This window comes from Actinomyces stomatis (assembly GCF_031292835.1).
In the GTDB taxonomy this organism is placed as follows: domain Bacteria; phylum Actinomycetota; class Actinomycetes; order Actinomycetales; family Actinomycetaceae; genus Actinomyces; species Actinomyces stomatis.
This window is the reverse complement of record NZ_JASPEP010000018.1, coordinates 1-56,117: the sequence shown is the minus strand read 5'-3', so window position 1 is coordinate 56,117 and position 56,117 is coordinate 1. Positions and strand designations below refer to the sequence as shown.

Annotated in this window: 53 protein-coding genes, 1 tRNA gene, 2 rRNA genes and 1 pseudogene; 14 read left to right on the top strand and 43 right to left on the bottom strand. The window is 66.8% G+C overall.

What is annotated here, in order from left to right:
• Positions 1–21 precede the first annotated feature (21 nt).
• On the bottom strand, positions 22–1,500 hold the full coding sequence (gene aspA / locus RIV12_RS09780; protein WP_309323497.1) for an aspartate ammonia-lyase: 1,479 nt from the start codon (positions 1,498–1,500) through the stop codon (positions 22–24).
• A gap of 264 nt (positions 1,501–1,764) precedes the next feature.
• Between aspA and RIV12_RS09775 the strand changes: the two genes are divergently transcribed.
• The 4 genes from RIV12_RS09775 to RIV12_RS09760 all read left to right on the top strand — a co-directional run bounded on the left by RIV12_RS09775 (position 1,765) and on the right by RIV12_RS09760 (position 5,413).
• Positions 1,765–2,964 (top strand): PucR family transcriptional regulator, encoded by a 1,200-nt coding sequence (locus RIV12_RS09775; protein WP_178388869.1) that lies wholly within the window; start codon positions 1,765–1,767, stop codon positions 2,962–2,964.
• Between the two features lie 261 nt (positions 2,965–3,225).
• Positions 3,226–3,477 carry an acyl carrier protein gene (locus tag RIV12_RS09770; protein ID WP_075418784.1) on the top strand — a complete coding sequence of 84 codons (252 nt, stop codon included), beginning with the start codon at positions 3,226–3,228 and terminating at the stop codon, positions 3,475–3,477.
• A gap of 7 nt (positions 3,478–3,484) precedes the next feature.
• Complete coding sequence (locus tag RIV12_RS09765) at positions 3,485–4,738, top strand: beta-ketoacyl-[acyl-carrier-protein] synthase family protein (protein ID WP_309323493.1); 1,254 nt, start codon at positions 3,485–3,487, stop codon at positions 4,736–4,738.
• Between the two features lie 174 nt (positions 4,739–4,912).
• Positions 4,913–5,413 carry a DUF3145 domain-containing protein gene (locus RIV12_RS09760; protein ID WP_003783893.1) on the top strand — a complete coding sequence of 167 codons (501 nt, stop codon included), beginning with the start codon at positions 4,913–4,915 and terminating at the stop codon, positions 5,411–5,413.
• Between the two features lie 100 nt (positions 5,414–5,513).
• On the opposite strand, the gene def is transcribed toward RIV12_RS09760, so the two are convergent.
• From def to RIV12_RS09730, 6 genes are all read right to left on the bottom strand, one after another.
• Entirely contained in the window at positions 5,514–6,005 is a 492-nt protein-coding gene (gene def, locus RIV12_RS09755; protein WP_309323491.1) for a peptide deformylase, read from the bottom strand.
• Between the two features lie 248 nt (positions 6,006–6,253).
• Entirely contained in the window at positions 6,254–6,865 is a 612-nt protein-coding gene (locus RIV12_RS09750) for a PASTA domain-containing protein (RefSeq protein ID WP_309323489.1), read from the bottom strand.
• A gap of 648 nt (positions 6,866–7,513) precedes the next feature.
• Positions 7,514–7,585 (bottom strand) — tRNA-Asn (locus RIV12_RS09745).
• Positions 7,586–7,675: 90 nt separating this feature from the next.
• On the bottom strand, positions 7,676–8,242 hold the full coding sequence (locus RIV12_RS09740) for a hypothetical protein (protein ID WP_309323487.1): 567 nt from the start codon (positions 8,240–8,242) through the stop codon (positions 7,676–7,678).
• A gap of 49 nt (positions 8,243–8,291) precedes the next feature.
• Positions 8,292–10,307 carry a DNA primase gene (gene dnaG, locus RIV12_RS09735; RefSeq protein WP_309323485.1) on the bottom strand — a complete coding sequence of 672 codons (2,016 nt, stop codon included), beginning with the start codon at positions 10,305–10,307 and terminating at the stop codon, positions 8,292–8,294.
• A 56-nt stretch (positions 10,308–10,363) separates the two neighbouring features.
• A complete protein-coding gene (locus tag RIV12_RS09730) occupies positions 10,364–11,683 on the bottom strand; it encodes a deoxyguanosinetriphosphate triphosphohydrolase (RefSeq protein WP_309323483.1) in 1,320 nt (439 codons plus the stop codon).
• Positions 11,684–11,872: 189 nt separating this feature from the next.
• Here RIV12_RS09730 and RIV12_RS09725 point away from each other — a divergent pair, with 189 nt between their 5' ends.
• Positions 11,873–13,099, top strand: a complete 1,227-nt coding sequence (locus RIV12_RS09725) for a glycosidase (protein WP_309323481.1) — start codon at positions 11,873–11,875, stop codon at positions 13,097–13,099.
• A 248-nt stretch (positions 13,100–13,347) separates the two neighbouring features.
• Complete coding sequence (locus RIV12_RS09720) at positions 13,348–14,361, top strand: LacI family DNA-binding transcriptional regulator (RefSeq protein WP_309323479.1); 1,014 nt, start codon at positions 13,348–13,350, stop codon at positions 14,359–14,361.
• Positions 14,362–14,397: 36 nt separating this feature from the next.
• Here the strand turns inward: RIV12_RS09720 and RIV12_RS09715 are convergent, their stop codons facing one another.
• Both RIV12_RS09715 and RIV12_RS09710 read right to left on the bottom strand, forming a co-directional pair.
• Entirely contained in the window at positions 14,398–15,648 is a 1,251-nt protein-coding gene (locus RIV12_RS09715) for a glycerate kinase (RefSeq protein ID WP_309323477.1), read from the bottom strand.
• 40 nt (positions 15,649–15,688) lie between these two features.
• On the bottom strand, positions 15,689–17,077 hold the full coding sequence (locus tag RIV12_RS09710) for a dipeptidase (RefSeq protein WP_309323475.1): 1,389 nt from the start codon (positions 17,075–17,077) through the stop codon (positions 15,689–15,691).
• A gap of 41 nt (positions 17,078–17,118) precedes the next feature.
• Between RIV12_RS09710 and RIV12_RS09705 the strand changes: the two genes are divergently transcribed.
• A complete protein-coding gene (locus RIV12_RS09705; RefSeq protein WP_309323473.1) occupies positions 17,119–17,727 on the top strand; it encodes a DUF3043 domain-containing protein in 609 nt (202 codons plus the stop codon).
• Between the two features lie 43 nt (positions 17,728–17,770).
• Here RIV12_RS09705 and RIV12_RS09700 read toward each other — a convergent pair whose 3' ends face one another.
• The gene (locus RIV12_RS09700; protein WP_309323471.1) at positions 17,771–18,826 is read right to left on the bottom strand and encodes a quinone-dependent dihydroorotate dehydrogenase; all 1,056 of its coding nucleotides are present in this window, start codon (positions 18,824–18,826) and stop codon (positions 17,771–17,773) included.
• Between the two features lie 150 nt (positions 18,827–18,976).
• Between RIV12_RS09700 and ypfJ the strand changes: the two genes are divergently transcribed.
• The 3 genes from ypfJ (at position 18,977) to RIV12_RS09685 (ending at position 21,030) form a co-directional block, all read left to right on the top strand.
• A complete protein-coding gene (ypfJ, locus tag RIV12_RS09695) occupies positions 18,977–19,885 on the top strand; it encodes a KPN_02809 family neutral zinc metallopeptidase (RefSeq protein WP_309323469.1) in 909 nt (302 codons plus the stop codon).
• Between the two features lie 192 nt (positions 19,886–20,077).
• Positions 20,078–20,587 (top strand): flavodoxin family protein, encoded by a 510-nt coding sequence (locus RIV12_RS09690; protein ID WP_075418790.1) that lies wholly within the window; start codon positions 20,078–20,080, stop codon positions 20,585–20,587.
• Positions 20,588–20,643: 56 nt separating this feature from the next.
• Positions 20,644–21,030, top strand: coding sequence for a hypothetical protein (locus RIV12_RS09685; RefSeq protein WP_309323466.1), 387 nt, complete (start codon positions 20,644–20,646; stop codon positions 21,028–21,030).
• A gap of 70 nt (positions 21,031–21,100) precedes the next feature.
• On the opposite strand, the gene RIV12_RS09680 is transcribed toward RIV12_RS09685, so the two are convergent.
• The 5 genes from RIV12_RS09680 to RIV12_RS09660 all read right to left on the bottom strand — a co-directional run bounded on the left by RIV12_RS09680 (position 21,101) and on the right by RIV12_RS09660 (position 24,912).
• Complete coding sequence (locus RIV12_RS09680) at positions 21,101–22,627, bottom strand: polyamine aminopropyltransferase (protein WP_309323464.1); 1,527 nt, start codon at positions 22,625–22,627, stop codon at positions 21,101–21,103.
• Positions 22,628–22,637: 10 nt separating this feature from the next.
• On the bottom strand, positions 22,638–22,883 hold the full coding sequence (locus RIV12_RS09675) for a DUF350 domain-containing protein (RefSeq protein ID WP_075418767.1): 246 nt from the start codon (positions 22,881–22,883) through the stop codon (positions 22,638–22,640).
• A 52-nt stretch (positions 22,884–22,935) separates the two neighbouring features.
• On the bottom strand, positions 22,936–23,703 hold the full coding sequence (locus tag RIV12_RS09670; RefSeq protein WP_309323462.1) for a hypothetical protein: 768 nt from the start codon (positions 23,701–23,703) through the stop codon (positions 22,936–22,938).
• Positions 23,700–24,038, bottom strand: a complete 339-nt coding sequence (locus RIV12_RS09665) for an S-adenosylmethionine decarboxylase family protein (protein WP_309323500.1) — start codon at positions 24,036–24,038, stop codon at positions 23,700–23,702. The genes RIV12_RS09670 and RIV12_RS09665 overlap by 4 nt, the downstream gene beginning before the upstream one ends.
• 124 nt (positions 24,039–24,162) lie before the next feature.
• Positions 24,163–24,912 carry a hypothetical protein gene (locus RIV12_RS09660; RefSeq protein WP_309323460.1) on the bottom strand — a complete coding sequence of 250 codons (750 nt, stop codon included), beginning with the start codon at positions 24,910–24,912 and terminating at the stop codon, positions 24,163–24,165.
• A gap of 229 nt (positions 24,913–25,141) precedes the next feature.
• On the opposite strand from RIV12_RS09660, the gene RIV12_RS09655 reads away from it, so the two are divergent.
• A complete protein-coding gene (locus tag RIV12_RS09655; RefSeq protein ID WP_309323458.1) occupies positions 25,142–25,972 on the top strand; it encodes a MerR family transcriptional regulator in 831 nt (276 codons plus the stop codon).
• A 61-nt stretch (positions 25,973–26,033) separates the two neighbouring features.
• Here the strand turns inward: RIV12_RS09655 and RIV12_RS09650 are convergent, their stop codons facing one another.
• Positions 26,034–26,444, bottom strand: coding sequence for a VOC family protein (locus tag RIV12_RS09650; RefSeq protein WP_309323456.1), 411 nt, complete (start codon positions 26,442–26,444; stop codon positions 26,034–26,036).
• Positions 26,445–26,537: 93 nt separating this feature from the next.
• On the opposite strand from RIV12_RS09650, the pseudogene RIV12_RS13125 reads away from it, so the two are divergent.
• Positions 26,538–27,101 (top strand): annotated as a pseudogene (locus RIV12_RS13125) (TetR/AcrR family transcriptional regulator); the annotation flags it as partial.
• A 60-nt stretch (positions 27,102–27,161) separates the two neighbouring features.
• Positions 27,162–27,557 carry a DUF488 domain-containing protein gene (locus RIV12_RS09640; RefSeq protein WP_309323498.1) on the top strand — a complete coding sequence of 132 codons (396 nt, stop codon included), beginning with the start codon at positions 27,162–27,164 and terminating at the stop codon, positions 27,555–27,557.
• A gap of 19 nt (positions 27,558–27,576) precedes the next feature.
• Here the strand turns inward: RIV12_RS09640 and RIV12_RS09635 are convergent, their stop codons facing one another.
• From RIV12_RS09635 to RIV12_RS09585, 11 genes are all read right to left on the bottom strand, one after another.
• The gene (locus tag RIV12_RS09635; protein ID WP_009397410.1) at positions 27,577–27,972 is read right to left on the bottom strand and encodes a metal-sulfur cluster assembly factor; all 396 of its coding nucleotides are present in this window, start codon (positions 27,970–27,972) and stop codon (positions 27,577–27,579) included.
• 52 nt (positions 27,973–28,024) lie between these two features.
• The gene (gene sufU, locus RIV12_RS09630; protein WP_075418761.1) at positions 28,025–28,501 is read right to left on the bottom strand and encodes a Fe-S cluster assembly sulfur transfer protein SufU; all 477 of its coding nucleotides are present in this window, start codon (positions 28,499–28,501) and stop codon (positions 28,025–28,027) included.
• Positions 28,502–28,503: 2 nt separating this feature from the next.
• Positions 28,504–29,856, bottom strand: a complete 1,353-nt coding sequence (locus RIV12_RS09625) for a SufS family cysteine desulfurase (protein ID WP_309323454.1) — start codon at positions 29,854–29,856, stop codon at positions 28,504–28,506.
• A 162-nt stretch (positions 29,857–30,018) separates the two neighbouring features.
• The gene (gene sufC / locus RIV12_RS09620) at positions 30,019–30,768 is read right to left on the bottom strand and encodes a Fe-S cluster assembly ATPase SufC (protein ID WP_075418759.1); all 750 of its coding nucleotides are present in this window, start codon (positions 30,766–30,768) and stop codon (positions 30,019–30,021) included.
• A 67-nt stretch (positions 30,769–30,835) separates the two neighbouring features.
• On the bottom strand, positions 30,836–32,101 hold the full coding sequence (gene sufD, locus RIV12_RS09615) for a Fe-S cluster assembly protein SufD (RefSeq protein WP_309323452.1): 1,266 nt from the start codon (positions 32,099–32,101) through the stop codon (positions 30,836–30,838).
• Positions 32,102–32,189: 88 nt separating this feature from the next.
• Complete coding sequence (gene sufB, locus RIV12_RS09610) at positions 32,190–33,629, bottom strand: Fe-S cluster assembly protein SufB (protein WP_075254708.1); 1,440 nt, start codon at positions 33,627–33,629, stop codon at positions 32,190–32,192.
• Positions 33,626–34,360 (bottom strand): helix-turn-helix transcriptional regulator, encoded by a 735-nt coding sequence (locus RIV12_RS09605; RefSeq protein WP_309323450.1) that lies wholly within the window; start codon positions 34,358–34,360, stop codon positions 33,626–33,628. Before RIV12_RS09605 ends, sufB begins: the two co-directional genes overlap by 4 nt.
• A 407-nt stretch (positions 34,361–34,767) precedes the next feature.
• Entirely contained in the window at positions 34,768–35,688 is a 921-nt protein-coding gene (locus tag RIV12_RS09600; RefSeq protein ID WP_309323449.1) for a glycoside hydrolase family protein, read from the bottom strand.
• 20 nt (positions 35,689–35,708) lie between these two features.
• Positions 35,709–37,286 carry a glycoside hydrolase family 32 protein gene (locus RIV12_RS09595; RefSeq protein WP_309323447.1) on the bottom strand — a complete coding sequence of 526 codons (1,578 nt, stop codon included), beginning with the start codon at positions 37,284–37,286 and terminating at the stop codon, positions 35,709–35,711.
• 156 nt (positions 37,287–37,442) lie between these two features.
• The gene (locus tag RIV12_RS09590; protein WP_309323445.1) at positions 37,443–38,414 is read right to left on the bottom strand and encodes a carbohydrate ABC transporter permease; all 972 of its coding nucleotides are present in this window, start codon (positions 38,412–38,414) and stop codon (positions 37,443–37,445) included.
• 1 nt (position 38,415) lies between these two features.
• Positions 38,416–39,258 carry a carbohydrate ABC transporter permease gene (locus RIV12_RS09585; RefSeq protein ID WP_255304723.1) on the bottom strand — a complete coding sequence of 281 codons (843 nt, stop codon included), beginning with the start codon at positions 39,256–39,258 and terminating at the stop codon, positions 38,416–38,418.
• Between RIV12_RS09585 and RIV12_RS09580 the strand changes: the two genes are divergently transcribed.
• The gene (locus RIV12_RS09580; RefSeq protein WP_232211259.1) at positions 39,257–39,394 is read left to right on the top strand and encodes a hypothetical protein; all 138 of its coding nucleotides are present in this window, start codon (positions 39,257–39,259) and stop codon (positions 39,392–39,394) included. The genes RIV12_RS09585 and RIV12_RS09580 overlap by 2 nt on opposite strands.
• A 57-nt stretch (positions 39,395–39,451) precedes the next feature.
• Here the strand turns inward: RIV12_RS09580 and RIV12_RS09575 are convergent, their stop codons facing one another.
• The 16 genes from RIV12_RS09575 to RIV12_RS09500 form a co-directional block, all read right to left on the bottom strand.
• Positions 39,452–40,729, bottom strand: coding sequence for an extracellular solute-binding protein (locus RIV12_RS09575; RefSeq protein WP_141406829.1), 1,278 nt, complete (start codon positions 40,727–40,729; stop codon positions 39,452–39,454).
• 97 nt (positions 40,730–40,826) lie between these two features.
• Positions 40,827–41,891 (bottom strand): LacI family DNA-binding transcriptional regulator, encoded by a 1,065-nt coding sequence (locus tag RIV12_RS09570; protein WP_309323443.1) that lies wholly within the window; start codon positions 41,889–41,891, stop codon positions 40,827–40,829.
• 216 nt (positions 41,892–42,107) lie between these two features.
• Entirely contained in the window at positions 42,108–42,812 is a 705-nt protein-coding gene (locus tag RIV12_RS09565; RefSeq protein WP_309323441.1) for an NUDIX hydrolase, read from the bottom strand.
• A gap of 81 nt (positions 42,813–42,893) precedes the next feature.
• Positions 42,894–44,057 (bottom strand): glycosyltransferase family 4 protein, encoded by a 1,164-nt coding sequence (locus tag RIV12_RS09560; protein ID WP_309323439.1) that lies wholly within the window; start codon positions 44,055–44,057, stop codon positions 42,894–42,896.
• A 2-nt stretch (positions 44,058–44,059) separates the two neighbouring features.
• Positions 44,060–45,700, bottom strand: a complete 1,641-nt coding sequence (gene murJ / locus RIV12_RS09555) for a murein biosynthesis integral membrane protein MurJ (RefSeq protein WP_309323437.1) — start codon at positions 45,698–45,700, stop codon at positions 44,060–44,062.
• Entirely contained in the window at positions 45,700–46,617 is a 918-nt protein-coding gene (locus RIV12_RS09550; protein WP_309323435.1) for a hypothetical protein, read from the bottom strand. Before RIV12_RS09550 ends, murJ begins: the two co-directional genes overlap by 1 nt.
• 78 nt (positions 46,618–46,695) lie before the next feature.
• Positions 46,696–47,625 carry a copper transporter gene (locus tag RIV12_RS09545; protein WP_309323433.1) on the bottom strand — a complete coding sequence of 310 codons (930 nt, stop codon included), beginning with the start codon at positions 47,623–47,625 and terminating at the stop codon, positions 46,696–46,698.
• Between the two features lie 58 nt (positions 47,626–47,683).
• On the bottom strand, positions 47,684–48,889 hold the full coding sequence (steA, locus tag RIV12_RS09540) for a putative cytokinetic ring protein SteA (protein ID WP_309323430.1): 1,206 nt from the start codon (positions 48,887–48,889) through the stop codon (positions 47,684–47,686).
• Positions 48,886–50,694, bottom strand: a complete 1,809-nt coding sequence (gene recN, locus RIV12_RS09535; protein WP_309323428.1) for a DNA repair protein RecN — start codon at positions 50,692–50,694, stop codon at positions 48,886–48,888. Before recN ends, steA begins: the two co-directional genes overlap by 4 nt.
• Complete coding sequence (locus tag RIV12_RS09530) at positions 50,691–51,650, bottom strand: NAD kinase (RefSeq protein ID WP_309323426.1); 960 nt, start codon at positions 51,648–51,650, stop codon at positions 50,691–50,693. The genes recN and RIV12_RS09530 overlap by 4 nt, the downstream gene beginning before the upstream one ends.
• A gap of 113 nt (positions 51,651–51,763) precedes the next feature.
• The gene (locus tag RIV12_RS09525) at positions 51,764–52,636 is read right to left on the bottom strand and encodes a TlyA family RNA methyltransferase (protein ID WP_309323424.1); all 873 of its coding nucleotides are present in this window, start codon (positions 52,634–52,636) and stop codon (positions 51,764–51,766) included.
• A 1-nt stretch (position 52,637) separates the two neighbouring features.
• A complete protein-coding gene (locus tag RIV12_RS09520; protein ID WP_309323422.1) occupies positions 52,638–52,892 on the bottom strand; it encodes a hypothetical protein in 255 nt (84 codons plus the stop codon).
• An 85-nt stretch (positions 52,893–52,977) separates the two neighbouring features.
• Positions 52,978–54,078, bottom strand: coding sequence for an HAD-IIA family hydrolase (locus RIV12_RS09515; RefSeq protein WP_309323421.1), 1,101 nt, complete (start codon positions 54,076–54,078; stop codon positions 52,978–52,980).
• The gene (locus RIV12_RS09510) at positions 54,075–54,923 is read right to left on the bottom strand and encodes a tetratricopeptide repeat protein (protein ID WP_309323419.1); all 849 of its coding nucleotides are present in this window, start codon (positions 54,921–54,923) and stop codon (positions 54,075–54,077) included. Before RIV12_RS09510 ends, RIV12_RS09515 begins: the two co-directional genes overlap by 4 nt.
• Positions 54,924–55,648: 725 nt before the next feature.
• Positions 55,649–55,766, bottom strand: a 5S ribosomal RNA gene (rrf, locus tag RIV12_RS09505).
• Between the two features lie 232 nt (positions 55,767–55,998).
• A 23S ribosomal RNA gene (locus tag RIV12_RS09500) occupies positions 55,999–56,117 on the bottom strand; the annotation flags it as partial.

Here is a 56,117-nt window from a genome sequence, read left to right as displayed (position 1 = left end):
CACCCGGAAGGCCCCATCGCCTTATTCCTCCGAGTCAGGCACTGTCGTCACAACCGGCGGAGTTGAGGGATCGGATCCCGAGTAGACGTTCAAGTCACGGAAATGGGGACGCAGAAGGTTCTCCGGGCTGAGAATCTCATCAAGAACAGATTCTTCGAGCAGCCCCATCTCCAGAACCACCTCTCGCACGCTGCGTCCTGAACGGGCACACTCTCGCCCCACCATGTCGCCATTGTGATGGCCGATTACCGGGTTGAGGTAGGTAACGATTCCGATCGAGTCCAGCACATTGCGACGGCACACCTCCTCATTGGCCTCGATCCCCACGATGCACAGCTCCCGCAGGGTCGACATCCCACGGGTGAGAAGATTGATGGACTCAAAGATGGCCTGGGCGATCACCGGTTCCATGACGTTGAGCTGGAGCTGTCCGGCCTCAGCGGCGAAGGTCAGCGCGACGTCATTTCCAATAACCTTGAAACAGACCTGGTTCACCACCTCCGGGATCACCGGATTGACCTTGGCCGGCATGATGGAGGAACCGGCCTGACGCTCAGGCAGCCTGATCTCCCCCAGCCCCGCACGGGGCCCGGAGGACAGCAGTCGCAGGTCGTTGCAGATCTTGGACAGCTTTACCGCCAAGCGCTTGATCGCCGCGTGCATCGAGACGTAGGCACCTGTGTCACTCGTGGCCTCCAGCAGGTCATGCGCCCCTCGAACATCCAGACCGGTGATCTCCCGCAGATGCCTGACGACAGTGCTCTGATAGTCCGGCGGGGTGTTGAGCCCGGTGCCGATCGCCGTGGCACCGAGGTTCACCTCCAGAAGCAGAGCGGCGTTGTTGTGAAGCCGGCTGACCTCTTCCTCCAGCAGGACGGCGAAGGCCTCGAACTCCTGCCCCAGGCTCATAGGAACAGCGTCCTGAAGCTGAGTACGCCCCATCTTCAGAACATTGACGAACTCCACTCCTTTGGCGCGCATGGACGCGATGAGTCGCTCGAGCTCCTCGATGAGCGAGCCGACAAGAGTGAACAGCCCCAAACGAAATCCAGTCGGGTAGGCATCGTTCGTCGACTGAGACTTGTTGACATGATCGTTGGGGTTGACGATGTCATAACGCCCCTTGGCATATCCCATGAACTCCAGCGCGAGGTTGGCGATCACCTCATTGGTGTTCATGTTGACACTGGTCCCGGCGCCTCCCTGGAACTGGTCGACCGGGAACTGATCAAGGCAGCGTTCAGCAACCAGCACCTGGTCGCATGCCCACACAATCGCACCAGCAACCTCCGGGTCAAGAGCCCCCAGATCACTATTCGCTAACGCCGAGGCCTTCTTCACCTGCACCATGCCACGAACAAAGGCCTCTTCATCACCGACCACCGATCCAGAGATCTGGAAGTTCTCCATCGCACGGAGCGTATGGATTCCCCAATAGGCTTCCAATGGAACCTCCCGTGCGCCAAGAAGATCCTCCTCTGTGCGGGTTGCCTTCGTCATCTTGAGCCTCCGAGTTGTCTAGCTAGGTGCCTGCTCGTGCACATCTATGCTGACATACGGCGCACACGCTCAGGTCATTGCAGATTCACATACTATGGCTTCCACAATGGTTACGCTATTGTAACCTGTGCAATCCACTCCGTCCGTGCGACACACCATCCTCAGTTATCCCCGTATTTTCAACACAAACTCGTGTCGGATCACACGCCGCGCCAATCGCGAACCTACTGTTCTCACGATATTCCAGTCGGTAGCATCCACAGCATGGATGAGTTGAGCGCTCCGGGAGTGTCTGCACTGCGACAGGCGCAGGACACAATTATTGAACACTCACTGGACCGCATCAGTTCGGCCCATGATTTCTACCGAACCCTGCCGGAAGGATCGCGCGACCAGATCGCAGCGGTGGCCCGCCTGGGTGTCACCATGTTCGTCGACTCGGCGGAGAACCCTTCGACCCCATTGGCCCCCTCCCAGATCTTCTCTGTGGCCCCTGCCGCCCTGACCGGCGTTATCACGCTGGAGCAGACCCTGGCTCTGGTGCGCACGGTCCTTGACGTGGTTGTTGACGAGGCTCCTCGCGCCGTGCCGGAGGAGGACCATGACACCGTCCGCATCCTCGTCCTGACCTTCGGGCGCGACGTTGGCTTTGCCGCGGCTGAGGTGTACGCCCGAGCAGCTGAGGCCCGAGGCGCCTGGGACGCCCGGTTGGAGTCCGTAGCGGTCGACGCGATGCTCCACGACGCCCCTGAGGACGCCGCGACCCGAGCCGGGACTGCCGGCTGGAACGGAACCGGACCGGTCGTGGCCATCGCCGCCAAGACCACGCTGGATGCGCTCGGCGTCTCCAGGTTGCGCCACGAGTGCCGCAACCTGGCCAGTGACTGCCTGGTATCAGTTCGAGGAGACTCCGTCCTCATCGTCCTGGGCGACAGCCCGGCCGCTCACAGTCCGACGTCCAAGCGCGCCTCCCGGGACGCCACTGCTGAGCAGCTGGTGGACCAGGCGGCCATGCAGGTGGCCGGTGGCCTGGGAGGGTCAGCCGTCGTCGGCCCCGTGGTCTCGGGAATCTCGCACGCGGGCCGCTCACTGCGCTCAGCCCTGGCGGGGCTGCGAGCCCTGCCCGGGTGGGCCGAGGCCCCCAACCCGGTTCATGCCGATGACCTCCTCCCCGAGCGGCTCCTGGCCGGAGATGAGCTCGCCGGCGAACAGATCCTCAATCTGGTACACGCGCCCCTCCACGAGATGGGCGACCCCTTCGAGAGCACTGTGGCCACCTACCTGGCCCTGGGCGGGAGCCTGGAAGCCACCGCGCGGAACCTGTTCGTGCACGCCAACACAGTGCGCTACCGCCTGGGCCGGGTCAGTGAACAGGTCGGCTGGGACGCTACGAACGCCCGTGACGGCCTCATGCTGCACATGGCGATCATCGTGGGCCGACTGGCTGTCAGCCGAGAGGCCTGACGCACCACGGACGTGGTGAGCATCCACGTACCCCTCCTAGACGACCGGACCGTCCGTCCCCTTCGGACTGGTCCGGTCGTGGCGCTATGACCACACGTCGGTCACGACCCGATCCCCGGTAGCGCTCCGATGCCGGAGCACCCCTTCTCATCTGGGACAATGGTCCAACCTGCGGCGCCACCGCCGGAGAACCACAACCATCATCGAGCCACAGCGCCGCACGGATCCGGATGCTCCGTCGCGGCGTCAGAAGGAGCCACCATGGCTGAGCAGAGCAACGACGACGTCCTGTCCGTCATCACCGAGATCGTCAGCGAGGAGTCCGGCGTCGCCGCCAAGGACATCACCCGGGACACCACCTTCGCCCAGGACCTCGACGTCGACTCCCTGGGTCTGCTGACCATCGCCACCCAGGTCGAGGAGCGCTTCGGTGTGGCTCTTGACGACTCCCTCATCCCGACTCTGCCCACCGTCGGAGCGCTGGTTGACCTGGTGACGTCCAAGAAGGCCTGACGACCTCATGAGCCCGGAAGCCGCCTGCCGCCCTGACGACGTCGTCGTCACCGGCCTGGGGACCGTCAACCCTCTGGGCGCTGACGTTGAGTCCACCTGGAGCGCCCTGCACAAGGGCACCTGCGCGGTTCGTACCCTGGAGCATGAGTGGGTTGAGCGCCATGATCTGCCTGTGCGGATCGGCGCTCCCCTGGCGGTCGATCCCGCCGAGGTGCTCCCGCCCCGCCAGATGCGCCGTCTTGACCGCGCCAGCCAGTGTGCGCTGCTGGCCGCCCGCCAGGCCTGGGAGCAGGCGGGAGCCCCACAGATCACCTCACAGCGTTTGGCAGTGTCCGTGTCGCCGGGAATGGGGCCGGTCCTGTCGGTCATGGAGGCGTGGGACACCCTGAGGGACAAGGGGCCCCGGCGTGTTCTGCCAACGGCGGTCCCCGCGCTCATGCCCAATGCGCCGGCGGCTGCTGTCGGGATCGAGCTGGGGGCGCACGGCGGTATCCACGCTCCGGTCTCAGCCTGCGCCTCGGGGGCTGAGGCCATCGCCTACGGTGCGGACCTCATCGCTCTGGGGCGGGCCGACGTCGTCGTGGCCGGGGGCACGGATGCAGCCCTCCATCCGATGACCGTAGCCGCCTTCGGCGCCATGAGGGCCCTGTCGACGCGCAACGCCGACCCGCAGGCCGCCTCACGCCCCTTCGCCCCGGACCGTGACGGCTTCGTCCTGGGTGAGGGCGCCGGAATCCTCGTCCTGGAGCGCGCCGCGCACGCCGTGGCCCGTGGAGCGCGAGTCATGGCTGTGCTGGCGGGTTCCGCGGTCACTGCCGACGCCTACGACGTCGCACGCCCCGAGCCATCGGGCGCGGAGCAGGAACGAGCCCTGCGGCTGGCTCTGGAGCGTGCGAGTCTTGCCCCCAGCGCCGTCGGGCACATCAACGCCCACGCCACCTCGACACCTGCCGGCGACGTCGTCGAGGCCGGTGTCCTGGCCAGGACGGTGCCGGGTGCGGCCGTCAGTGCCACGAAGTCCGCCACCGGTCACCTCCTGGGTGGGGCCGGGGGGCTGGAGGCGGTCCTGACCGTGATGGCGCTGCAGGAGCGTTGGGCCCCGCCCACGCTGCTTCCCGCCGGAGTGGACCCGGAGCTGGTCCGACTCGGGCTGGACGTCGTTGGGCCGCAGGGCCGGGACGTGCCCCGGATGACGGCGGCGGCCAGTACCTCCTTCGGCTTCGGGGGGCACAACGTCGCGCTGGTCTTCACTCGCCAGTAGTCGTCCTCGGGTGAATGGCGCCTCGAGGCATCGCCTGTGACCCACCACGCTGGACCCGGTCGATCTGGTCAGGCACAATAGCCGTGCATGCCGCGTACGTCATGACATGAGCCCGGTTGCGGGTCGAGACCGTTGGGGAAGGCGAATCTCGAAACCAACCAGGAGGCGATACTCATGATCGGTGCCTACACCCGCGGTGTACTTTTCGTGCATTCAGCACCTCGGGCGCTCTGCCCCCACATCGAGTGGGCCGCGGCCGAGGTGCTCGGTTCGCGTGTCCACCTGGACTGGACCGAGCAGCCTGCAGCTCGGGGCATGATGCGGGCCGAGACCAGCTGGGTGGGGCCGGCTGGGACAGGCGCCAGTCTTGCGTCAGCCCTGCGCGGCTGGGCGAACCTGCGCTACGAGGTGACTGAGGAGGCGAGCGTCGGCACCGACGGCGGCCGCTGGTCCCATACCCCTGATCTGGGCATCTTCCACGCCCAGACGGATGTCCACGGCAACGTCGTCGTTCCTGAGGACCGGATCCGTGCCGCGCTCGTCTACGCGGCTGATCCCGAGAGGATGCGCCGCGAGCTCGACCTGGCTCTGGGGCAGGCCTGGGACGATGAGCTCGAGCCCTTCCGCTACGCCGGAGCCGGTGCGCCCGTGCGTTGGCTGCATCGCGTCGGCTAGGAGGACGCCGAGCAGAGCTCACCGACATCGCCTCCTGAAAACCGGGTGGGGCAACAGGTTTTGCGACCTGCTGCCCCACCCGGTCTACATCCTGGGGGCGTCACAGTCCCTGCGCTCGCAGCTCCTTCATCGCCTTGGCCCGGTTCTTCCGGTCGAGGCGATCGAGGTAGAGATGGCCCTCCAGGTGGTCGCACTCGTGCTGGATGCAGCGGGCCATGAGCTCCTCCCCCTCGACGACGACCTCCTTACCGTCCAGGTCCACGCCCTCGGCGCGGGCGTACCAGGCCCGCTCCGTGGGGAACCACAGGCCCGGTACCGACAGGCAGCCCTCATCACCGTCCTGATACTCGTCCTTGGAGACCTCGACGATCTTGGGGTTGAGGATGTAGCCGATCTCGCCGTCGATGTTCCAGGAGAAGGCACGCAGACTGATCCCGATCTGATTGGCGGCCAATCCGGCCCGGCCGTCCTCGTCGACCGTCTCGAGCAGGTCCTCAACCAGGGCCTTGACGGAGTCGTCGATGTCAGTGATCCAGTCGCACTCGGTGCGCAGGACCGGGTCGCCAATGATGCGGATGTCGCGGTATGCCATGGCGGCATCCTCCCATGACCGAAGCGACGAGGTCATGTCCGGCCCGTAGTGGAGCAAAGCACGTGCTACGCATAACTAGAACGTGTTCGCCGATGCAGTCTCCCCAGAGACAGCACTGGTCGGCTCCCTACCTACTGCCCGGCCATCCTCAGTACTGAGCATGCAGATTGTTGCCTGCATGAGCAGGCATGCATAACAAAACGGGGAGCCTCACACCTGGTGGCGGGAGGCCCCCCAGGGCCATGAGCTCAGTAGATGGGGCCGAGCTGAACCACCGGCGACTCCTCGGAGCCGGAAGCGGTGCATTCGGCGTTGAAGTCCGCTTTGTCTACGGAGACCCGCATCTTGATGTACCAGGAGTCTTCAGCAAGCTTGTACTCCTGGGCGTACACGTCCGCGATCCAGTGAGCCTTGACCTTGGCTGAAGGAAACTGCTTCTGAAGGGAAGACTCCCACTCGTTGCCACACACTTGGGCGGCTGACACCCCGTCCAGCCCCTGCGTGGTCTGGGGCTTGGTGGCCGCAGCGGACGCGGCAGCGTCAGCACTGTCGTGGTGAACGGTGAGCGTCACAGCCGCATTGGCGGCAATGCTCGCACCGGCTGACGGTGTCTGCCCAGTCACTGACCAGTTGGACCACTTGATGACCGTCTCCTCACCGGCCTCGTCCTTGAATGATGGGATGGGCGTGATTCCAGCCGCCTTTAACACCTCAGCAACCTTGTCACCAGTCATGCCGGCCAGATCTGGCATCGTGAGCGAGGCCGAAGTAGTGCTAGCCGCCTGAGCCGCCGTTGTCGCAGTACTCTGCGGGATCGGCTCGTTCATCGGATGGCTCGGCTCCAGGAAGAGCGCCGCCAAGACAGAAGAACAAGCAGCAAAGGCTCTTGAGTCGGCAGAACGACGAACAAAGGCGCTGGAAGATCTCGTTTTGCAAAGTAGAGATGCCGCACAGCGGGCAGAACGGGCGATGAACACCGCACAGAATCATGCAGAATCTGCGTCGCGGTCAGCTGAGGCAGTAGAAACCATCGCATCCACCCTCAAGCCACCACAACTCACTGTGGAGTGGCCATCTCATAACAACTTCGCACTGCGCAACACAACGGACACCCCATCACCGTGACCGCAGTGGCAGAGACTGAAAGCTATATTCGTCAACCATTAGTTCTTCCCGCAGAAATCGTCCCCAAGAGCTCCGTCCGAGGAACAGCAGTTGACGCCTGGGGTCGCAGATTCCCAAACGAGCTCAAGCTGATCGTCGAAGGAACCGCTTCTCCGGTTGTCGTACCAGCCACAGGACGACCGCAGACGTCTTAATCGTTGACGTTGCAACGCTCAACAACATCAGCAGTGACGTTCTCAGCAGAGCAGGTGAGGGGCACCGCATCCAGTCCGCCCCTACCTGTCCTGTAAGCCGTCACGTTGCCCGAAGCGCTGGGTTGACGCAGACCACTCCCAGAACGCCTCGGAGCCCCAGCCGGTGGGGCTGGGGCTCCGAGCGATGGGCTCCTGCGGCTGGACTCGAACCAGCAACCGTCCGATTAACAGTCGGATGCTCTGCCATTGAGCTACGCAGGAATGCGTGTGACGCGCAGTGAACTTTAGCAACATCCCGCGGCGACGTCGAATCCGGCGAATCATAGAAAACGCCGCCATTCCAAGGACATCCTACCGTGTGGGCAGGCCCACACCCTCTCGGACTCGGTTTTCCAGCTCCTGAAGCGCCTGGCGATCCTCCACCTCGATGATCTGTGAGATCAGCGGCCGGGTGACGGAGTACAGCTCACCGTCCCCGCCGCGGCGCACACTTGCCGTGGCAGTGGCGCCGCTGGGAAGCGTTGTCACTGCGCTGTGGACGATGGCGGCCTCCACCCGCTGGCGCAGGGCCTTGGCGAAGGGGGCCACGTCTGCGGAGGCGTAGGCATCGCCGTTGCGGACTCCTGCCGGAACCTTCAGAACGAGGTCCTTGCGATCCTGCTGCAACCACCGCAGGGTGAAGACACGCTCCTGCCCGTCCCAGCTCCCCTGCTCCACCTCGTCCCAGGCGTGGATCGTGGGCCTGCTGCGCCCGTTGAAGACCACGAGGGAGCCCGCCGTGGCCACCGCCCACGCCGAGCCATCCGCCTCCAGAGGAACGGCTCCCAGGGCGGGCTCGCGCAGCTGCTCACGCATCTCCAGCGGAAGTGCGGCGGTGGAGCGGGTGGATGAGCCTTGACGACGTCGCAGGATCGGCATGACCGTCAGGCTACCCGCACCTACTCACCTGCTGGGCCACCGGCCGGCCTCAGCTTCCCTGCCTGATCTGCATGCGGCGCTGCTCGAGGGCGGCGATCTGGGAGAACAACTCGCGGTAGCCCTCCTCCTGCGGCGACATCCGCCGGTGGCGTGAGCGCATCTCGACAAGCCGGCGGTTGATGCCCATGACGGCGAGGGAACCGAGCACACCCTTGGCATAGCGCTCCAGTCCGGAGGTGTCCACCTCGGTGCCGCGCCCCCGGATCGTGGGAAGTGGCAGGGGTGCCACGGCGAGCTCGGTGATGGCGGCCTCGACCAGGCCGATGGCGCCGTCACGAACCTGCTGGAGCCAACGCAGCGTGGCGCGGCGCTGCGCCTCCTGCTCCCCCATGCCTGCGGCCACCGCCTGCTGGACCAACCCCGGAACCTCCGCAGTGCCTCCGGCGGCGGCGACGGCCTCGTAAACGGCCCGGTGGGTGAGCTGGCCGAAGGAGTCGGCCCCCAGGTCGTCAGCACCGGCTTGGTGGGCCGCCACCGGGAACTGGATGATGACCGCCAGGGCCTCGCGCTCGAGCTGCTCGACGGGATCGGTCACCGGCGGCAGCCCCCGCACGGGGACGGCGGCATCGGGGCCGGCGGTCTCATCGGCGGGCCACTGGCCGCCCCGTGCCGCAGTGGGCTGCCCCCCTCGTCTCCCGGCGGCCTGCACCGCAGCATGGACCTCGGCATCGGGCAGACCCAGCCATCCGGCGAGCCGTCGGGTGTACTCGCGCTTGAGCGCCCGGTCCCGGATGCCGGCCACCACCGGTGCCGCCGAGCGCAGCCCCCGGACCCGCCCTTCGGAGGTGTCCAGGTCCAGGTGGGACAGGGAGGTGCGGATGACGAACTCGAACAGCGGCACCCGCCGGGACAGCAGGCGCGGGATGCCCGAATCTCCTTCCTTCATGCGCAGGTCGCAGGGGTCCAGGCCTCCGGGGTCAACGGCCACGAAGGTCTGGGTGGCGAAGCGCTGGTCCTCGGCGTAGGCGCGCAGCGCGGCCTTCTGTCCGGCTGCGTCTCCGTCAAAGGTGAAGATGACCTCACCGCCTCGGGCCTCACGCCCCTGACCGGTGACGACGCCCGCGGCGGGATCGTCGACATCCCCCAGGAGACGGCGCACCACCCGCACGTGGTCCGCACCGAAGGCGGTCCCGCACGTGGCCACGGCCGTCGTCACCCCGGACAGGTGGGCGGCCATGACGTCGGTGTAGCCCTCGACGACGACGATCCGGTGGGAGCGGGCGACCTCCCGCTTGGCCAGGTCCAGCCCGTAGAGGACCTGGCTCTTGTGGAAGACGGGGGTCTCCGGGGTGTTGAGGTACTTGGGGCCCTGGTCCTCCTCGGAGAGCTTGCGCGCCCCGAAGCCGACGGTGGCTCCGGTGACGTCCCGGATGGGCCAGATGAGGCGGCCTCGGAACCGGTCGTAGACGCGGCGCCCGTCCTGCCCGCCTCGGCTGCACAGGCCGGAGTCGACCAGCTCGGCCTCGGTGTAGCCGGCGCTGCGCAGGTATCGGGCGAGGTTGTCCCATCCTGCCGGCGCGTAGCCGACGCCGAAGTGCGCGGCGGCATGGCGGTCGAAGCCCCGGGACGTGAGGAAGTCCCGCCCCGGTTGGGCCTCCGGGGTGGCGAGCTGCTCGCGGAACCAGGCCTCGGCCAGACGGTTGGCGTCCATGAGGCGCTGACGGGTACCCGGCTCCACCCCGCGCCGCACCGCGCCGCCCTCCTCGTAGCGCAGCTGGACCCCGGTGCGGTCGGCGAGGTACTCGACCGCCTCGGCGAAACCGAGGTGGTTGATCTTCTCGATGAAGGTGATGACATCACCGCCCTCGCCGCAGCCGAAGCAGTGCCAGTAGCCGAGCTGGGGACGCACGTGGAAGGAGGGGGTGCGTTCGTCGTGGAAGGGGCACAGCCCCTTGAGCGAGCCGACTCCGGCGCTCTTGAGGGTCACGTGCTCACCGACGACGTCCTCAAGCCTGGCGCGCTCACGCACCGCCTCGATGTCCTCACGCCTGATCAGTCCCGCCACAGGGCCATCGTAGGCGAGGGCTCCGACATCCTGCGCCAGGGTTTGCTGAGCGCCGGCTAGACCTCGGAGAACATGCCGCACAGCCGGGCATGCCAGGCCCGCGCGGAGGTATCCGTCAAGGAGGCGATCTGGTCGACGACCACCCGCAGGCGCTCATCATCGTTCTCGGCCCGGTTCCAGACGTCGAACAGAATCGGGTCGATGCCCTTCCCACCGCCGGTCATGAGGGCATCGGCGAGGTCGAAGATGAGGGTGCGCTGACGCAGGTAGACCGGTTCATGCTCCCGGGGCTCCATGACGTAGCGCACGGCGATGCCCTTGAGGAGGAGGATCTCCGCAGTCGTCTCCTCGGGGATGACGAGCTCGGCCTCGTAGCGGGTCAGGGGCCCGTTGCCGTAGGTCTGACGTGTGGCGGTGGCGACCGCTGAGACGAAGCGCCCGATGATCTCACTGGTGAGGTTCTTCAGGTGTGCTGCGTCGGCCACTGAGCCGTTGTAGGAGCGGATCCAGTACGGCTGGCCGGACAGTCTCTCGAAAGCCGCCCCGAGAGCGTCGGCACTCAGGTCGGTTCCGTACCAGGCCCTCGTGGCCTCGAGCAGCTCATCGACCTCATGCGGGTCGGTCAGGCAGGCCGGGTCCATGCGTCCCAGGGCGATGGCGTCCTCGACATCATGGACGGAGTAGCCGACGTCGTCGGACAGGTCCATGATCTGCGCCTCGATGCAGCGTCGGCCCTCCGGAGCTCTCTGACGCATCCAGGTGAAGATCCCAGCGTCGTCGTCATAGGCGGAGTACTTGCGCAGGCTGCGTCCGCTCGGGCCGCCCGGTCCCCTGCCCTTGAGCCAGGGGTACTTCGCGACGGCGTCGAGGCTGGCCCGCGTGAGATTAACGCCGACCGGTCGCCCGGTCTCATCAAGGGTCTTGGGCTCCAGCCTGGTGAGGATCCGGAAGGTCTGGGCATTGCCCTCGAAGCCTCCGATCTGGCGGGCCACGACGTCGAGTGCCTTCTCGCCGTTATGCCCGTACGGAGGATGGCCCAGGTCGTGGGACAGACAGGCGGTATCGACGACATCGGGGTCGCATCCCAGCGCCTGCCCCAGGGCGCGCCCCACCTGGGCCACTTCCAGGGAGTGGGTGAGCCGAGTACGCACGAAATCGTCGGCCGCGGGCCCCAGAACCTGGGTCTTGGCCCCCAGGCGCCGCAACGCCGAGGAGTGCAGGACTCGGGCCCGGTCGCGTTCAAAAGGGGTGCGTTGGGGATTCTTCGCCTGCTCGTGAACAAAGCGCTCCACGTCCTGCACCTGGTACCCGGACAGGCCAAGGGCGTCGTGCCCGTCGATACGCACAGGCTCGGATCCAGATTTCTGCGCTGACATAGTCACAAGGTAGCGCAGAAGCGGGTTACCATGGTCGTCACCATTCCGACACCTCCAACACCGTCACTGGGGAGCGCCGGTACCCGATCCCTCCAACATGTGGTCACCACGCACCCTCCTCATATCGATGAATCACCTCTTGGGCGTCAAGCCCCTGGGCACGCGCCCGGCGGAAGGGAGACACTTGCCGTGACCACCACCACGACCCTCGTTCACCGGCCCTACGACGGTCCGGAAGAGTGGTGGCGCCACGCGCTGGTCTACGAGATCCCCTCGCCGGCCCTGGGAGCGGCCGACCTGGAACGCACCGCCCCCATCATTGAGCACGCCCTCTACCTGGGCATGGATGCGGTGCTCATCCGTCCGAGCCTGCTCGACGTCGACACCGAGATGGACTCGATCCGCCGGTTCATCGACAAGGCCGGTCAGCTGGGGCTGCGCACCATCGTGCGCATCTCCGGCGCGCTCGGTCCGATCACGGGCCCCTACGCCAAGCAGACCACCGGCTTCGTCACCGGCCTCGAAGGAACCGCCGACGACCTGCTACGCCGCTCGGAGGCCTACCTGCAGGCCGGTGCGGCCGGGATCGACCTGGGCACCATCGTGCCCCCTCAGATCGCCAACGAGATCCGGTTGGATCGGCTCAGCGCCTACTGCGCCATGCTGCACGGCCAGCTGGCCGAGTACGTCGATGAGGGCATCATCGGCGCCGACGTGACCGCCGACTACCCGGAGTCGCTCCGCCATCACCTCCAGGACGACTGGGTGCACCACCTGCGCGACGACTGTCTGACGCTGACACGGTGGAACGCCGAGTCGCTCACGTCCCACCTGACCCGGTCGCTCGATGAGCACGACCGATTCGGCGCTCCCCCCACCTGGCGCTTCCTGCCTCCCCACATTCTCTCCGAGCACCTGGATCCGGGTGACGGACAGCGCTGGTACTCCGTTGACCACGAGGAACGGCTGCGTCGGGGGCTGGCGCTGCAGGCCATGATGCTGGCTCTTCCCGGCTCGCTCTATCTGCGTCAGGGCGACGAGATCGCCCTGTCCGACTCCGACAAGCCGACAGCTCCCCTGGAGCTGGCCGACATGGTGGCTGAGCACACGCAGGTGCAGTCCTCCGAGTTCGGCTCTCCGGCCGCGACCGTGCGGCACGCGGCGCATGTGCGTCTCGAGTACAACCTGGCCTGCGCGCCCCTGGCCTTCGTCACCGGCCTGGAGTGGTGTCCGCCCCAGGCCCTCGCCTTCCTGGTGCGAGGAGTCCTGGTCGTGGTCAACACCTCCGACTCCCCTGTCACTCTGCCGGCTGAGGCCAAGGTTCTTCTGTCCTCCCAGCCCCTGCGTCAGGAGGAGGGGCGCCCACTCGTGCCTCCGACAACGACGACGTGGCTGGAGGCCACGACCGTCGCTTAGTCGTCTGTCCTCTGCGGAGGATCGAGCGGAGGCGGGTCTTCGCCCACGTCCCCTTCCGACGCGGTCGACCCGTGGGAATGGTTCGCGGGTGGAGCCAGATGCCGTGAGTCTGGTCGGGATGTCAGTTCATGATTCACGAAAACACCGCCTGATCTGCGATGATTGCAGATAGAGGGCCGGACGACGAACCACTGTCGGTTCACGTGAAGCGGCCCCGAGACCTTCACCGATCCTCATAGGATTCATTCATGCCACAGAGACTCACTCTCACTGACATCGCCGACCAGGCAGGTGTCTCCACCGCGACTGTCTCGCGTGTACTCAATGGAAAGTCCAACGTGGCGGACTCGACCCGTCGGCAGGTGCTCGCTGCGCTCGACATCCTGGGCTATGAGCGGCCCGAGTCGGTGCACCAGACCTCCCGCGGTCTCATGGGGCTGATCGTGCCCGAGCTGAGTAATCCGATCTTTCCTCTGTTCGCCCAGCAGATCGAGCAGCTCCTGGCCCCCTCCGGGCACACTCCCCTGCTGTGCACCCAGACCCCCGGTGGTATCAGCGAGGACGAGTACATCGAGATGCTCGTGGACCGCGGTGTCGCCGGCATCATCTTCGTCTCCGGGCGTCACGCGGACACCACTGGCGACGTCACCCGCTACCAGCGTCTGCGTGAGCGCGGCGTGCCACTGGTGACGGTCAACGGCAACGCACCGACCATCAAGGCCCCGGGCTTCGCTACCGATGACCGCAGGGCGACCCGGATGGCGGTGGATCACCTCATCGCCTTGGGTCACCAGCGCATCGGGCTGGCCATGGGACCGATGCGCATGGTGCCGGCTCAGCGCAAGCGCTCCGGCTATGAGGACGCCATGAGCGAGGGCCTGCCCGAGGAGCCGCTGCGGATCGTGGAGACGCTCTACACATACGAGGGCGGTGTCAGCGCGGCACTTCACCTGCTGGAGCAGGGCTGCACCGGCATCGTCTGCTCCTCGGACGTCATGGCCCTGGGAGTGGTCCACGGAGTGCGTCAGACAGGCAGGTCAGTGCCTCACGACGTCTCCGTCATCGGCTACGACGACTCGCCACTCATCCCCATGACCGACCCACCGTTGACCACGGTGCGCCAGCCCGTGAATGCCATCTGCCGTGCGGCCGTCTCCACACTGCTCGCACAGCTCAATGGAGAGCGGCCGGCCGACACCGAGATGCTCTTCGCCCCCGATCTCATCGTGCGTGACTCGACCGCCGCAGCACCCATCGACTGAGCTGCCCGCGGCGGTGTCCTCGCACGTACCCTCCGTTCAGCGCGACCACGTCCGAGCCAGCCGGGAGCCCATGTCTGCCAGCTGTGACTCCAGCCATTGAGAGTCGGCGGCATCCCAGGGCTCGACGGCGTGGGGTTTCTGCAGCCCGTAGGCGTTGGTGACGCCGGCAGCGGCCAGCTCACCGCGAGTCACGGCGCAGCGCCCGGACACCAGGATGCACGGCAGCGCCTGAGAGGCGGCCTGCTGTCCGACGACACCCACGACGCCGTCGGCCAGGACATCGTAGAGCTCTCCCGACGCGGCGACCACCAGATCCTGACCGCGGACGGCATCACCCAGACCGATGATCTCCGCCATGACACGCGCCCCGGGCCGCGCCCATGCTCCCAGGGCCCGCAGCACCAGGGCGCTGCCCCCGGCCGCCCCGGTTCCCCAGGTCGACACACTCAGGCGAACGCTCCCGGCGGAGCCCGCCGCATGCTTAGAGGCGGACAGCCCGACATCGTCGAGTGCACTGACAACAGGCAGGGACCTGCGTGCTCCGGAGGCACCGGGATCGAACTCCTGGGCCTCGCTGACGCCTTCCATCGCCCAGGCGCAGGCGCGACGGTCCAGCTCCTGGGCCCGCTCAGGGCTGATGGAGGTGACACTCGCAAGCGCCGCCCCGGCACCGTTCATGCCTCCCAGGGCGATGTCGTCGGCCAGAACGAGTCCGAGGCTTCGGTGCGACAACAGATCCTTGGCCGCGCTGACGCCGCCGAGCGCATCCATTGCTCCGAGGCCCCCATCATGAACGGCGGAGCGCGACATCCCGACCAGGAGCGTGTCAGAGGGGCCGGTACGGCTCAGGGCCGCGCCGATGACTCGTCCCAGGCCGTAGGTGCTTCCCTCCAGCGCCTCCTGGGCCGCTTCATCGTGATCAGCCGGCAGTGCCAGGAGCCGTCCGGCATCCAGGAACCAGGTGCGTGCCTCAGTGCGGTGCCGGTTCCCAGATCGTGACGGGCTGGGAACCAGACGTACCAGGTCGACCTCCCTGATCTGTCCGAGCGGCCCCTGCCCCTGAATGACCTCCCGGGAGGCGACCCGCTCAGGGGCGATCACCTGGGCCGAGCCCGCTCCGCCGTCCGCCATGGGCATCAGGGTCAGGGAGTCATGGGGACGCACCGACCGCCAGCCGCGTGCCAGGCAGGAGGCGACGAGCCCCGGGGCAAGACCGTGTTCCGAGCCCGCCAGAGGCACTCCAGCAGGCTCGGGCCACATCCCACCTGGCGCAAGGAGGACCTTCACTGGCTCATTCCCCGGTAGTGGTCTCGGTGAGCACTGGCCATCATGAGCCCATGGCGTCACCGAGACGGGCCAGGAGGAGAGCCTCTGCGACCACGATGCGCTCGAGCTCGCCCAAGTGCATGGACTCGTTCTCGCTGTGAGCCCGGGTGTCGGGGTCCTCGATCCCGGTGACGAGCACCTGGGCGTCGGGGAAGGTCTCCTTGAGGGTGGCGATGAAGGGGATGGAGCCGCCCTGTCCGATGTTGACGGCCTCGGTGTCCCAGGCGGTGGACAGGGCCCAGTGGGCGGCCTCGGAGGCCGGGGTGACCTCGGAGCCGTCGAAGGCGGGCCCGGCTTCACGACCGGTGACGGTCAGACGGCCCCCAAAGGGCACGTGCTCCTCCAGGTGGGCGACCAGGGCCTCCTGGGCCGCGGCCGGGTCCTGCCCAGGAGCGATGCGCAACGAGAGACGGGCCGTGCACGAGGGGGTCAGCACGTTGCCGGCCAGGTCCAAGGGCGTGACGTCCATGCCGATGAGCGTCAGCGAGGGCTTGGTCCACAGCCGGGCGGTGAGGTCGCCGGTGCCGGAGAGCTCGACGCCGTCAAGGACTCCCGCGTCAGCACGGAAGTCGGCCTCCGGGTAGTCGGGGAAGTCAGCGTCGGCCTGGGACTGGCTGACCAGCCCGGCCACGGCGACGTCACCGGCGCCGTCGTGGCAGGAGGCGACCAGACGGCACATGGCGGTGGCCGCGTCCAGCACGGGGCCGCCGTACATACCGGAGTGAAGCGCGTGGTCGAGCATGTCGAGGCGGACGTCGACCTGGACGACGCCGCGCAGCGAGGTGGTCAGGGACGGGATGTCGACCTTCCAGTTGGAGGAGTCGGCCACGACGATGACATCGGAGGCCAGCCGGTCGCGGTGAGTGGTCAGGAAGTTCTCGAAGGAGGGGCTGCCGACCTCCTCCTCCCCCTCGATGAAGACCGTCACGGAGCAGGGCAGCTCGCCCTCGGCCAAGGACGCCAGGATGCGCAGGGCGTGGGCGTGAGTGATGACGCCGGCCTTGTCGTCAGCGGTTCCGCGTCCGAACAGCCGCTCACCGCGCCGCTCGGCGGTGAAGGGGTCGGCCTGGTCCCAGCCGGTCGGGTCGCCAACCGGCTGGACGTCGTGGTGGGAGTAGAGCAGGACGTGCGGGCTGCCCTGGGGGCCCTCCTTGTGGGCCAGGACGGCGGGCCTGCCGGGGGTACCGTCAGGGGCGGGAACCGAGAGGATCTCGGCGTCCAGGCCGCTGTCACGCAGGAGCGCAGCCACGGCCTCGGCGGAGCGCTGGACCTGGGACTGATCATGGCTGGAGGCGGAGACCGAGGGGATCGCGACCAGGTCCGTCAGGTCGGAGACAATGGTGGGCATGGAGGTGTGCACGGCAGTGCGCACGGCATCAACGGTGATCATGGTTTTCAGGGTATCGCGCCGCTGCCGTTAGTCTGTGCACCGTGAGCCTGTTCAAGAAGCGCAGCCAGCCCCCTGAGCCGGAGCCCGTGGCCGAGCCCTCCCCGAAGCCCGTCGGTAAGGGGCGCCCCACGCCCCGGCGCAAGGACCAGCAGGCCAAGAACCTGCACCCTGTGGTCCCCAAGGACCGTCAGGCCGCCAAGCGAGAGGCACGAGCGGCCCGCGATGCCGCCTGGAAGCGCCAGAACGAAGCCATGGTCACCGGAGACGAGAAGTACCTTCCGTCCCGGGAGAAGGGGCCGGTCAAGCGCTACATCCGTGACTACGTCGACGCGCGCTTCAGCCTGGGCGAGTTCTTCATGCCCCTCATCTTCGTGCTACTCATCGTCTCCTTCGGGTTCAGCCGGATCCTGCCCCACTACCCGCTTGTCAGCTTCTACACGGTGCTGGCGATGAACGGCTACCTGCTGCTGGCGATCGCCGACGCCGTCTGGTGCTGGGCGCGCCTGCGCCGCCGCCTCACTGAGAAGTTCGGCCAGGAGCGGGTCAAGGACGAGGGGACGATCTTCTTCTACGTCATGTCGCGCTGCTTCATGCTGCGGCGCTGGCGCCGTCCCGCCACCCTGGTCAAGCGGGGCCAGTACCCCTCCTGATCCTTTCCAGCCCGCTACGGCGCGGCCCCTGTCGCTTTGGGGGTCAGCCAGTCACGCGCGCAGCGGCTCCAGTGGCCAGGGCCCGGTTGATCCGACCCGGCCAGGCGGGACCGTTGTAGATGAAGGCCGTGTAGGCCTGAAGCAGGTCCGCTCCCGCGTCGAGCATGAGTTCGGCGTCCATGATGGAGGAGATCCCGCCAACACCGATGATCGTGGGCTCCTGCCCCAGCCCGCGGCGCAGGCGGCGCACAACCTCCAGGGAGCGGGGCAGAAGAGGCGCACCGGACAGACCGCCCTCCCCCAGGTCGTGATCGATGGTCGTGTTGGTGGCCACCACCCCGTCGAGCTCCATGTCCAGGACCATCTGCGCAACGGCGTCGATGTCCTCGTCAGCCAGGTCCGGAGCGATCTTGACCAGGAGCGGGACGTGCCGCCTCGCGGCGTGGTCGGCGGCCTCGCGCACCGCCTCGAGGATCGGGCGCAACGTCTCAACGCTCTGCAGGCTGCGCAGCCCGGGGGTGTTGGGGCTGGAGACATTGACAACGAGGTAGTCGACCCAGCGGGCCACTGCCGCGGCCGAGTAGCGATAGTCCTCCACCGCCTCGTCAAGCGGGGTCACCTTGGTCTTGCCGATATTCGCGCCGACGACGATGGAGCGGCCTCGCGGGGTACGGCGCAGGGCCCGTAGGCGCTTGGCGGCCTCATCCGCCCCGGAGTTGTTGAAGCCCATGCGGTTGCGGACCGCGCGCATCTGCGGGTAGCGCCACATGCGGGGCTTGTCGTTGCCGTCCTGGGGGTGTGCGGTGAACGTGCCGACCTCGATGAAACCGAAACCGAGCATGTCCAGGCCCTCAACGGCCTGCCCCTCCTTGTCCATCCCGGCGGCGAGTCCCAGGATGCCGGGCACGGGCCGGGCGAAGGGGCCGCCCTGGTTGGCCGAGGGCACGGGGAAGGCCGGTCTGCGCCCCCACATCTGGCGCACCACGTCTCTCACGAGGGGAACCTTGCCGGTGACCTCGATCGCGTCCAGGCACACGTCGTGAATCAGCTCGGGGTCGATACGGGTCAGGACGGTCTTGTACAGCAGGTCGTAGAGCACGGCCTCAGGCTACCCCGACCTGGTCTTACAGGGACCGCGCAGGATCCCACCTTTATTCTCCTCGGTGTTCCCACTTCGCGCCTGTGGCGGTGTCACGGTAGCGTGGGCTTCGTCCGAGCCTCATCGCAGGCGTGTTCTCAGAGGTGGCCAGTGTCCTTCAACCGCGATATCCAGCTCGACCCCAACCGGGTCCAGACCCGTTCCGGCGGAGGCCGGGGCGCCATGATCGGTGGCGGCTCGATCCTGACCGTCATCGCCGTCGTCCTCCTCTCCCAGCTCACAGGGGTGGACCTGACCTCCATGCTGGGCGCGCAGCAGCAGACCGGGACGACGACGTCGACAGCCTCATCGATCGACACCTCCGTGTGCACCAGCGGGGACAGCGCCAACAAGTACACCCAGTGCCGCATGGTGGCCACCGCCGAGTCCCTCGACGCGGTGTGGACCGAGCAACTGCCCTCCCAGGCGGGGCTCAAGTACGCCAAGCCCGAGTTCGTCCTGTGGGACGGCACCCAGATCTCCTCGGCCTGCGGTAACGCCTCCTCGGCGGTGGGGCCCTTCTACTGCTCAGGGGACCAGACGGTCTATCTGGACATGAGCTTCTTCTCCGAGATGGAGAAGTCCCTGGGGGCCACTGACACGCCCCTGGCGGAGGAGTACATCGTGGCTCATGAGTTCGGCCACCACATCCAGCACCTGACCGGGCAGATGGCCAAGGCCGACCGCTCGGGCAGCGGCGCGACCTCCGACTCGGTGCGACTGGAGCTCCAGGCCGACTGCTACGCGGGGATCTGGGTCAACCATGCCTCCTCCACCCCCGACCCGGACACCGGCAAGCCCTTCCTCAACCGCCCCAGCAGTGAGGAGATCAAAGGCGCGCTGGGTGCGGCCGAGGCCGTGGGCGACGACCACATCCAGGAGCGGGCCAAGGGGCACGTCGACTCCGACACGTGGACCCACGGTTCCTCCGAGCAGCGCGTGCGCTGGTTCACCACCGGGATGAACTCCGGCTCGGTACAGGCCTGCAACACCTTCGCCGTCGACGCCTCCCAGCTCTGAGACGAACGCGGCGACGTCATTCGTCGCCCTGACTCATCTCCCCCACCCCACCGATCTCCTCGGTCTGACGGGGTCCGCCGCTTTCTGAGCGACGGACCCCGTTTGCGTGCGACGTGGCGTCACACCCGACAGTGGGTTCATGACACCCGTATCACCAACAACATCTCCGGTACCGGCCTTCAGGAGGACACCATGACCAGGGCATTCATCGTTGTTGAGTCCTACTTCGGCAATACCCATGCCATCGCCGAAGCCGTCTCCACCGGGCTGATCGAGGGCGGCGTCGACGCTCAGGTCATCGACGTCTCCCAGGCTCCGAGTGCCCTGCCCGCAGACCTGGATCTGCTCGTGCTGGGAGCCCCCACCCACAACCGGGGGCTGCCGACTGCGACCTCACGGGCCAAGGCCTGTGCGCAGGCGGGATCAGGCAAGGCGTCCCACGGGATCGGTGGGTGGCTGGAGACCACGGTGATCCCGGCATCCACCAGCGCTGCCGCCTTCGACACGGTCATCTCCAAGGGCTGGCTCAGCGGTTCAGCGGCCAAGGCGATCGCCAAGGCTCTGCAGCGTCATCAGGGCAGGAGGACGGCCTCGGTCAGGAGCTTCGTGGTCACGGCGAACAAGGGTCCGCTGGCTGACGGAGAGAAGACCGACGCCCACAGCTGGGGACGCGAGCTCGCGGCTTCGGCGAACACCAGATAACGACAAGACGTCTTGGCGACAACTGCGCATCTCATCATCGGAAGGAAAACAACAACATGACAGCAACGAACCATGACAAGTCGTCCCGGCCGCAGCTGAGCGGACGAAACATCGCCGGAGCATGCCTGGCCGTCTGCGGTCTCCTCATCATCATCTGGGGAGGGACGCTCGAGTCGGTCAGCGTCACTGACCCCGGCTTCATGAGCTTCGCCGTCAGCGGCCTGGTGATCGTCGCAGCAGGGGCATGCCTGGCGACAGCCCTTCCTCGCGCTGCTCGTGTCGCACTCATCTGGCTGGCTACGCTGACATCGATGCTCTATCTGCTCATCCTCGGCATGGCGGTCATCGTGTCCCTGATGAGCTGTGTGGTGATCGCAGGGGTTGCGGCCTGGCTGACCATCAGAATCCTGAGAGGAGGTAAGGCGGCCGACTCGGTGCGGTAAGAGCGCAGCGGCGAAGTCGCCTCCGGAGTTCTTCAGACCGAGCCGATTTCGCCGCCTCTCCCTGAGCGGTTCAGTAGTAGCGCCACTGCCGCATGTCTCGGTTGTAGACCTCGACGATCCGCGGATGCAGGAGGGTGGAGGGCTCCATGGTCTCGGTACGGGCCGGTTTGGTTCGCATGATGAACTCCAGGGTCTCCCGGTCCTGGTAGATCAGTCCCTCGGGAAGTGACTGGCTGATGAGGTTCTGCGGCGTCCTGGTGGACAACACGAAGCCCCATTCCCCGAAGGAGGGGACATTGGTCGAGAAGGGCAGAATCTTCCGATCCGGTTGGGCGGCGGCAACGGTGCTGGCCACTGTGGAGAAGGCATGGGGCGAGAAGAACGTGGAGGTGGCCTGGGTGACCATGACACCCTCGGGTGCCAGCCGCGCTTCGACGTTCCGATAGAACTCGGTGGAGTAGAGCTTGGCGAGCTTCTCGTTGGAGGGGTCGACCAAGTCGACGAGAACGACGTCGTAGGTCGCCTTGGAGTCTCGGACGTAGGTGAAGGCGTCGTCGTTGACGACCTTCACTCTGGGGTCGGACAGGGATGCCTTGTTGAGGTCCTTGAGTAGGCGGTTGCTTCGCGCCAGCTCGGTGACGTCGGGGTCGATATCCACGATGGTGACATCCTTGACGCTGGGGTAGCGCAGGATCTCCCGGGCCAGCAGACCGTCACCCCCACCGAGCACGAGGATGTGAGCGGGGTCCTTCACCGAGGTCATGGCACTGGCGGACAGGGTCTCGTGGTACCTGGCCTCGTCCAGGCTGGAGAACTGGAGCTGGCCGTTGAGGTACATGCGCAGGTCGTCCTGGTACTCGGTGAGGACGACCTTCTGGTAGGCGGTCTGCTGGTAGTAGACGACCGGATCGTTGTAGGTCAGTGCCTCCACACTGCGCTCAATGCGGTTGGCGGCCATGAACATGCCGACCAGCGCCACGACGGCGGCGGTGGCCGCCCACAGGATCTTGCGAGGTGTGCGCACCTGGAGCAGGACGAGCACCGCGACCAGAACGTTGAGCGCCCCGACCAGGTAGGCCCCACGCATAAGGCCGAGCTGTGGGAGGAGTACCAGGGGGAAGACCAGGGAGGCCACCAGTGAGCCGAAGTAGTCGATGGCCATGACCTTGCCGAGCAGCTCACTGGTCGAGCGACGCCCGAAGGCGGCGAAGGTCCGCACCAGTAGCGGAATCTCCAGGCCGATGAGGACGCCGATGGTCAGACTGATGCCGCCGAAGACGACCCAGTGCAGGCGGGTGCGTCCGAAGGCCAGGTACAGCAGGAGGACGGAGTTTCCGCCGATGAGCCCCAGGAGCACCTCGCTGACACCGAAGACGACTGCCGGTGCGGCGCGGAAGCGGTTGACCAGCAGCGAGCCGATTCCCATGCCGAACAGGGTGATGCCGGTGGCGAGACTGAAGCTGAGGACGGAGTCGCCCAGGAGGTAGGAGGCGGCCGTGCCCAGGATGAGCTCGTAGATGAGGCCGCCGATCGCGGCGAGTAGGGCCGCGGTGAACAGGGCGACGTTCTCGCGTCGCCCGATTCGGCCGTGGGTCATGGCTCGCCGCTCAGCTCAGGATGGTAGCCGCGATGATGATGGCGATGGCCACCGCCGTACCGGCGAAGGCGAGCCCCAGGCCGATGTTCTGGTCCTCGATGAGCTCGCGCCTGAGGTCGAGGCGGAAGATGCGGTTGACCAGCAGCGCGAACACCATGAGCAGGACGACTCCGAGCACCGCGTAGACGACGGTGCTGAGCAGTGACTGCCAGTTGAGGTCGACCGATGAGTGGTGAGCGATGGTCATGAGCGACATGTCTTCTCCTTCATGTGTGACCGTCGACAGGGTTGAGTGATTGAGCTCCACGCTATTTTCCGACGCCGCCTCCCCCACCGCCGTAGACCGAGCGGTTGCGGAAGACGGAGCCGTATTCCGCAGGATTTAAATCGTCATCATCAGCCCCCGCAAGGATCGCCATCAGAATGAGAAACGGAATGATCCAGAATAGAGGTGATTTCCAACCACCCCGAAGTCCAGAGCCTACCGAGGACATCCACCGGCCGAGCCTTCGTGCGACGCCTGGAGCCCACCACGGTCGACTCATGTGCCGACCGAAGATCTTGGACTGTTGCTCAGGCGCGAGGGTCGTGATGCGATAAGCCTCGTGCTCCCGACGGCGATGCTCATCGATCACGATGCTGGAGAGAGGCTTCCTCGCCCCTTTGACCCGGAGTTCAACGCATGTCGTTGCTATCACTGGCCCTGCCAGATGTGGGATGGCTCCTGTCTCATGGTCAATATTGGCTCGGTATACGTCCTCGACCTCAACGGAATACGGTCGCCCGTTGACCTTCAGCTGTAGGGTCTGCCCCACCTCGAGCGCGAGCGGATCGATCATCGGCTGAATAGGAACCGGCTCGTGAAGAACAACCATACTGGTGTCTCGATTGATCTCGAGCCAGAGCTCTTCGCTGTTGTCGTCGACCAGGAGCCACTGCTCCCACCGAGTGAGGCGCCGGCTTCGCTGATCCCGCCGTTTCAGGACAACTCGCCCCATGACGGTGTAGGAATGACTCTTCTTCCTCAAGGACCCCCGAAGCGTCTCGCCGACTCTCAGATCACCTCTGATGCTCACAGTGTGATCCCCGAGCTGACCACCTGCTGGGCCTGAAGCCGCTGACGCACTGTCTCCCCCACGGCCTCGATCTGCGCAGGGGTCAGTGTGCGGCAGCTGGTGAGCGTCACGTAGCCGTCGCCGGACTCAGGCCAGGTGTGGGCGGCGATATGCGACTCGGACAGAATGATGACGGCGCTCAGGCCCTGAGGCTCAAACCGGTGGTGAGCGCTGGAGACAGCTGTCAGTCCCGCTGTCTGGGCGGCGGTCAGGAGAATCGACTCCATGGTAGACAGATCGTTGAGCGCGTTCGGCTCAGCCCCACTGATCTTATAGCTGACAGAACACAGGCTCACCGCACTCACGCGAGCACGGTAGCAACCTGGCAGATGCCCGACAAACGGGGCGAGATCCCCATCCTCACTCCCCTTCCGTCGAAAGCACATGGCGGGCACGCGGTCGTCGATGGGGGGGGCGGGATTACTTGCCGACTCCACCTCCGCCGCCCCCGTAGACCGGGCGGTGACGATAGCTCTGTGAAGAGCCCGAGTGCGAGGTGCTGGTGGGATCCGCATCACCACTGGAGCGACTGGGGTTGGAGCACGCGGAGAACAGTCCTCCGACGAGCACGACGCTGATGAAGGCGGCGACGATGACGCATCCGATGTTCCGGCCCGCCTTGCGGGCGACGGGTCTACTGTTGCAGAGGACGCGCCCGAAGAGCTGCTTCTGCTGAGCAGTGGACAAGGTGGTCTTGCGGTAGGCCAGGAGGTCACGGAAACGGTGACTGTCGATGGTCAGCCTGCTGGTCACACCGGCCGGGTCCGTCAACCGCACCTCGACGTAGGTCATGGTCTCACCGATGTTCAACGGGCACACCGGGGAGCCGATGACGTTCTCAAGCGTGCCGGTGGTCACCTCCTCAACGAGGCCCCAGTGCGGAGCACCGTTGATCGTCAGTTGCACCTTCTGGCCGACGGTCAGGGCCCACGGCTCGATCGTCTCCTCGAGACGGACGGGTTCGTAGAAGAGGACCTCGCCGGGATCGTGGTCGAGCTCGACCCAGGTGTCAGCGTTGCTGGCCCCGATGAGCTGCCACTCCTCCCAGTAGTAGAAGCATTGGTCCTGGGAGTCCCACTCCTTGAAGAGCAGGCAGCCTCTGACCGACAGGGCGCCCGCACTTCCCTGGAGCAGGTCGCCGACCTGCAGGTTGGCTCGCGTGCCGTTCACCAGGATCCTCCCGTCTGCGGAGGAGCCGACGGGGCGACACTGCCGCCGTCGATACCTGATCCGCCTGTCATCACGCGGGCACAGTAGCAACGCGGGTATGCCCCGGCAAACGGTTCGCACTCCCCATGGCCCGCACCCACCAAGCGGATGCGAGTGGTCCTGAATCCGGCCTGCCTCATGGGCACCGGTGGAAGAACTCAGGGGCCAGGTGCCGTGTGAGACTATCCCTATGCGCGTTGCAGAGATCGCCGAGCTGACCGGGACAACCGTGCGCACGGTGCGCTACTACCACTCGCTGGGACTGCTTCCGATTCCCGGTGAGCGTGGCGGCTGGCGCGACTACGACCTGAGCCACGTGGCCCGACTCTCTCGGATCCGTTGGCTGGTGCAGGCCGGCGTGTCCCTGGAGACCATCACACGCGTCCTCGACGAGCCTGAGGCGACCGGTGTCGAGCGGATCGACGATGCACCCGCGGCTGAAGCGCACTCGGCGGACGGGAGCGTTGTCGAGGACCTGGCCGGGGCCCTGGCCGCCGTGGAGGATCACCTGGCCGAGGTGACCAGACAGAGAGACATGCTTGCCGGCCTGCTGGAGCGGGCCAGAACCGGTTCAACTGTCTCACCGATGTCCCCGCGCATGGCGGCCTTCTTCGACCGGCTGGAGCAGGCCGCACCCGATGAGGCCACGCGCTGCGCCGTGCGCAAGGAGCGGGACCTGACCGACCTGGCCTGCTACCGCGGTCAGATGCCGCCGGAGGCGGAGTTCCTGTTCGTCGACCCGGATCCTCACTACGACGCCGAGTCACTGGCTCTCTATTCCCAGGATCCGGCCGAGCTGTCAGACACGCAGATCGAGCGGCGTGCCCAGCTCATCATCTCCCGGATGGAGGCCCGGCTGCCGCCTGAGCGCCTTGCGGCCCTGGCCGGCAGCGTCGACACCGAGTCGGTGCGGGGGCTCTTCGACCTCATCGCCGCAACCGGTTACCCCGATGCACGACACACCCAGGCCTTGGAACGGGAGTTCCTCACCGCGATCGCCCGATGGCACTCGAGCGAGTAAGCGACACTCAAACTTGCCCGGTTGACGCACCACCGACATCGATCTCTGATGCCCTCTTCGCTCACTGCATGTACCGATCCCAGTAGCCGGCCTCCGATTCAATCTGCTCGACGACATCGATCCACAGGCCACTGGGGTCGGCGAACCCGAACCGGCGCTGGCCGAAGGGCTCGTCGGTGAGTGGGTACGTCACCGCGAGTCCTCTGCCCGTCAGCTCGGCATGAGCCGCTGCTGCGTCGTCGACCTCCAGCTCGAAGCAGGCGCCGGTTCCGGCGAAGGCATCGGGCCCTGGAGGAGCAGAGGGGTGGTCCGGCGTCATGAAGGCGATCGATGATCCGCTGCCCTCATCCGTCATCAAGGTGAACCAGGAACTGTCGAAAACAGGACGGAAGCCGAGGAATCGCTGCCAGAAGTCTCGCGCCTCGCCCTTCCGGTCAGTGACGATGATCGGGTAGTTGTCTCGGATCCGCATAGTCGCCTCCCAGGTGCCATCGAAGGATTCGCATACCATTGGTATGCGAAACTAGTTCACATACTTTCGGTATGTCAATTGTCGAGGTGCTTCATGGCAGGAACGAGAACAGCCCAGCGCAGGGCGACGCAGGCGGCACTCATCACCGTGGCTCGGCAGCGCTTCGCCTCCGAGGGTTACAGCGCGGTGAGGCTAAGCGACGTCGTCGATGCGCTCGGAATGACCAAGGGAGCGCTCTACCATCAGTTCGCCGGCAAGAAGGATCTCTTCCTCGCAGTCCTTCGGCAGGTGCAGCAGGAGGTCGCTGACCGGGTTCAGGACGCCGCTCGGCCATGCGCGGATCCCTGGAAGGAACTCGTCGCGGGATGCGAGGCGTTTCTTGCCTCCTACAGTGACCCCGAGATCCGGCAGATCATGCTCATTGACGCGCCGACGGTGCTGGGTTGGCGCGAGTGGAAGGAGATGGATGAAGCATGCTCCGAAAGGCTCCTCACGGAGGCTCTGGTCGGTCTCATGAAGGACGGCACCCTCGTCTCCCAGCCGGTGGAGCCCGTGGTTCGTTTGCTGTCCGGAGCGATGAACGAGGCCGCGTTATGGCTTGCTGAGACCGACTCGCCAACGGCGCTGAAAGACACCATGGATGCATTGCAGTGCATGCTCGGTTCACTGCGAGCCGATGGGGTCACACCGGAAGCAGAGACGAGTAGCGTCGAAGGCATGATCCAGCATCTTCCCTCTTCAGACAGCGTGGTCCTCAAAGGCATCCGCGAGGAGCCCAGTACCGATGACGGAACACGGGTCCTGGTGGACCGTCTCTGGCCCCGCGGCATTTCCAAGGAGCGCGCGGCACTGGACGAGTGGGCCAAGGACGCCACCCCCACCACCGAGCTGCGGCGGGCCTTCCACAGCGGGGACCTGCCCTGGCCCCAGTTCGTCGAGGCCTACCGGGCCGAGCTCACCGACAGGCCCGAGGCGGTTGCCGCCGTCGAGCACCTGCGCGATGAGGCCCTCGCGGGACGCGTCACGCTCCTGTTCGCCGGCCACGACCATCTCCACTGCCACGCGCGCGTCCTGCGCGAGGCGATTCTCGGTGTCGAGGAGGACCTGACCTGACGGCGGCCTCGACGGAGACTCAGACGTTGAAGCCCAGGGCTCGCAGCTGCTCGCGGCCCTCAGGGGTGATCTTGTCCGGTCCCCACGGCGGCAGCCACACCCATTGGATGCGGACCTTGTCGGCGATGAGGGACAGGGCCTGCTGGGCCTGCTCCTCGATGACGTCGGTGAGCGGGCATGCGGCGGTGGTCAGGGTCATGTCGAGCACGACGGTTCCGTCGGGCTCGATCGACACCCCGTAGAGCAGCCCGAGGTCGACGACGTTGATACCGAGCTCAGGGTCGATGACGTCGCGCAGGGCCTCCTCAACGGCGGCGACGTCGACGCCCTCGGTGCTGGCGACCGGGGCCGGCGGCTGCTGGGCGGCCATGGGGTTGTCGGCGGCTGCCGGCATCCCGCTGGGGTTCTCGCTCATGGCTTCTTCCTTCTTCCTCGCAGGTCGGACGGTGGTGATGAGGACGGTCGGGCTACTCGGGGTCGTTCGGCTCAACGTCGGGCAGGGCGACGCCGGACTTGGCCAGGGCGTCCTTGAGGGCCATCCACCCCAGCAGGGCGCACTTGACGCGGTTGGGGTACTTCGAGACGCCCTCAAAGGCGGCCCCGTCCTCCAGGTCATCCAGGACGGCGTCGTCGACGCCCTTGCCGCGCGAGTGCATGAGAGCATCGAAGTCCGCCTCGAGGCGGGCCACGGTGGCCAGGTCGGCGCCGTTGACGAGGTCGTGCATGACGGAGATAGATGCCTGGGAGATGGAGCACCCGTCCCCCTCCCAGCCGATGGCCTCGATCTTTCCGTCTTTGATACGCACGCCCAGGGTCACGTCGTCACCGCAGGTGGGGTTCACCTGGTGGCTGGTGGCGTCCGGGGCGTCGAGGGCGCCGGAGCCGTGGCGCTCACGGGAGTGGTCGAGGATGACTTGCTGGTAGAGCTGGTCAAGTTCGTTCATGCTCACCTCTGGAAGTAGCGCCGGACGTCGGCGATGGCGGACAGGAAGCGGTCCACCTCCTCGGGCGTGGAGCAGGCCCCGAAGGACAGGCGCGAGGAGGCGTGGATGCCGAAGTGCTGGTGGATCGGCTGGGCGCAGTGATGGCCGGTGCGCACGGCGACGCCGGCGGCGTCAAGGACCTGGCCGACGTCGTGAGGGTGGACTCCCTCGATGGAGAAGGCGACCACACCCAGACGGTCGGTGGTGTCGGTCGGGCCGACCAGGCGCAGCCCGGGGACCTGGGTGAGGCCCTCAAGCACCTGCCGGGTGAGGACCTGCTCGGTGGCGTGGAGCCGGTCCAGGCCGATCCCTGCCAGGTACTCCACGGCGGTACGCCATCCCGCGGCCTGCGCCAGCGGCTGGCTGCCGGCCTCGAAACGGGGCGGGCCGCTCATGAAGGTCGACGACTCCATGGTGACGACCTCGATCATGGAGCCACCGGTGAGCACCGGCGGCATCGCCTCCAGGAGCTCCTCGGTGGCCACGAGCGCGCCGATGCCGGTGGGGCCGAGCATCTTGTGGCTGGAGAGCACCATGGCGTCCACACCGGCGGTCTTCAGTGCGCCGAAGTCCAGCGGGAGGTGGGCGGCGGACTGGCAGGTGTCCAGAATGACGAGCGCGCCGACCTGCTGGGCGCGGGGCACGATGAGGTTGAGGGGACTGATCGCACCGGTGACGTTGGAGGCGTGGGTCAGGGCCAGGACGCGGGTGCGCTCGGTGATGACATCCAGTGTGGCGGCATCGATGCGCCCGTCCTCAGTCAGGTCCAGCCAGCGCAGGGTGGCGCCGGTGCGGGCGCACAGCTCCTGCCAGGGCACGAGGTTGGCGTGGTGCTCAGCCCGGGTAACGACGATCTCGTCACCTTCCCCGATGATGAGCCGCCGAGCCGGGTCATCGTCCGCAGCGGATCCGCCACCACGGGCGGCCGACCGCCCCAGGCTGGCGTGCCCGATGGCCAGGGCCACGAGGTTGATGGCCTCGGTGGCGTTCTTGGTGAAGACGAGCTCACTGCCACGCGCACCGACGAAGGCCGCGACGGCGTCGCGGGCGTCCTCGAAGGTGGCGGTGGCCTCGTCGGCGAGCTGGTAGGTCGAGCGCCCCGCCGCACCGTTGGACATGCGGTAGAAGTCGGCCTCGGTGGTGATGACGCCGGCGGGCTTCTGGCTCGTGGCCGCCCAGTCCAGGTAGGCAAGCACCTCACCGTTGCGGGCGGACCGCTCCAGGTAGGGGAAGTCGGCGCGGATCGCGGCAACCTCCTCCGCGTTGAGCGCGCCGGCCGAAGACGCCCCGGTGAACGGGGCCGTGGACTGGGTCATGACGTACCTTTCCGATTCGGTGCGAGCTGTACCGGGCGTGGTCGCCTCCGGCGGGGTGCTGAGGTCACGAGGAACCTTAGTCCCACTTCCTCAGTGCCGGGGTCGACGACGGCGCGATGATGCGCGGCGCGCCGTCGTCGACCCCGGCACGGGACAGGCCAATCAGGCCAGGTAGCGGTCGTAGCCCTCTTCCTCCAGGCGATCAGCCAGGTCGGGGCCTCCGGCCTCGGCCACGCGCCCGTCAACGAAGACGTGGACGTGGTCGGGCTTGATGTAGCGCAGGATGCGCGTGTAGTGGGTGATGAGGAGGAATCCAGCATCGGACTCGTCGTGGAGGCGGTTGACGCCCTCGGAGACGATGCGCAGGGCGTCGACGTCCAGGCCGGAGTCGGTCTCGTCCAGGACGGCGAAGCGGGGCCGGAGCAGCTCCATCTGGAGGATCTCGAAGCGCTTCTTCTCACCGCCGGAGAAGCCGGCGTTGACGTCGCGCTGGGAGAAGGCGGGGTCCATCCGCAGGTTCTTCATGGCCTGATTGACCTCGCCGACCCACTGGCGCACCTTGGGGGCCTCGCCATCGATGGCGGTCTTGGCCGTGCGCAGGAAGTTGGCCACGGTGACGCCGGGGACCTCGACGGGGTACTGCATGGCCAGGAAGAGGCCGGCGCGGGCGCGCTCGTCCACGCTCATCTCAAGCAGGTCGACGCCGTCGAGGAGGACCTCTCCGTCGGTGACCTCGTAGTCGGGGTGACCGGCGATGGAGTAGGCCAGGGTGGACTTGCCCGAGCCGTTGGGGCCCATGATGGCGTGGACCTGGTTGGAGTTGATGGTCAGGTCGACACCCTTGAGGATGGGCTTGGGGCCGTCGTTGGTGGCCACCTGGACGTGGAGGTTCTTGATCTGCAGAGTGCTCATGCGACGTTTCTTTCAGCTGGGTTGTGTCTGGTTGCGGGTGGGCGGACCATCGTGCGGGCCCGGCCTGTCACTCGGCTGCCGGCAGGGCGACGGGCTCCTGGTCGGTGCGGGCGGTGATGAGTCCGGTGAGCTCGAGCTCCTTCTCGATGGCGGCCATGAGGCGCTCCTCGACCTCATCGACACCGATCTCGGCGACGATCTCGTTGAAGAAGCCCAGGACGACGAGGCGGCGGGCCTCAGTCTCGGGGATGCCGCGGGCACGCAGGTAGAACAGCTGCTGGTCGTCGAAGCGGCCGGTGGCGCTGGCGTGGCCAGCCCCCTCGATGTTGCCGTTCTCGATCTCCAGGTTCGGCACGGAGTCGGCCTTGGCCCCCTCGGTCAGGACCAGGTTGCGGTTGAGCTCGTAAGTGTCTGTGCCGCGGGCGGCCTGACCGATGAGGCAGTCCCCCACCCACACGGCGTGCGCGCCCTCGCCCTGGAGGGCGCCCTTGTAGGTGACGCGCGAGTAGCAGTGGGGCTCGGTGTGGGCCACGTACGGGCGGTGCTCCTGGTGCTGGCCGGCATCGGTGAAGTAGACGCCGTAGGCGTCGATGTGCCCGCCCTCGCCGGAGAAGCCCAGGTCCGGGCAGATGCGCACGTCTCCGCCGAGACTGACGACGACGTGCTTAAGGACACCGCGGCCGCAGACCTTCACCCGGTGGTTGGAGGCGTGGACGGCGTCGTCCTCCCAGCCCTGAACGGTCACCAGGGTGAGCTCGGCGCCGTCGGCGACCGTCACCTCGACGCCCTGGGTCAGGGCGGCGGTGCCGGTGTGGTCGAGAACAACGGTTCCCTTGGAACCAGACTCGGCGGCGATGAGGATGTGCTGGGCGGTGGGGCGGGCGAGCTGCGCATCCTGACCGACGACGTTCAGTCGGGCGGCACGCTCCAGCTGGGCGCCCGGTTCCAGGGTCAGCACGGTGGCGGTCTCAGTACCGTTCCAGGCGGTGATGCCGGCTCGGTCGACCGGGGCGCCCACGGTGCCGATGCGGGCGTCGCTGCGTGGGACGGTCTCAAGGCTCGCACCATCCGGGAGGTCGGCCTCGACACGGACGGCGCCGGCATCGGTCTGGGCAGCGCCGGCGGCCGCGCGGATGGCGTCGAGGTCGAACAGCGGGGCGAAGCGCTTCATCGGCGTGAAGCGCCACTCCTCCTCGCGGCCTCGCGGCACCGGGATGTCAGCGGGGTCGAAGGAGGTGGGGCGGTCGGCGCGCGAGGAGACGTAGCGCGGCCCGCCGTGGGAGTGGGCGCCGTCGAGCGTGGCGCTCGAGTGGTCGGTGGAGAGTTCAGGCATGTGGAGGTGCTCCTTGGCCGGCAGCAGGCCGGTGTGATGAGGTGTGGGTCGAAGGCTGGGTGGGTTGAAGAGGAACCTCTGCGGTGGGTCAGCCCACCGAGTTCTCCATCTGCAGCTCGATGAGCCGGTTGAGCTCGAGGGCGTACTCCATGGGCAGCTCCCGGGCGATGGGCTCGACGAAGCCGCGCACGATCGTGGCCATGGCCTCGGTCTCGGTCAGCCCGCGCTGCATGAGGTAGAAGAGCTGATCGGCACTCACCTTGGAGACGGTGGCCTCGTGCCCCATCTCGACGTCGTCGGTGCGCACGTCGACGTAGGGGTAGGTGTCCGACCGGGAGATCTCGTCGACCAGGAGCGCGTCGCACAGCACGTTGGACTTGGAGTGCCGGGCGTTCTTCATGATCTGCACCAGTCCGCGGTAGGCGCTGCGGCCACCGTGACGGGCGATCGACTTGGAGACGATGTGGCTGGAGGTGTGGGGCGCCATGTGGACCATCTTGGCGCCGGTGTCCTGGTGCTGGTCCTCGCCGGCGAAGGCGATGGACAGGGCCTCGCCACGGGCGTGGGGCCCCATGAGGAAGACGGCCGGGTACTTCATGTTCCGCTTGGAGCCGATGTTGCCGTCGATCCACTCCATGGTGGCGCCCTCCTCGCAGGTAGCGCGCTGGGTCACCAGGTTGTAAACGTTGTTGGACCAGTTCTGGATGGTCGTGTAGCGCACGCGGGCGTTCTTCTTGACCACGATCTCCACGATCGCCGAGTGCAGGGAGTCGGTGGAGTAGATGGGGGCGGTGCAGCCCTCGACGTAGTGGACGTAGGAGTCCTCGTCGGCGATGATGAGCGTGCGCTCGAACTGGCCCATGTTCTCCGTGTTGATGCGGAAGTATGCCTGGAGCGGGATCTCGACGTGGACGCCCTTGGGGACGTAAATGAAGGAGCCCCCGGACCACACGGCCGTGTTGAGGGCGGCGAACTTGTTGTCGCCGGCGGGCACCACGGTCCCGAAGTACTCCTTGACGAGCTCGGGGTACTCGCGCACGGCAGTGTCGGTGTCAACGAAGATGACGCCTTGCTCCTCCAGGTCACCGCGGATCTGGTGGTAGACGACCTCCGACTCGTACTGGGCGGCCACACCCGCCACCAGGCGCTCGCGCTCGGCCTCGGGGATGCCGATGCGGTCGTAGGTGTTCTTGATGTCCTCGGGCAGGTCGTCCCAGGAGTTGGCCGGCCGGTCCGTGGAGCGCACGTAGTACTTGACGGCGTCCATATCGAGCTGGGAGAGGTCCACGCCCCAGGTGGGCATGGGCTTGCGCTCAAAGGTGGAGTACGCCTTGAGACGCTTGGCCAGCATCCACTCCGGCTCACCCTTGATGGCGGAGATCTCGCGGACCACCTGCTCATCAAGGCCTCGCTTGGCCTTCTCACCGGCCTCGTCGGAGTCGTGCCAGCCGAAGTCGTAGCTCGTTGAGATCGAGTCGATGATCTCGTCGTCGGTGCTACGAGTGGTCTCGGTAGTCGGCAGTGTCATCGGGTTCCTTCCATTCGCTTGGTCTCAAGGCCTCGCGTCTTAGCCGCCGCCCGGACCGCGCGCTTGCGCAGCGCGGGCATGGCGATCGGAATGTGGGTGGTACAGACATGCTCGCCTCCGGCCAGGGTGGCCAGACGCTGGACCGGGACGCCGACGAGCCTGGAGATGGCCTGCGTCTCGGCGTCGCACAGCTCGTGGAACTCCCCGGCGACGTCACGCACCGGACAGTTGCCCTGGCACAGCTGGACGGCGAAGGAGCCGTCCCCGACGTCGCGAACCGAGGCCGCGTACCCGTCGAGGGTGAGGGCATCAGCCAGGGCGCGCGCCCGCTCGGAGGGATCCTTGCCGGCCGCCTCGACGACGGTGGCGTAGCGGCGTTCCAGGTCACGGCCCCGAGCCGCGGCGAAGGAGTCGACCGCCTTGTCACCGGCCACCTGGGACAGGTAGCGCAGGGCGCGGTTGGCCAGGTCGGAGTAGCCCTCCGCGAAGGAGGTGCGGGCCTTGGGCGTCAGCACGTAGTGCCGGGCCGGGCGACCACGGCCACGCTTCCCCGTCAGGGCCGGCGTGTGGACCTCGATCTGCTCAGCGTCCTCAAGCGCCGTGATGTGCCTGCGCACCGCGGCCGGCGTCAGACTCAGGACCTTGGCGAGCTGAGCCGCTGAGACAGGGCCCTTCTCAGCGATGAGGTCGAGCACACGTGCCCGCGTAGAGTCATCGTCACTCTGTGTCATGACTGCTCCTCCCCTTGTCGCTGCGACGCCTCACGGCCCGACCACGTTGTGGCCGGTTCGACCACGTCCTTGTTGGCCGAAGGAGTCCGAGAACCAGCCAAAGGGCTGACCCAGGATCGGCTGCAGGGCGTCGCTGGTCGTCGTGCCACGAGTTTAACCAAGATCTTGCTTACCGAATTCAACACTGGCAAGTTCGTGACGGGGCGTCGCAGGGTGGGATTGAACACGCACCCTAATCAAAGGTAAACCTTACCTAGGAATACCTAACTAGTCGTTGGTCGGGACGCCCGGCCTCGTGCACCGTAAACTGCACCGTCACCCGACACAGCACGGTGAGCTAGTGACGAGCCCGGTCCTGGACCGGCACCTCGATCACTCGCCGTCCAGGCAACCGACCACGCAGCCGCCTAGTGCCCGCCTCTTGGGAGAAGCTCGACATCAGCCCATGGCAGAAGGTCCGGAACCGCACCGACGAACTCACCGTTGACGATGTCCTCGAAGCCCGTGAAGACCCACGCCCCGTCGCGCAGCTGAAGCAGCTGACCGGCGTAGAGGTGCTCTGGGCGCACGTACCTGGCGCCGTCGATATCCCAGGGCCCCAGCGCCCCCTCCCCCTCGGCGACCCACACCCCGCCCGGACCAGGTTCAGCCTTCATGTCGTCACCGCAGGAGAAGACGAGGAGATGACGGTCGTCGACGCTCCGGCTCTGGGAAACCTCCAGCTGACCGAAGACCGACGGGCTGGTCAGCGGCGGCCCGATCTGCCAGTGGTCCAGGTCATCGGAGACGGCATGACCGATGACGCCGGCACCATAGTGCTCAGCCCCCTTCGCCCTGGCGGTGATGAGCATGTGCCAGCGCCCATCATGCCTGAAGACAAAGGGATCCCTCCAGTGCTCGGCGCCAGAGACGTCGGTTTCCCTCCTCTCGTACCACCTGGAGTCCGCCTCCAGAGGAACATCGCACGTGCGTTCAAACGTCACTCCGTCAGTGGAGTCAGCCCAGCCGATGCGCTGAACCAGACCGTCCTCTGCTCGAGAGATACCGGTGTAGAAGACACGCATAGCACCGTCGGGCTTGACGATGGTGGAGCCGGTCCAGATGGCCTTGTCGTCGAACGCCGGCCCGTCGGAATGCACTAGGGCATCGGGCAGAAGTTCCCACGTACGCGCATCGCTGGAAACGGCGTGCCCCATGGAAGCACGGAAGTGCCGCCGCTCCGGGTCGTGTAACGCACGCGACGCCCGCAGGAAGAAGAGGTGATAACGATCGCCGTCGTCACAGATCCAGTGGTCCCACAGCCAGTGGTCATTCAGTGCAAGTGCCATGTGATCGGTCTCCTCAGGGGTCAGACGGTTCTAAGGGAGAGGTCGGAGAACACCGCGCTCCCGTTATCGGAGTAGAGGGCCAAGCCATGATCGCCGGCGGCGGGATAGACCTGGTTGGACAGAACGGTGTGGCCCGCATTGACGAAGACCTCGACACTGTTGCGATCAACGACCACAGTGAGGTGCACATGACGGGCGGCGGGGTCGATAGGCGCCTCGGACTGCGTATACGGAGCGAAGGGCGCCGATATGCTCTCGCTCGGACCTCGGTCGACATAGACGCGGCCATTAAAGACGCCGACGTTGGTGTGCCGAGTTCCGTCTGAGCTGCGCAGGACTTCTATGCCTACGTTAGTTGCATTTGTCCAGGCAATGTCAGTGGTTAGAACGTATGCCTCAGTCGTGACGTCGAGTACCCGGCGGCCGTTGACATTGACGTCGCCCAGGGACTTCTGCGAGAGGAGACTGGTCGCGAGCACAGGTTTGGGAGCGCTCAGCAGGCTGTACCAGCCGCCGGGCTGCCGACAGAGTCGGATTTCACGAACGACAGAGTACTGACCGTTGTACCCATCGGTGTCGAGAGTGGGAACGTGCCTGGCGGCGTACTTCCAGTTGTTCATCCAGGCGACAGCATGCCTCACGTTCTGGGGTGAGTCGGCACTTGGCCAAGTAACAGCCGCGTACCAGTCATACCCATGATCGAGCCACTGCGGTCTGAGGTTGTCTGTCACGAACCGAGTTCCATCCCAGTTCCCTATCCAGTACGCGTAAGTGCCGAGCGATCCAGCTCCCCATCCGTCCATTGAGGCGCCGAGGACCCAGTGGCTGGTTCCGTCATCGGCAATGATGCGGAACAGGTCAGGGCACTCCATGCCTCCGAGATCGGTAGCCCCAGGTGTGAGGTAGTCGAAGTTGGAGGTCCACCGCCAGTGGTGTAGGTCAGTGGAGACGTAGAAGGAGAGATACTTACGCCGACCGATGACGCACACCCATTGGCTGCGCACCTCGTCTCGGACAACCTTCGGGTCACGGAACCACCTGGCATTATCGATCTCCTCATCCGTAGATGCATTATCAGCATTCGGGTTCGGAATGACTGGTTCGGAGAGCATCGAAAAACTGCGCCCGCCATCCGTTGACCAGTGGAGATACTGGGCCTGGCGAGTGAGGTCGCCGTGGGGCACGTGCGTCACGAGAGCGACGACCGCCCCGGCCCCAAGACCGGCAGTGTTGTCAGTGTCGACGACGGCCGAACCGCTCCACGCTGGAGTGTCACCTACGAGCGGGATCGTATCGCCTACGTCGGAGAAAGAGACTTCGTCGGTCGAGGTCGCAAGTCTCCACCCTCCTGGTCCTGCAGTCTGGGCGGCCTGGAGGCGTGGGAGCTGGAGTTGACCACCAAGGTAGTACGGGCGTTGGGGGTCGCAGGCCCACCCGGTTGTAGGGGTGAGATGAAGAAGCGCGCGACGGCTGACAGCTGCGCTTGCAAACGTTGATGTTGCCATGCCACAGGCTGTTCCAGCGGCTGTGGCGACGACCACTCCGGCCGCCGTCCTCAATATGGTCCTTCGGCTAAAGCCGGGGTCTTCAGTGGTCACAGTTCTCTCCTTTGAGATCAAGGCTGAGGTGTTCAGACAGGCATGAACTGAGCAGCGGAGCCGCTACCGGACACGAGGGCAGTGGGCAGTGCACGCTTACGTAGCAGGGCCGAGATTGGAACACGCCCCATGACCCGCTTGTCAAGCACCCCACACTCAGCCTTTGACGGCGGTACCTGCCAACGACGCTACGAACGAGCGCTGGAACAGAACGAAAATGATAAGAACAGGCAGAGTGATGAGTGTGCCGTAAGCCATGATCTGCCCCCATACCGGGTTGAGTTGGAAGAAGTACTGCATACCGACACTCGCGGGCCGCATAGACTCCTCCTGGATGACCATGAGCGGCCACAGGTAGGAGTTCCACGCCGGCAGCATCGTGATGATGGCGACTGTGGCGAAGGTCGGACCGGACAGTGGCACGATGATTCGTGAATAGATCACCCACCAGGACGCGCCATCAACGCGGGCCGCCTCGTCGATCTCCTTGGGGATATCACCAAAGTGCTGGGCGAACAGGAAGATGGAGAGTGCATTGGCAACGAAGGGCAGAATCTGCACCTGGTAAGTATTGAGCATTCCCTGTTTGACAAGAAAACCGTCAACGACCCACTGCAGCGATGGCAACTTGGCGACCCAGTATACGAGCGGCACAGCGATGGTCTCGAAAGGAACCATGAGGGTGGCTAGGACAAGCGAGAGCACAATGTTCTTGCCCCTCCAGCGCATACGCGATATCGCAAATCCGATCATGGAGTTGACAATGAGGCCGAGCAATACTATCGCAACGGTCACGATGAGCGAATTTGTGATAAACCGTACAGCCGGGACCCGCTCGAATACTCCGGAGTAGTTATCCAGTGATAGGTGACCGGTCGGAAGGAACGCCTTAAGGGAGCCGAGATCAGCGAAGATCTGGTGGTCTTCTTTGAAGGATGAGAAGACCATGAACAGCAGCGGGAACACAGCGACGCACGAGGCGACGACAAGGCCGACGTACGTCAGCACCCTGGACCTTTTCCTGGTGGCGGCGCGGCCACGGCGACGCGGGCTCCTTTCGGGAGCCTCGAGGGCATCGACGGCTGTAGTCGCAGGTACTGCATCGGTCCTAGATGTCTCAGTGAGCATGTCAGTCCTTCTCCCTGGTGAGCCAGCGCTGGATGAGACTGATGAGCAGGACGGCAATGAAGAATATGAGTGAGATGGAGCTGCCGTACCCCATGTCCTGCTCACGGTAACCCCTGCGCACCGCGTGGTAGACGATTGTCGAGGTGGCATCTTGGGGACCTCCGGATGTCATAACGTCGACCTGGACGAACAGGCCCAGCGCAGCAATCGTGATGGTGACGAGGATGAAGACCATCGTCGAATGCAGCCCCGGCCATGTTATGTAGCGGAAGCGCTGCCAACCGTTGACGCCGTCGAGGTCAGCGGCCTCGTAGAGAACCGGGTCAATCATTTGCAGGCCGGAGAGCCAGATGATCATATGGAAACCGACCGCTTGCCAGATAGACAGCACGATAATGGCAGGCATCGCGGTGCCAGGGTGGTTGAGCCAGGCAATGGTGGACCACCCGCCGCCAGTGACGGTGTTGAGCATCGAGTTGAACAGGCCATTGTCCTGATAGAAGAAGCTCCACAGGATGGAGACGACAACCATGGAGGTCACCACGGGCATGAAGATCATTGTCCGGAAAGCAGTGACTCCCTTGACCTTCTGGTTGACAAGAATCGCCAGCGCTAGGGCAAGGATGGACTGGAAGGGCACGACAACGAGCGCGAACAAGACAGTATTCGCCAGAGACCGGATGAAGGTCGGGTCGTCGGTGAACGCCCGTACGAAGTTCTCCATCCCGATGAACTGCGGAGGGTTGGGGGAGATGAGACGCGTATTCGTGAAGGACAGGATGAAGGTAAGCAGGATCGGAATGCCCATGAAAAGCAGGAGGAGCAGGAGGGCCGGCGAGCTCATGAGCCACGCCGTCCTAGCCTCTCTGCGCAATGCGGCGGTCCTGCCGCGGCGCCTCATGGTACTGGGGGCTGCCATATCTGTTCCCTTCCCGGCGGCGCACTCTTACGCGCACGCCGGATCGGTGCTGGTGGTGTAGGAAGGTGGCGCGGCTGTTGACCGGCCGCACGATCAGGTACTCAGTAGCGCACTTGGCCTACTTGGCCTTGTAGCCATCGTTCGACTTGATATCCGCGTTGATGTCCTTGACAGCCTGGTCAAGGGTCGACTTGACATCGGAACCGGAAACGATGTCCCGAGCGGCCTTGTCGAAAGTCGATGAGATGACCTTGTATCCGGGTGTCGCAGGACGCAGGAGGGCGTACTTTTTACCGATCTCGTAAACAGGCTCCAGCGGCTTGCCCTCGCCGTAGTACTTCGTCTTCGGGGTGGCCGACTCGATTGACGGGAAGTTGCCGATGGCGTCGGAGTACTGAACGAGGTACTTGTCCTGCATGAGGAACTCAATGAACTTGTTCGCAGCGTCGGCGTTCTTCGAGGAGGAGGACACACCCCACTGCCAGGAGCCGCCGCCTACGTGAGCACCCGCGCCGAAGTCGACAGGAGGGAGGATGAGGACCTCGTCCTCGCCGAAGGTCTCCTGAGCCTTGAGGACCTTCCATCCGCCGGCATAGACGAGCGGAACCTTGCCTTGAAGGAAGTCCTGGCCGTCCTTGGCCGGGGTCTGAGAGGCGTAGTTGGAGGTGAACAGCGAGCGGAACCAGGTGCCCCACTCGACGGCCTTGTCCCCGTTGAGGAAGCCCTCTGCGGTCTCATAGCTCTTGCGGTCGATGAGGTCGCCACCGAAGGACTGGAGCATGGGAGCGTAGGCGTAGGGCCACCACTCGGCGGTGTCCCACACCGACATGTCAATGGCATAGCTGAAGCCGTCGAGCTTTGAGAGCTTGTCGAGGGCACCCATGAACTCGTCCTTCGTCCACGGCTTGTTGACCGTGGGGATGGTGACACCGGCTTTGTCGAAGGCCGACTTACGTCCAAGGAAGCACAGCGAGGTGTCGTAGGGGCCGACGGAGTAGAGCTTGTTGTTCCAGACCCCTTTAGCGGAGTCGATGATCTTTCCCTGGAGATCCTGCGAGATTGTCAGTGGCGAGAGGTATCCGGCCCAGGCCCAGTTGGACATGATCGGGCCGTCAAGGTCGAGGATGTCGGGCAGGTTGCCGGAGACTGCGGCTGAGGCGATGGCATCGTTGTAGGACTCCTGCGGGAAGGACTTCACCGTGACCGGGGTGTTGGGGTTCGCGGCGTTGAAGTCCTTGACCGCGCTGTTGACGACGTCGAGCTCCTCCTTGTTGCCTCCGTTGTGGGTCCAGAGAGTCAGGCCGCCCGCCCCCTTTCCGGACTGAGAGGAGCATGCGGCAAGCGTGGTCAAGGCGGCGGCGCTGGCGCCGAGAAACATACGGCGGGTGGTCATCATGATGGCACTCCTTTGTGTATCAGCGTGAGTGGTGGGGATCTGACTCCACCCATCGGGCGGAGAGCTGGTGGGGCCGACCTCGTGTGCGGCGCCCGAGCTACGGCAGCGAGGTGGTGGGAGGCGCCGTGGAGGCTCGCTCGATGAGAGGGCAGGGGAAACGAGTGACGTCCGGGAGCTCGGCTGTATGGCCCGCTGCGAGCTCGCGAGTGAGCCACTCGGCCATCTCCCAGTGCGGCAGGCGCATCGTGGTGAGCCTGGGATCGAGGTTCGTGGAGATGAGCGCAAGGTCGTCGAAGCCGATAACAGAGAGGTCGTTGGGAATGGAGATCCCCAGGCGTACCGCCTGCCGGAAGACGCCGGCCGCCAGGGCGTCGTTGTAGCAGAAGACGGCGGTCGGACGATCAGGCCGGTCGAGGAGACGGCGGGCAGTGGCGTCGACGCTATCGGGGTCGAGTCCCCCGGTGACGAGGAGCGACTCGTCCACCGCCAGCCCGGCCTCTCGAAGGCTGTGGCGGTAGGAGTCGGAACGCTCACGCACAGCGATGCTCTCGGCGTCGTCGTGCCCAAGGTAGCCGATACGGCGGTGGCCGAGGTCGACGAGGTGGGCAACGGCATCGCTGGCGCCTTGACGCTCATCGGGAACGACGCCGGGAACCCCAGGGCGGTCAGCAACGCCGTTGAGCACGACGACATCCTTGATCTGCTCAGGAACCGGAACAACGCGGTGATACATCGAGGCAATGACCACCTGGCCGACGCGCCGGGCGACCATTTCGCGGACTGCCTCCTTGGCGGCGACGCCGTCGCGTCCTGCGTCAGTGAGAAGGACGGACCACCCGAGGCTCTGGCTGGTGGACAGAACAGCGTCGATCATGGAGACGGCGTAGGGCGTGGACAGGACACGCTCGCCGATGACCCCGATCGTCCGGGTTCGACCGTTGCGCATGCCACCGGCAATGGCGTCACGGACGTAGCCGAGCTCGTCAGCGGCCATACGGACCCGCTCAGCCTTGCGCTCGCTCACGCGTCCCTCGAACTTGCCGGAGAGCACGAGGGAGGCCGCAGCCTTGGAGACACCAGCCGCGGCAGCGACATCGGCGAGAGTCGTCATCGTCTCCCCTCCCCTCTTCTGGTCGGGAGGCCCGGCATCGGTACCGGACATAGAGAGATCATGACTCAGAACACGCTCATGAGTCAACCGGTTAACCACATTGAGCCAAGTCGATTAATCGATTGATGTTCAAGGTGTTCTTCACCTGAGTCAGGCGGCCCTCGCTCGCCATGGCGGGCAGACTCGCCGAATCCTGGCCACTATCCTGCCCAGGAACGCCGGTCCGAAAGTGCTCCCACTGGTGATAGACAAGTACTTTGACTCGTCTTACAGGCTCTCCGGGCTGCGCAGCCAGGGGGCATCAGCGGGACGCAGCCCTGCCCAGCCGCGGGAACGTGCCTGGGCCGTGGCCAGGACTCCGAGCACGGTGGAGGGGTTGTGCAGGCGCCCGTCCATGACGGCGTCGAGCGCCTCGTCCAGTCGGACCCAGGTGGGCACGAACTCGGCCTCCTCGGCCTCGCGGGCAGTGCGCTGGTCCTCGGGCAGCAGGCTCAGGCCCTGGGCGAGGAAGATCCGGGCCCCCTCGGTGGTGAAGCCGGGCGAGGCGTAGAACTCGGCCAGCGTGTTCCAGGTGGCCGCCGCGTAGTCGGTCTCCTCAGCGAGCTCGCGGGCGGCGGCGACGGCGGGCTCCTCCCCCGCCACGTCGAGCAGTCCCGCGGGGATCTCCCACAGGCAGGCGCGCACGGGATGGCGGTACTGGCGAATCATGAGGATCTCCGCGGCACCGTCGGTCTGGGAGGATGCCTCGCCCTCACGCAGGGCGACGACGGCGACGGCGTCGTGGTGGACGACGACCTGACGGGCCACCGGCTCCTGACCGGGCCCCAGGCGCACGTGGTCGGCGTCGACGGCGAAGATCGGCCCGCTCCAGACCCGTTCGCTGCCGACCAGCTCCCGCCCCGGTTCGCGCGTGTCGGCGAGGCTGTTCCCTGATCCGTCGCTGCTGCGGGTCGTCGTCACCGGGTGGTCCACGATTGGCTCCTCTTCTCGCTGCTGGCGTCATGGTTGCTGGGCGCTCGGGCACAACGATGCTACCGCTCGGGGCGGGGCGGCTCAGTGCAGGTCGAGGACCGTCTGACGCAGCTGGGCCGCCAGGTCCTCGAGCCCGGGAAGGCGCCCCGCCGCCGCTTGCGCGCGCTCAACGGCACGGGAGCGGGCCTCGGAGTCGCTCAGGAGGGTTCCGAGCGACTCGGCGATGGCTTGGGCCTGGGGAGCCACGAGGACGGCTCCTCCCCTGGCGGTGACGGCAGTGCCGCCGACGTCGGTGGCCACGATCGCGGCGCCGGCACGCAATGCCTCCTGGATGGTGAGGGGCTGGCCCTCCCACAGGCTGGTCTGGACGACGATGTCGGCTGCCTTCATGAGGGCCGGCGCGTCGGTTCGCCGCCCCAGGAGGGTGACCGGGAGCTGTTCGGCGGTGATGCGCTCAGAGGCCTCGGCCCCGCCGGGGCCGTCTCCGGCGAGCGCCCAGGTGAAGGCTGCCAGCCGGCCGGCGTCGACCTCGCGGGAGAGGATCGCGGCGGCCTCGAGCAGCAGCGGCAGGCCCTTCTGGGGAGCCAGGCGGGCAACGGTCAGCAGGCGCGCGCCACCCTGCGGCCAGATCTCCCCCGGCGCAACAGAGTCGGAGAGACTCGCTTCGGAGGACTGCTGTGGGGGCGCTGCAGGGATGATGGCGAGCTCGACCCGTGGGGCGCCGAGCTCCCGGGCCCGTTCAGCCAGGTCGGGGCTAACCGCAAGGATGAGGTCGGCGCGCCGGGCGATGAGCCGTTCGAGCCCGTCCCCCACCAGGGTGGTCAGGCGTCCCCCGACGGTGAGGTTGTGAAGGGTGACGACCAGCCGGGTGCGTCCACGGCGGCGTCGTCCCAGGGCCAGTGCGGCCAGTGCACCGGCTCGCAGGCCGTGGGCATGAACGACGTGGGCGCGTCTGCCCAGACGACGCAGCCTGGCCACGGCCAGAGTGTCGTTGGGGCTGGGGCGGGGGCCGATCTCGAGTACCTCGGCGCGAGCTGGATCGACATCCAGTCCGTCAAGGACGGCTGCGGGTGCCTCGACGATGACGTCGTGGCCGTCGGCGGCCAGGATCCGGGCGCAGTCGGCCAAGTGGGCCCGGACCCCTCCGGCGGCTGATCCACACACTTGGAGGATTCGCCGGCGCCCAGCGTGCGGGCTCTGCGAGGCACCGGGCTCGTTCGTGCTGTCGACGCCGCTGGGGCTCATGGTTACTCCTTGTCATCCGTCGTCGTCGTTGCCCTCCCGCTACGTATCGATGCCAGGAGACTGCGGTCAGCCAGGTGGATGGCCACCAGGACGAGGGCTGCTGACACAGCAGCACCTGTCACGGCGGTGATCACGGCCAGGGGCAGGGAGGTCACGCGGGTGGTCACTGTACGGACAACCAGGCCGAGGGCGAGGGCCACGGGCAGCCCCGCGACGAGCGCGGTCAGAGTCGCACGCAGCACCCGGCCTCCCATGACCCGGGCCAGGACGGCGAGCAGACTCACCCCAGCCACCGTCATCCCGATGGTCGTGCCTACTCCCAGTGCCACGAGGGTGTCGCGCCCGTCCCCGCCGGAGGGGGCCATGAGGCGCACGCAGGCGGCGCAGGCCACGGCCACGGTCAGCCAGCCGGCCGCGGTGGCGTGAGCGGCGGGTCGAGAGCGGTCGGCGGCGAAGAGGACCCGGGTGACCTGATAGATGAGGGCGTAGCCGATCAGCCCCGGGGCCAGGACGGCCAGCGCCTGGCCCATCCCGTCGACCTGCTTGAAGGAGAAGAAGCGCTCGGCGGCGGCGCTGGCGGCCAGGAGCATGGCGGTTCCGGCGACGGCGACGGCGGTGACCAGGGCCGTGGAAGTGGCGACCAGACGCGAGACGTCCTCATCCGCACCAGTACTGCCAGAGCTCTCCGACAGGTGCGTGCGGGCCTCGAAGGCGGCAGTCAGGCGGGGGTAGAGGACGGTGGCCACCGGGACGGCCAGCACCGCGTAGGGAAGGACGTAGACGGCCTGTGTGTACTGGTAGACCGCCGCAGTTCCGGTCTGCCCGCCCCAGCGGGCCATGGCCAGGACCACCAGGACGCTCAGCTGCTGAGCCAGGATCGTCCACACCCCGGCGCCGCCGAGCCGCAGCGCCCGCCGGGCCTGGGAGCCCCCCAGTCTCAGGGTGGGGCGCAGCCCCAGTCCCAGCCGGTGGACCGGCCACAGCAGCGGGAGGCTGAGTGCGGCCACCCCGAGGGTCGTCCCCCAGCCGAGCACCTGGAGGGCGAGGCTGGAGGCGGTCGCGTCGTCACCGCCGGCCAGCGCCCTGTAGAGGCCGTAGGTCGCCATGACCACGAGGCTGGAGAGCATCGGGGTCAGAGCCGGCCAGGTGAAGCGGTTGTGAGCCTGGAGGACGCCGGTGAGGACGACCGCCACTCCGTACATGGGCACCTGCAGGGCGAACATGCGCAGGAAGGAGGCGACGAGCTCGTGCTGGAGCGCCGGGTCCACCCCCTGAGAGGTGGGGAACAGGGCTGCGATCGGTGCGGCCAGGATGATGAGCCCCAGGGACAGCGGGGTCAGGACCGCCAGGACCAGGCCGAGCAGCCCCGAGGCGGTGGCGGTGACCTCCTCACGCCTGCCCGCGGCGATCGGTGCGGCCAGGAGCGGGACGACGGTGGCCGCCAGCACGCCACCGACAACGACCTCGTAGAGAGTGTTGGGCAGCTGGTTGGCCGTGGTGTAGGCACCCGCCACCGTGCCTGTGCCAACGGTGGCGGCCTGGACGAGCCAGCGCAGGAACCCCAGGACGCGGGAGACGAGGGTCAGGCCGGCGACGGACCCGGCCACTGAGAGCAGGCCGCCACGGCGTTGCTGGAATGCCATCAGGGGCGGCGTCCCAGCCCATCGAGTGCGGCCAGCACCGGGGTGTCGCTGATGACACGGGAGAAGGAGACCTTCTCACTGGCCAGGATGAGGCTCACCCCACTCAGGGCGGCTCCGACGCGCACCGCAGCGTGGGGGTGGCATGCCAGGGCGGTTCCCAGCAGGGCTCCGACGGCGTTGGCTCCGGTGTCGCCCAGCATCGTGTTCTCCAGGAGGTCCTCCGGCAGGGCCATGAGGCTGACTCCCAGGGTTCCTGCGGCCACCAACCGAGTGGACTCGCCGTCTCGTCCGGGGGTGGCCAGCAGCGGGGCGCTCACGATGCAGGCGGTCTTGAGCGCGCGTCCGGGGCGCAGGTCGAGCAGGTTGAGCAGGTTCGCCCAGGCCGCGATGACCACGGCACTGGATGCGACGTCGGCGACGATCGCCGCCGGTGGGCGTCCGCCGTTGCCCGAGCTGCGGTGGCGGGCCAGGAGGACGCCGCTGACAAGCGCCCCTGAGCCGATGACGGCGATCTTGAGTGCTCCGGTGGTGACGCGTCCGTGGGCGAGGGCGGTCAGATGGCCCTTGAGCCCCTTGGCGGGAACGTCGCCGTCGTGGGCACCGGCGTCGAGGTCATCGACCAGGCCGGCGCACCCGCCGGCCGCAGCCGCGAGGGTGGCGGCAAGCCCTGTCCGTGAGGACGATGCGGTCCCGCCCCCCATGAGTCTGCCGGTCTCAATCCCGGCCGTCACGGCGCCGACTGCGGCTCCTACGCCCCCGCGCAGGCTCACGGTGCGGCCATGAAAGTTGGTGCGCTCCAGGCCCTGGGCGATGGGTGCCAGGGAGGCGGACCAGGACAGGGTGACGCCCGCAGCCTTGACCCCCACCTGCGCCAGGCGTCGGGCGCAGGAGCTTACTCGCGTGATCGTGCCAGCCATGGACTCAGCCTAAGGCAGGGCGAGGGTGGATCGCGGCGTCGGCGCCCGTGACGAGGCCGGAGCGCCTGAGAACAGGGGCTACTTGGTCACTGGCGGCATGACGGCGTCGGCGCCCTTGTCGAAACCGTAGTGGCCGATGGTTCCGGCTCGGGTGGAGGCCAGGGCCAGGGGCGTGGAGACCGAGGCAGCGATCTGGCCAACGGAGTCGATGGTGGTCACCTTCGCACCCTCGGAGCGGATGATGCTGACGACGTTGTCGTCGCCGTCGGCGGAGCCGACGACGACTGTGGGCGCCCGGCCGGCTGTACCCGCCAGCGCCTTGGCCCAGGCCTTGGGGTCCTGGCCCGGTGAGGCCTCGACCGTCGCCCCCTTGCCGGAGGCGGCCTGCGGGCGCGGCCCGACGACGACGATCATCTCCGCAGGCCCGGTGGGCGTGGAGTCCACGGTGACGAAGGGCGTGCCGGACTTGTCCACCGACAGCATGTCCATGAGGACTCGGGAGGAGTCATCGTTGGCGGTGAGGGCCTTGGCCAGTGCCTCCCCCAGGATGCCGTTGGCGTCCTTGGAAGTGGCGCTGTCCAGGTGCCCCTGGACCTGTCCGGAGAAGGTGGAGCGGTAGTTCTCCCGCGACAGGTCCACCCAGGTGCTGGTCAGGCTGAGCCGACCGGTGACGGTGGCGCCTGCGCTCTTGAGCTGGGTGGTGATGGCGTCGGCGTCCTCGGCCTTGGCGTCGGGCAGGAGCACCATGGCGACGGTCTTGGAGGCCAGGGTTCCAGGCAGGAGACTGCTGGCGGCCTGAGTGATGTAGGAGTCCCGCTCGTTGACGGCCGTCTCAGTCTGCTCGAGCTTGGCCTGGGTGGCGTTGCGGTTCTCACGCAGAGCGGTGACCTGGTCGTTGAGCGCGGTTCCCAGGGAGTTCTGCAGTGGGCCGGCTCCCAGGACGACCCCGACGGCGAGGGCAAGGAACACGGAGATGAGCGATACCAGGTGATAGCGGAAGTCGATCATGGTTGAAGACCTTGAAGATGACCGTGAGAGGGGCTGCCTCTCAGATGGGCGGGGGTCGTTAGACGGTGGGTGAGTTCGGGGCCAGGCCCAGCAGTGTGCGGAAGAAGTTGACGATGTCGTCCCACACGGCACCGGACAGTCCCAGGAAGGTCTGTCCACCGGGCGTGGACATCAGGGCCATGGCCAGGGCGAAGGTGCCCGCCAGGGCCAGGAACAGCAGCCACCATCCCGAGATGCGGGTGCGGTAGAGCTGGGAGACGCCCTTGGCGTCGATGAGGCGGCCACCGACCTTGAGCCGGGTCAGGAAGGTCGAGGACATGCCGGCGCGTCCCTTGTCGAGGAACTCCAGCAGGGTGGCGTGCGTCCCCAGGGCCACGATGATCTCGGCGCCGGCCTCATCGGCCATGAGCATGGCGATGTCCTCACTGGTGCCGGTGGCGGCGAAGACATGATGCTCGACCCCGAGCTCCTCGACATGGGCCAGGCCCGGGGCGCGCCCGTCGCGGTAGGCGTGGACGACGATCTCGGCACCGCAGGTGAGCGCCTTGTCGGACACGGAGTCCATGTCACCCACGATCATGGCCGGTTTGAAGCCGGCCTCCAGGACGGCGTCGGCACCTCCGTCAACGCCGATGATGACGGGCTTGTACTCGCGGATGTAGGGCTTGAGCGCCTGAAGGTCCTCCTTGTAGGAGTAGCCGCGCACGACCACCAGGACGTGCTTGCCGCTCATCTGCGTGGTCAGCGAAGGCATGCCGACACCGTTGAGGAGCAGGTCCCACTCCCCGCGCATGTACTCCATGGTGTTGGCGGCGAAGGCCTCCAGCTGAACGGCCAGGCCCTTCTGGGCCTCCTCCATGGCCACGGCGACGGTCTGCTTGGTCTGGACCGAGCCCTCGGCAATGACCTGCTCCTTGCCCTCGACGCGCACCGAGCCTTCCTCGACGGTGATGCGCTGGCCGTCGTGCAGCCGCATGATGTCGGGACCCAAATCATCTACGAGCGGGATTCCCGCGTCGAGGAGGATGCCGGGGCCGAGGTTCGGGTAGCGCCCGGAGATGGACGGGGATGCGTTGAGGACCGCTGAGGCACCGCACTCCACCAACGCCTCCGCGGCCACCCGATCGAGGTCGGTGTGGTCGATGATGGCGATCTCCCCGGGCTGGAGACGCTTGGTGAGCTTCTTCGTGCGCGCGTCGACGCGTACGACACCGCTGGGACGCTCGGAGACGGACGCAGACTTACTGCGGAAGGGATTCCTCACGGCTCGGATTGTCCCACGACTGCTTCCTGGAGAAGCTCAGCGGCGTGCCGGACCGCGGCCTGGGAGTCCTCGTGCCCGGAGAGCATTCTGGCCAGCTCCCGTTCTCTCTCCTGGCCTTCGACGACGAAGACCTGTGTGCGGGTGCGTCCCGTCTGGGACTTTCTCACATTCCTTGCCGACGCCTCTGAAAGGCCGGGACCGGATTCGGGTTCGGGCACTGTCTCCTTGCGCACCACGAGGTGGGTGTCGGCCCATGCCGCCACCTGGGCCAGGTGGGTGACCACGATGACCTGGTGATGTCGTGCCAGGCGGGCCAGGCGCCTGCCGATCTCCCGAGCGGCCCGGCCTCCCACGCCGGCGTCGATCTCGTCGAAGACGAGGGTGCGGGTGTGGGTCGAGGGGCGCGCGGAGGCCGCGGCGTCGGCGAGCACCACCTCCAGGGCGAGCATGATGCGGGACAGCTCGCCTCCCGATGCCCCCTTCCCCAGGGGCAGGGCGGGCGCACCGGGGTGTGAGACGAGTGTGAGGGCGACGTTCTCAAGGCCTGTGGGTCCAGGCTCGTCGAGCCGGTCCAGCTCGACGACGAGCCGGGCGCCCTTCATCTCCAGGCCCTCCAGCTCTGCGGTGACGGCCTGCTCAAGACGCTCGCCGAGCCGCCGACGGGCCCGGCTCAGCTCCTCGCCAGCACCGGCCAGCTCCTCGTCGGCAGCGGCCAAGCGCTCGGCCAGGACGGTGGCGGTGTCCTGCGGTCCGTCGAGCTCGGCCAGGCGCGCGGCTGCGCGCTCGCCCCAGGACAGAAGGGCGTCGACGTCGTCGAGCTGCTCCTGAGGCCCGCCGATCTCCCGGCAGGCGCGAGCGAGCTCCCCGCGGCGGTCCTGGACCTGGGCGAGACGAGCCGGGTCGGCGCTCAGTGAGGACAGGTATCCACTCAGCTCGGCGGCGATATCGGCTGCGTCGATGCCCAGTCGCTGGGTGCGTGTGGCCAGCTCGGCCAGGGCGGGATCGCGGTCGGACTCGACAGCCAGGCAACGGTGAGCGTGGGCGATGAGGGAGACGACATCGGGAGCCTGCCCGGTGGCGGACTCCTCTCCGCTGAGTGCGGTGCGGGCACCGGTGGCGGCTCTGCGCAGGTCCTCGGCGTGGTCGAGTCGCTCGGCCTCCGCCGTCAGGTCCCGGTCCTCACCGCTGCGGGGGCCGACCTCCTCCAGGGCCTCGAGCCAGGTACGCAGCTGCGCCACCTCAACGGCTCGGGCCTGAGCGGAAGCCTGCCACTCCTGGAGCTCCTGGTCAGCCTGTCGGCGCGCCTGGTAGGCCCGGGCGTAGCGGCGGCACAGGGCGGCATGGTCCTGGCCCCCCAGTGAGTCCAGAGCAGCGCGTTGGGCCGCGGTCGAACGCAGTCGCAGCTGGTCGGCCTGACCGTGGACGGAGACCAGGCGGCCACCCACCTCGCTGAGAACCGAGGCCGGCACTGAGCGCCCTCCCAGATACGCGCGGGAGCGTCCGGAGGAGGGAACCGTGCGAGAGGCCAGGAGGAGGTCGTCGTCGAGATCGCCCCCGGCCTCGACGACGCGGGCGGCAACGCGCGAGTCCGGGTCGACCAGGAAGGCGCCCTCAACCAGGCTGCGCTCGGCACCGGTCCGCACGATGGTGGTCTCGGCCCGCTGCCCCAGCAGCAGCCCGAGGGAGGTGAGCACCATCGTCTTGCCGGCACCGGTCTCACCGGTCAGGGCGGTCAGGCCCCGGCTGAGGGGAAGATCAGCCTCCTCGATGACACCGAGGTCCTCGATGTGCAAAGACTCGATCACGCCGTTCCTCCCGAGGAGTCCCGCCGGCTCTCACCGTCGGCGCTCTTTTCGGCAGCGGTGACCTGCTGCTGGTGCAGCACATCATCCTCAGATGAGTAGGCCTCGTCGGCGCTGCTGGAGGCCCGCCACCCCTCCACGGGCAGGTCGAACTTGCGCACCAGGCGGCTGGCGAAGGGGGCCTCGTTGAAACGTGCCAGGCGCACCGGACGCTCCGCCCGGGTGACGCGGATTCTGGCACCGACCGGCACGTCCAGGCTGCGTCTGCCGTCGCACCAGATCTCGGCGCCTCCGAAGCCCACTCGTTGGACCACGACCTCCATGCAGGAGTTGGGGCCCAGGACCAGGGGGCGGGTGAACAGGGCGTGCGCAGCCACCGGCACCAGGAGGAGTGCCTCGACCTCAGGCCAGATGACGGGGCCGCCACAGGAGAACGCGTAGGCGGTCGAGCCGGTGGGCGTGGCCATGATGAGGCCATCGCAACCGAAGGAGGACACGGCCTGGCCGTCAACACCGATGGCGACCTCGATCATGCGGGCGCGGTCGCGCTTCTCCAGGGCCGCCTCGTTGAGGGCCCAGTCGCGAGTGACCGTTCCGTCAGGACAGATGACCTCCACGTTCAAGGTGGTGCGGGTCTCAACCGTGTAGCGGCCGGCGACCAGATCTGCAACAACCTGCTCGATGCCGTCGGGGTCGGCCTCGGCCAGGAAACCGACGTGGCCGGTGTTGATGCCCACCAGGGGGATGTCCCGCTCACGGGCGATCTCGAAGGCGCGCAGGATCGTGCCGTCACCGCCGAGCACCAGGACGAGGTCGACGTGGTCTGTGCAGTCCGGGCCGACCGGCTCGACACCGTGGGCACGCAGCGCCGCTGAAGCCCGAGCCACAGCGGTGGTCGTTGGAGCACTGGGCCGGGGAACCGGAACGGGCTTGTCGTTGAGCTCGCGCTGCAGCAGCATGACGCGCGAGATCCTCCGGCAATGCTGCTCCGTTCCCGGTTGTTCCAAGGTCTGAAGGCCAGCCGACTCAGCCGGCCGCGATGCAGCACTGGTGTCTGAAGGGCTCAGCTTGCTCATGGGTGGGTCCTTGTTCTGCGTCGTCGTGGGCCGCCCGCCGCGGGTCCGGCGGCAACGGCATCCTCGATGCTGGAGCGCAGCTCGTCTCCGCACAGGTCCCCGGGGCAACCGGCACGGGAGGCGTGCATGCTCAGGAAGTACTCAACGTTACCGGCGGGACCCGGCAACGGGGAGGCGGTCACGGCATCCACTCCCACACCCAGGGCATGCGCTCGCTCAGCCACCGTCATGACGGTCTCCACGTGGAGATCCGGGTCGCGCACCACTCCCCCGTGCCCGATCCGATCCTTGCCCACCTCGAACTGGGGCTTGACCATGAGCAGAAGGTCGGCGTCGTCGGCTGCGGCACGCAGCAACGGCTCGAGGACCAGGGTCAGGGAGATGAAGGACAGGTCGCCCACGACCAGCTCCGGAGCCGGGGCGACGGCCTCGGGATCCAGCGTGCGGATGTTGGTGCGGTCCAGGGCGGTGACGCGAGGGTCGGAGCGCAGCGACCAGGCCAGTTGGCCGTAGCCGACGTCGACGGCCACCACGTGCTCAGCACCGCGGCGCAGGAGGACGTCGGTGAAGCCCCCGGTCGAGGCGCCGGCATCCAGGCAGCGGCGGCCCTCAATACGGGGCGCCAGACCGTGCCGGTCCAGCGCGTCCAACGCACCGGCGAGCTTGTGGGCGCCGCGGGAGACGTAGTCGTCTCCGGAGGGCACCAGGATCTCGATGGCCTGGGCCGGGTTGACCTGGCGGGCGGGCTTAGTGACGACCTCGCCGTCGAGGGTGACGTGACCGTCGGTGACGAGGGTGGCGGCGTGGGTACGGGAACGGGCCAGCCCACGACGCACGAGCTCTGAGTCGATGCGGATGAGCCGGGCCATGTCAGCCTTCCGCCTTGTGCAGGACGGAGGCGAGGTCCTCGTGGATGGCGGACAAGGCAGCTGCTCGCTCCTCCAGGGGCATCTGAGCGATCTCGGTGAGCTCGTCGGTGTGGTCATTGAGCCCTTGGGTCGCCGTCAGGGCGACATCGGCTCGCGGGGGCGCGGGCACCGGACGCCGAGGCGTCGGTCGGTGCGCGGGATCCGCCATCGCCGGCGTCTCCTCTCCGATGTCGGCTATCGACTCGTTGCGGCTCATTCCTGACTCCCATCGACATCGTTCGAGCTGCCGCGGCGTGTTCCTCTTCCCCTCCTGAGGAGCCTCTCCAGCCCCGGCCAGGCTCTCAGGGCTCGATCACCTCGATCTCGGGCAGCTCCAGCGCTGCGGTCTCGCCCGGGCGGCCCTGGGCGTCGGCCCAGTCCCAGGCGGCCACGGCGAGCGCCCGGTAGGAGTCCAGGTCAATACGCACGGGAGCGCCGTCCGGTGAGGACACGGCGCCGGCGCCCTGGAGCTCGAGCCCGGAGCCGACGACGCGGGCGCTGCGGTTGCCGACCCGCCACCACACCTGGCCGTCCTGCTCGGTTCGCACGGGCTCGGGGTGGGGCGCAGTCAGGCCACGCAGGTCGGTGTGAAGGAAGCTGGGACGCTCGGTGGCCGGCGCGGAGATGACGTCTCGCGCGTCTGAGACACCGGTGAGAACGTGGAGCCCGGGGATCCCGGCGGCCCGGGCCCCGACGTGGTCGGTGTTGAGCCGGTCCCCGACCGCCAGGGGCCTGGTCCCACCGGCCCGCTTGAGGGCACGCGTGTAGATGCCGGGGAAGGGCTTACCCCCGGCCAGGGGCTCTTTGCCGGAGGCGTGGACGACGGCGGCCACGAGGCTACCGTTGCCCAGGGCGAAGCCCCGTTCGGTGGGCAGGGTCGCGTCAAGGTTGGTGGCCACGTGGAGAGCCCCGGCATTGATGGCGTAGACGCCTTCAGACAGCAGTGTCCAGTCGACCGCAGGGTCCCAGCCCTGGACGACGGCGACCGGCTCGTCCTGCGCACTACTGGTCACCTGGAAGCCCTGGTCGAGGAGGGCCTGGCGGACACCGTCGCCTCCGACGACAAGCACCGTGGAGCCCGGTTCAACGTGCTCAGTGAGCATGGCGGCCGCGTCCATGGCGGCGCTGAAGACCTCCGACGCCTCGGCGGTGATGCCGTTGGCCGCCAGCTTGTCCACGACCGTTTGAGGGGCCCGTGAGGCGTTGTTGGTGACGAAGGACAGGTGCATGCCGGCCCTGCGGGCGGCGTTGACGTTGTCGGCGGCATAAGGCACTCGGGCCTCTCCGGCGAAGCACACGCCGTCAAGGTCCAGCAGGGCGACGTCGTAGACGGCGCACAGGGGCTGCTCGCTGCCCAGAAGGCTGGCGGGAGCAGCAGCGGCAGCGGCCTGGGGCATAGTCATCGGGGCTCCTCAGAAGCGTTGGTGGAAGGCGTCGGGGGTTCATTCGCGTCCTGAAGCAGTTCGGCCATCTCGGCCTCGACACGCTCGGCAAAGGACTGCGACCACTGGGCGTCCTCGTCCTGGTCCATAGGCTCATCGCGAGGCTCGAGGTCTGCTGAGGCCTCGTCCTGGACGGCCTTACCCGGAGCCTCTAAGGCCTCGCTCGGCTCACTCTCCGCCTCGTCGTTCCGGTCGCCGCCGGAATCGGTGGCGGCCTGAGTGTCGGAGCTCTCCGGAATGCCTTGCTCCTCGGCCTGGGAGTCGTAGTCGTCCTCGATATCGAAGACCTCGACCTCGTCCTCCTCCACCGGCTCAGGGCCGATACGGTCGCGGATGGCCTCCGCCTCCTGGTGCCGCCCAAGCTCCTCGAGCCGGTCGGCGCGCACCGAGTGCAGGCGTCTGAGGGTCTCGCTGTCAGAGGGGCGTGCCCTGATGGCGTCCTCGATGACGATCAGACCGAGATCGGTCTGGCCCATGTCGTGACGAAGACTGGAGACGACCATGGCCAGCTCGGCCCGTTCAATCTCGTCGAGCTGGCGTGGATCGGCCGCCTGAGCGGCTTGGAGGGCCTTGTCGACGTGGCCCAGTGCTCGCTCGCAGTCGACCTCGATCGCCCGGTGGAGATCGAGGCCGGACAGTCGCCTGGCGGCACGAATCTCTCGGAGCGCCTCGCTGTAGTGGCCGGCGAGGTATGCGGCGATACCTGTCGTCTCCCGGACGACGGCGACACGGCCCGCGTGGGAGGAGGCGTAGCGCGCGTGCTCATAAGCGGTCTGAGGATCGTCGTTGAGGAGACGCTGAACCATGACCAGATGCCGGGCAACGTTCTCCGCGTTGGCGCGGCCCAGGGCACGCAACTCGGCCCGCGCACCGCGCTCAAGATCTGCGGGCTCGACGTCGTCCGGAACCTTGGGCTCGGGGACGCGCTGACGCTGCGGCGGGCGACCTCGACGATCGTCCCGTCTGTCCCGCGAGTCCTTACGCCCGGAGTGATCGTTGAAACGACCTGGTCTCCTACCGCTACGGTCAGCGCGCCTGTCACCGTTGTCCCCGTCTCGACGCCGTTCACCGCGCCAGTTGTCACGGTGCCGGCGATCGTTGCGAGGAGAGTGTTCGCCATGGCCCGACCGCTGGGAGTACCCACGGGAGCCGTAGGACTCATCATCCCGTCCTCCACGCTCACTGCGCCGAGAGTGTCCTTCATCCCCCGTGAAACGGCTGCGTGCGCCGAAGCCGTGCCGCTCACCGCTGCGACGACGCCGACCTGCGTCGCCGTGGTCCGACCCGTGCTGACGGTCCTGATACACCATGGTCCTTCTTTCACTCCGGGACTGCCGTCAGTTCCCCCGCTGTCCTTGAATACCTGGGAGGAGCCTACCTGGAGCGAGGCTCTCAGGCGTAACGAGACCCGGTAACACGCAGTGTGGCGCGCGCTGTTTGGAGCTGAGTGCTGTGTTGTGTGTGGGTATATAGGGGTATCGGGTCGGTTCCCACATCTGTTGTGGGAACCGACCCGATACTGGTGGTTTGTGCTCGGTGGTGTCCTACTCTCCCGCACCCTGGCGGGTGCAGTACCATCGGCGCTGTCAGGCTTAGCTTCCGGGTTCGGGATGGGTGCCGGGCGTTTCCCTGTCGCTGTGACCACCGAGACGACTGTATGGGCAGTGCTGCATTGTTGTCTGTGTTGTGGTGACGGTTATTCGGTTGTGTTCGGTCTGGTGCCTGCCCACCACACGCTGTGCTGTGTTGTGGTGCGTGTGGTTGGTGGTTGGGTTGGGTGTGGACCGTATAGTGGACGCTCGCGTTTACTGCTTGTGCTCACCCCCGCTGTTTTTCGTCCCGCGTGCCGTCTTGCGGCGGGCGCGTGCGTGCTTGGGGGGTGTTGTTGTTTGTGTTGGCCTATTAGTACCAGTCAGCTCTGTCAACCGTTGCCGGTCTTCCACTTCTGGCCTATCAACCCAGTAGTCTGCTGGGGGCCTACCAAGAAGGACAAGTCCGTC

Bases quoted from the DNA above. Each gene is read 5' to 3' on its own strand.
- RIV12_RS09575 (WP_141406829.1), bottom strand. From the start codon at position 40,729: ATGATGACCACCCGCCGTATGTTTCTCGGCGCCAGCGCCGCCGCCTTG.
- RIV12_RS09740 (WP_309323487.1), bottom strand. From the start codon at position 8,242: ATGCCGATCCTGCGACGTCGTCAAGGCTCATCCACCCGCTCCACCGCC.
- sufD (WP_309323452.1), bottom strand. From the start codon at position 32,101: ATGCCTGAACTCTCCACCGACCACTCGAGCGCCACGCTCGACGGCGCC.
- RIV12_RS09640 (WP_309323498.1), top strand. From the start codon at position 27,162: ATGATCCAGCATCTTCCCTCTTCAGACAGCGTGGTCCTCAAAGGCATC.
- RIV12_RS09580 (WP_232211259.1), top strand. From the start codon at position 39,257: ATGAGCCACGCCGTCCTAGCCTCTCTGCGCAATGCGGCGGTCCTGCCG.
- RIV12_RS09510 (WP_309323419.1), bottom strand. From the start codon at position 54,923: ATGGTTCAGCGTCTCCTCAACGACGATCCTCAGACCGCTTATGAGCAC.
- RIV12_RS09730 (WP_309323483.1), bottom strand. From the start codon at position 11,683: ATGTCAGCGCAGAAATCTGGATCCGAGCCTGTGCGTATCGACGGGCAC.
- RIV12_RS09530 (WP_309323426.1), bottom strand. From the start codon at position 51,650: ATGCTGCTGCAGCGCGAGCTCAACGACAAGCCCGTTCCGGTTCCCCGG.
- sufU (WP_075418761.1), bottom strand. From the start codon at position 28,501: ATGAACGAACTTGACCAGCTCTACCAGCAAGTCATCCTCGACCACTCC.
- RIV12_RS09675 (WP_075418767.1), bottom strand. From the start codon at position 22,883: ATGTCGCTCATGACCATCGCTCACCACTCATCGGTCGACCTCAACTGG.
- RIV12_RS09525 (WP_309323424.1), bottom strand. From the start codon at position 52,636: ATGGCCCGGCTCATCCGCATCGACTCAGAGCTCGTGCGTCGTGGGCTG.
- RIV12_RS09650 (WP_309323456.1), bottom strand. From the start codon at position 26,444: ATGCGGATCCGAGACAACTACCCGATCATCGTCACTGACCGGAAGGGC.
- RIV12_RS09550 (WP_309323435.1), bottom strand. From the start codon at position 46,617: ATGGCTGGCACGATCACGCGAGTAAGCTCCTGCGCCCGACGCCTGGCG.
- RIV12_RS09585 (WP_255304723.1), bottom strand. From the start codon at position 39,258: ATGAGCTCGCCGGCCCTCCTGCTCCTCCTGCTTTTCATGGGCATTCCG.
- RIV12_RS09545 (WP_309323433.1), bottom strand. From the start codon at position 47,625: ATGATCGACTTCCGCTATCACCTGGTATCGCTCATCTCCGTGTTCCTT.
- sufB (WP_075254708.1), bottom strand. From the start codon at position 33,629: ATGACACTGCCGACTACCGAGACCACTCGTAGCACCGACGACGAGATC.
- RIV12_RS09770 (WP_075418784.1), top strand. From the start codon at position 3,226: ATGGCTGAGCAGAGCAACGACGACGTCCTGTCCGTCATCACCGAGATC.
- RIV12_RS09720 (WP_309323479.1), top strand. From the start codon at position 13,348: ATGCCACAGAGACTCACTCTCACTGACATCGCCGACCAGGCAGGTGTC.
- RIV12_RS09625 (WP_309323454.1), bottom strand. From the start codon at position 29,856: ATGACCCAGTCCACGGCCCCGTTCACCGGGGCGTCTTCGGCCGGCGCG.
- RIV12_RS09600 (WP_309323449.1), bottom strand. From the start codon at position 35,688: ATGGCACTTGCACTGAATGACCACTGGCTGTGGGACCACTGGATCTGT.
- RIV12_RS09765 (WP_309323493.1), top strand. From the start codon at position 3,485: ATGAGCCCGGAAGCCGCCTGCCGCCCTGACGACGTCGTCGTCACCGGC.
- murJ (WP_309323437.1), bottom strand. From the start codon at position 45,700: ATGGCATTCCAGCAACGCCGTGGCGGCCTGCTCTCAGTGGCCGGGTCC.
- RIV12_RS09635 (WP_009397410.1), bottom strand. From the start codon at position 27,972: ATGAGCGAGAACCCCAGCGGGATGCCGGCAGCCGCCGACAACCCCATG.
- RIV12_RS09775 (WP_178388869.1), top strand. From the start codon at position 1,765: ATGGATGAGTTGAGCGCTCCGGGAGTGTCTGCACTGCGACAGGCGCAG.
- RIV12_RS09520 (WP_309323422.1), bottom strand. From the start codon at position 52,892: ATGAGCCGCAACGAGTCGATAGCCGACATCGGAGAGGAGACGCCGGCG.
- RIV12_RS09760 (WP_003783893.1), top strand. From the start codon at position 4,913: ATGATCGGTGCCTACACCCGCGGTGTACTTTTCGTGCATTCAGCACCT.
- RIV12_RS09655 (WP_309323458.1), top strand. From the start codon at position 25,142: ATGCGCGTTGCAGAGATCGCCGAGCTGACCGGGACAACCGTGCGCACG.
- RIV12_RS09690 (WP_075418790.1), top strand. From the start codon at position 20,078: ATGACCAGGGCATTCATCGTTGTTGAGTCCTACTTCGGCAATACCCAT.
- RIV12_RS09560 (WP_309323439.1), bottom strand. From the start codon at position 44,057: ATGAGCCCCAGCGGCGTCGACAGCACGAACGAGCCCGGTGCCTCGCAG.
- RIV12_RS09515 (WP_309323421.1), bottom strand. From the start codon at position 54,078: ATGACTATGCCCCAGGCCGCTGCCGCTGCTGCTCCCGCCAGCCTTCTG.
- RIV12_RS09570 (WP_309323443.1), bottom strand. From the start codon at position 41,891: ATGTCCGGTACCGATGCCGGGCCTCCCGACCAGAAGAGGGGAGGGGAG.
- def (WP_309323491.1), bottom strand. From the start codon at position 6,005: ATGGCATACCGCGACATCCGCATCATTGGCGACCCGGTCCTGCGCACC.
- RIV12_RS09710 (WP_309323475.1), bottom strand. From the start codon at position 17,077: ATGATCACCGTTGATGCCGTGCGCACTGCCGTGCACACCTCCATGCCC.
- RIV12_RS09590 (WP_309323445.1), bottom strand. From the start codon at position 38,414: ATGCTCACTGAGACATCTAGGACCGATGCAGTACCTGCGACTACAGCC.
- RIV12_RS09680 (WP_309323464.1), bottom strand. From the start codon at position 22,627: ATGACCCACGGCCGAATCGGGCGACGCGAGAACGTCGCCCTGTTCACC.
- aspA (WP_309323497.1), bottom strand. From the start codon at position 1,500: ATGACGAAGGCAACCCGCACAGAGGAGGATCTTCTTGGCGCACGGGAG.
- RIV12_RS09605 (WP_309323450.1), bottom strand. From the start codon at position 34,360: ATGACACAGAGTGACGATGACTCTACGCGGGCACGTGTGCTCGACCTC.
- sufC (WP_075418759.1), bottom strand. From the start codon at position 30,768: ATGAGCACTCTGCAGATCAAGAACCTCCACGTCCAGGTGGCCACCAAC.
- RIV12_RS09685 (WP_309323466.1), top strand. From the start codon at position 20,644: ATGACAGCAACGAACCATGACAAGTCGTCCCGGCCGCAGCTGAGCGGA.